This window comes from Nocardia sp. NPDC003269 (assembly GCF_042888005.1).
GTDB lineage: Bacteria > Actinomycetota > Actinomycetes > Mycobacteriales > Mycobacteriaceae > Nocardia.
The window spans coordinates 220,577-278,247 of sequence record NZ_JBIAPA010000004.1; the positions used below are offsets into that span (position 1 = coordinate 220,577).

At 70.5% G+C, this 57,671-nt stretch carries 51 protein-coding genes (2 of these 51 running past the window's edge); 18 read left to right on the top strand and 33 right to left on the bottom strand.

From position 1 onward, the window contains the following. From ACFYWJ_RS29290 to hrcA, 12 genes are all read right to left on the bottom strand, one after another. On the bottom strand, positions 1-1,436 hold the 5' portion of the coding sequence (locus ACFYWJ_RS29290) for a protein kinase (RefSeq protein WP_355278732.1). It extends 151 nt beyond the left edge of the window; the window shows 1,436 of its 1,587 coding nt (coding positions 1-1,436); its start codon is at positions 1,434-1,436; its stop codon lies off the left edge, out of view. Continuing rightward, positions 1,433-2,614 carry a hypothetical protein gene (locus ACFYWJ_RS29295; protein ID WP_355278729.1) on the bottom strand — a complete coding sequence of 394 codons (1,182 nt, stop codon included), beginning with the start codon at positions 2,612-2,614 and terminating at the stop codon, positions 1,433-1,435. The genes ACFYWJ_RS29290 and ACFYWJ_RS29295 overlap by 4 nt, the downstream gene beginning before the upstream one ends. Positions 2,615-2,627: 13 nt before the next feature. Further along, a complete protein-coding gene (locus ACFYWJ_RS29300; RefSeq protein ID WP_355278727.1) occupies positions 2,628-4,295 on the bottom strand; it encodes a serine/threonine-protein kinase in 1,668 nt (555 codons plus the stop codon). 158 nt (positions 4,296-4,453) lie between these two features. Continuing rightward, complete coding sequence (locus ACFYWJ_RS29305; protein ID WP_355278724.1) at positions 4,454-7,285, bottom strand: ABC transporter substrate-binding protein; 2,832 nt, start codon at positions 7,283-7,285, stop codon at positions 4,454-4,456. 90 nt (positions 7,286-7,375) lie between these two features. Next, entirely contained in the window at positions 7,376-8,281 is a 906-nt protein-coding gene (gene era / locus ACFYWJ_RS29310) for a GTPase Era (RefSeq protein WP_355278721.1), read from the bottom strand. Then, entirely contained in the window at positions 8,274-8,609 is a 336-nt protein-coding gene (locus tag ACFYWJ_RS29315) for a cytidine deaminase (protein ID WP_355278718.1), read from the bottom strand. The genes era and ACFYWJ_RS29315 overlap by 8 nt, the downstream gene beginning before the upstream one ends. Further along, a complete protein-coding gene (locus ACFYWJ_RS29320; RefSeq protein ID WP_355278715.1) occupies positions 8,602-9,975 on the bottom strand; it encodes a hemolysin family protein in 1,374 nt (457 codons plus the stop codon). Before ACFYWJ_RS29320 ends, ACFYWJ_RS29315 begins: the two co-directional genes overlap by 8 nt. After that, on the bottom strand, positions 9,972-10,526 hold the full coding sequence (ybeY, locus tag ACFYWJ_RS29325) for an rRNA maturation RNase YbeY (RefSeq protein ID WP_189033070.1): 555 nt from the start codon (positions 10,524-10,526) through the stop codon (positions 9,972-9,974). Before ybeY ends, ACFYWJ_RS29320 begins: the two co-directional genes overlap by 4 nt. A 63-nt stretch (positions 10,527-10,589) precedes the next feature. After that, positions 10,590-11,651 (bottom strand): PhoH family protein, encoded by a 1,062-nt coding sequence (locus ACFYWJ_RS29330; RefSeq protein WP_336083603.1) that lies wholly within the window; start codon positions 11,649-11,651, stop codon positions 10,590-10,592. Between the two features lie 208 nt (positions 11,652-11,859). Further along, positions 11,860-12,600 carry a 16S rRNA (uracil(1498)-N(3))-methyltransferase gene (locus ACFYWJ_RS29335; RefSeq protein WP_355278711.1) on the bottom strand — a complete coding sequence of 247 codons (741 nt, stop codon included), beginning with the start codon at positions 12,598-12,600 and terminating at the stop codon, positions 11,860-11,862. A gap of 4 nt (positions 12,601-12,604) precedes the next feature. Continuing rightward, the gene (dnaJ, locus tag ACFYWJ_RS29340) at positions 12,605-13,759 is read right to left on the bottom strand and encodes a molecular chaperone DnaJ (protein WP_355278709.1); all 1,155 of its coding nucleotides are present in this window, start codon (positions 13,757-13,759) and stop codon (positions 12,605-12,607) included. A 130-nt stretch (positions 13,760-13,889) separates the two neighbouring features. Next, positions 13,890-14,924, bottom strand: coding sequence for a heat-inducible transcriptional repressor HrcA (gene hrcA, locus ACFYWJ_RS29345; protein WP_218717363.1), 1,035 nt, complete (start codon positions 14,922-14,924; stop codon positions 13,890-13,892). A gap of 318 nt (positions 14,925-15,242) precedes the next feature. Between hrcA and ACFYWJ_RS29350 the strand changes: the two genes are divergently transcribed. Together ACFYWJ_RS29350 and ACFYWJ_RS29355 are read left to right on the top strand one after the other, a co-directional pair. Then, a complete protein-coding gene (locus tag ACFYWJ_RS29350; RefSeq protein ID WP_355278706.1) occupies positions 15,243-15,608 on the top strand; it encodes a hypothetical protein in 366 nt (121 codons plus the stop codon). Beyond that, positions 15,605-17,530 carry a hypothetical protein gene (locus ACFYWJ_RS29355; RefSeq protein WP_355278704.1) on the top strand — a complete coding sequence of 642 codons (1,926 nt, stop codon included), beginning with the start codon at positions 15,605-15,607 and terminating at the stop codon, positions 17,528-17,530. Before ACFYWJ_RS29350 ends, ACFYWJ_RS29355 begins: the two co-directional genes overlap by 4 nt. Before the next feature lie 90 nt (positions 17,531-17,620). On the opposite strand, the gene ACFYWJ_RS29360 is transcribed toward ACFYWJ_RS29355, so the two are convergent. From ACFYWJ_RS29360 to ACFYWJ_RS29375, 4 genes are all read right to left on the bottom strand, one after another. Then, complete coding sequence (locus tag ACFYWJ_RS29360) at positions 17,621-17,845, bottom strand: hypothetical protein (protein ID WP_355278702.1); 225 nt, start codon at positions 17,843-17,845, stop codon at positions 17,621-17,623. 201 nt (positions 17,846-18,046) lie between these two features. Continuing rightward, positions 18,047-18,589: a DinB family protein gene (locus ACFYWJ_RS29365; RefSeq protein WP_355278701.1), complete on the bottom strand. Its 543-nt coding sequence runs from the start codon at positions 18,587-18,589 to the stop codon at positions 18,047-18,049. 42 nt (positions 18,590-18,631) lie between these two features. After that, positions 18,632-19,819, bottom strand: a complete 1,188-nt coding sequence (hemW, locus tag ACFYWJ_RS29370; protein ID WP_355279259.1) for a radical SAM family heme chaperone HemW — start codon at positions 19,817-19,819, stop codon at positions 18,632-18,634. A 108-nt stretch (positions 19,820-19,927) separates the two neighbouring features. Beyond that, positions 19,928-20,356, bottom strand: a complete 429-nt coding sequence (locus tag ACFYWJ_RS29375) for an SgcJ/EcaC family oxidoreductase (RefSeq protein ID WP_355278700.1) — start codon at positions 20,354-20,356, stop codon at positions 19,928-19,930. 434 nt (positions 20,357-20,790) lie between these two features. Between ACFYWJ_RS29375 and ACFYWJ_RS29380 the strand changes: the two genes are divergently transcribed. Genes ACFYWJ_RS29380 through ACFYWJ_RS29400 form a run of 5 tightly spaced genes read left to right on the top strand, consistent with a single transcriptional unit; the run spans position 20,791 to position 26,390 of the window. Next, entirely contained in the window at positions 20,791-22,581 is a 1,791-nt protein-coding gene (locus ACFYWJ_RS29380) for a nitrite/sulfite reductase (protein WP_355278697.1), read from the top strand. 20 nt (positions 22,582-22,601) lie between these two features. Further along, positions 22,602-23,357: a phosphoadenylyl-sulfate reductase gene (locus ACFYWJ_RS29385; RefSeq protein ID WP_355278696.1), complete on the top strand. Its 756-nt coding sequence runs from the start codon at positions 22,602-22,604 to the stop codon at positions 23,355-23,357. After that, entirely contained in the window at positions 23,354-24,313 is a 960-nt protein-coding gene (cysD, locus tag ACFYWJ_RS29390) for a sulfate adenylyltransferase subunit CysD (RefSeq protein WP_355278694.1), read from the top strand. The genes ACFYWJ_RS29385 and cysD overlap by 4 nt, the downstream gene beginning before the upstream one ends. Next, a complete protein-coding gene (locus tag ACFYWJ_RS29395; RefSeq protein ID WP_355278692.1) occupies positions 24,313-25,608 on the top strand; it encodes a GTP-binding protein in 1,296 nt (431 codons plus the stop codon). The genes cysD and ACFYWJ_RS29395 overlap by 1 nt, the downstream gene beginning before the upstream one ends. Further along, on the top strand, positions 25,608-26,390 hold the full coding sequence (locus ACFYWJ_RS29400) for a sirohydrochlorin chelatase (protein WP_355278689.1): 783 nt from the start codon (positions 25,608-25,610) through the stop codon (positions 26,388-26,390). Before ACFYWJ_RS29395 ends, ACFYWJ_RS29400 begins: the two co-directional genes overlap by 1 nt. 10 nt (positions 26,391-26,400) lie before the next feature. Here ACFYWJ_RS29400 and ACFYWJ_RS29405 read toward each other — a convergent pair whose 3' ends face one another. After that, positions 26,401-27,912, bottom strand: a complete 1,512-nt coding sequence (locus ACFYWJ_RS29405) for a hypothetical protein (RefSeq protein ID WP_355278688.1) — start codon at positions 27,910-27,912, stop codon at positions 26,401-26,403. A gap of 109 nt (positions 27,913-28,021) precedes the next feature. Here ACFYWJ_RS29405 and ACFYWJ_RS29410 point away from each other — a divergent pair, with 109 nt between their 5' ends. Continuing rightward, positions 28,022-28,672 (top strand): hypothetical protein, encoded by a 651-nt coding sequence (locus ACFYWJ_RS29410; RefSeq protein WP_355278686.1) that lies wholly within the window; start codon positions 28,022-28,024, stop codon positions 28,670-28,672. A gap of 111 nt (positions 28,673-28,783) precedes the next feature. Further along, on the top strand, positions 28,784-29,722 hold the full coding sequence (locus ACFYWJ_RS29415; RefSeq protein WP_355278683.1) for a hypothetical protein: 939 nt from the start codon (positions 28,784-28,786) through the stop codon (positions 29,720-29,722). 64 nt (positions 29,723-29,786) lie between these two features. Here ACFYWJ_RS29415 and ACFYWJ_RS29420 read toward each other — a convergent pair whose 3' ends face one another. Beyond that, positions 29,787-30,395, bottom strand: a complete 609-nt coding sequence (locus ACFYWJ_RS29420) for a TetR/AcrR family transcriptional regulator (RefSeq protein WP_355278680.1) — start codon at positions 30,393-30,395, stop codon at positions 29,787-29,789. A gap of 102 nt (positions 30,396-30,497) precedes the next feature. Here ACFYWJ_RS29420 and ACFYWJ_RS29425 point away from each other — a divergent pair, with 102 nt between their 5' ends. Together ACFYWJ_RS29425 and ACFYWJ_RS29430 are read left to right on the top strand one after the other, a co-directional pair. Further along, on the top strand, positions 30,498-31,916 hold the full coding sequence (locus ACFYWJ_RS29425; RefSeq protein WP_355278677.1) for an MFS transporter: 1,419 nt from the start codon (positions 30,498-30,500) through the stop codon (positions 31,914-31,916). A 10-nt stretch (positions 31,917-31,926) separates the two neighbouring features. Continuing rightward, the gene (locus tag ACFYWJ_RS29430) at positions 31,927-32,616 is read left to right on the top strand and encodes an SGNH/GDSL hydrolase family protein (RefSeq protein WP_355278674.1); all 690 of its coding nucleotides are present in this window, start codon (positions 31,927-31,929) and stop codon (positions 32,614-32,616) included. Between the two features lie 43 nt (positions 32,617-32,659). Here the strand turns inward: ACFYWJ_RS29430 and ACFYWJ_RS29435 are convergent, their stop codons facing one another. Next, positions 32,660-33,598, bottom strand: a complete 939-nt coding sequence (locus tag ACFYWJ_RS29435) for a YafY family protein (protein ID WP_355278671.1) — start codon at positions 33,596-33,598, stop codon at positions 32,660-32,662. Positions 33,599-33,689: 91 nt separating this feature from the next. Here ACFYWJ_RS29435 and ACFYWJ_RS29440 point away from each other — a divergent pair, with 91 nt between their 5' ends. Then, complete coding sequence (locus ACFYWJ_RS29440) at positions 33,690-34,112, top strand: VOC family protein (RefSeq protein WP_355278668.1); 423 nt, start codon at positions 33,690-33,692, stop codon at positions 34,110-34,112. A 4-nt stretch (positions 34,113-34,116) separates the two neighbouring features. On the opposite strand, the gene ACFYWJ_RS29445 is transcribed toward ACFYWJ_RS29440, so the two are convergent. Together ACFYWJ_RS29445 and ACFYWJ_RS29450 are read right to left on the bottom strand one after the other, a co-directional pair. Next, on the bottom strand, positions 34,117-34,917 hold the full coding sequence (locus tag ACFYWJ_RS29445; RefSeq protein WP_355278666.1) for an HAD hydrolase family protein: 801 nt from the start codon (positions 34,915-34,917) through the stop codon (positions 34,117-34,119). Between the two features lie 389 nt (positions 34,918-35,306). Continuing rightward, complete coding sequence (locus tag ACFYWJ_RS29450; protein WP_355278663.1) at positions 35,307-37,583, bottom strand: Hsp70 family protein; 2,277 nt, start codon at positions 37,581-37,583, stop codon at positions 35,307-35,309. Between the two features lie 526 nt (positions 37,584-38,109). On the opposite strand from ACFYWJ_RS29450, the gene ACFYWJ_RS29455 reads away from it, so the two are divergent. Next, entirely contained in the window at positions 38,110-38,871 is a 762-nt protein-coding gene (locus ACFYWJ_RS29455; RefSeq protein WP_355278661.1) for an SDR family oxidoreductase, read from the top strand. A 56-nt stretch (positions 38,872-38,927) separates the two neighbouring features. On the opposite strand, the gene ACFYWJ_RS29460 is transcribed toward ACFYWJ_RS29455, so the two are convergent. The 8 genes from ACFYWJ_RS29460 to ACFYWJ_RS29495 all read right to left on the bottom strand — a co-directional run bounded on the left by ACFYWJ_RS29460 (position 38,928) and on the right by ACFYWJ_RS29495 (position 47,521). Continuing rightward, on the bottom strand, positions 38,928-40,514 hold the full coding sequence (locus tag ACFYWJ_RS29460; RefSeq protein ID WP_355278658.1) for an FAD-dependent oxidoreductase: 1,587 nt from the start codon (positions 40,512-40,514) through the stop codon (positions 38,928-38,930). A 12-nt stretch (positions 40,515-40,526) separates the two neighbouring features. Further along, positions 40,527-41,540 (bottom strand): diiron oxygenase, encoded by a 1,014-nt coding sequence (locus tag ACFYWJ_RS29465; RefSeq protein WP_378827522.1) that lies wholly within the window; start codon positions 41,538-41,540, stop codon positions 40,527-40,529. 318 nt (positions 41,541-41,858) lie between these two features. Further along, the gene (locus ACFYWJ_RS29470; RefSeq protein ID WP_355278655.1) at positions 41,859-43,256 is read right to left on the bottom strand and encodes an FAD-binding oxidoreductase; all 1,398 of its coding nucleotides are present in this window, start codon (positions 43,254-43,256) and stop codon (positions 41,859-41,861) included. Positions 43,257-43,428: 172 nt separating this feature from the next. Then, on the bottom strand, positions 43,429-44,424 hold the full coding sequence (locus ACFYWJ_RS29475) for a TOBE-like domain-containing protein (RefSeq protein WP_355278652.1): 996 nt from the start codon (positions 44,422-44,424) through the stop codon (positions 43,429-43,431). Then, positions 44,421-45,227, bottom strand: coding sequence for a sulfate ABC transporter permease subunit CysW (gene cysW / locus ACFYWJ_RS29480; RefSeq protein WP_355278650.1), 807 nt, complete (start codon positions 45,225-45,227; stop codon positions 44,421-44,423). Before cysW ends, ACFYWJ_RS29475 begins: the two co-directional genes overlap by 4 nt. After that, on the bottom strand, positions 45,224-46,075 hold the full coding sequence (cysT, locus tag ACFYWJ_RS29485; RefSeq protein ID WP_355279253.1) for a sulfate ABC transporter permease subunit CysT: 852 nt from the start codon (positions 46,073-46,075) through the stop codon (positions 45,224-45,226). Before cysT ends, cysW begins: the two co-directional genes overlap by 4 nt. Positions 46,076-46,167: 92 nt before the next feature. Then, on the bottom strand, positions 46,168-47,220 hold the full coding sequence (locus ACFYWJ_RS29490; protein ID WP_355278647.1) for a sulfate ABC transporter substrate-binding protein: 1,053 nt from the start codon (positions 47,218-47,220) through the stop codon (positions 46,168-46,170). Positions 47,221-47,431: 211 nt separating this feature from the next. Further along, positions 47,432-47,521 (bottom strand): Ms4533A family Cys-rich leader peptide, encoded by a 90-nt coding sequence (locus ACFYWJ_RS29495; protein ID WP_019045829.1) that lies wholly within the window; start codon positions 47,519-47,521, stop codon positions 47,432-47,434. A 74-nt stretch (positions 47,522-47,595) separates the two neighbouring features. Between ACFYWJ_RS29495 and ACFYWJ_RS29500 the strand changes: the two genes are divergently transcribed. Further along, positions 47,596-48,645, top strand: coding sequence for a M48 family metallopeptidase (locus ACFYWJ_RS29500; protein ID WP_355278644.1), 1,050 nt, complete (start codon positions 47,596-47,598; stop codon positions 48,643-48,645). Positions 48,646-48,726: 81 nt separating this feature from the next. Here ACFYWJ_RS29500 and ACFYWJ_RS29505 read toward each other — a convergent pair whose 3' ends face one another. Continuing rightward, positions 48,727-48,984 carry a hypothetical protein gene (locus tag ACFYWJ_RS29505; RefSeq protein WP_355278641.1) on the bottom strand — a complete coding sequence of 86 codons (258 nt, stop codon included), beginning with the start codon at positions 48,982-48,984 and terminating at the stop codon, positions 48,727-48,729. A 107-nt stretch (positions 48,985-49,091) separates the two neighbouring features. Between ACFYWJ_RS29505 and ACFYWJ_RS29510 the strand changes: the two genes are divergently transcribed. After that, entirely contained in the window at positions 49,092-51,059 is a 1,968-nt protein-coding gene (locus ACFYWJ_RS29510; protein WP_355278638.1) for a glycoside hydrolase family 15 protein, read from the top strand. A 3-nt stretch (positions 51,060-51,062) separates the two neighbouring features. Here the strand turns inward: ACFYWJ_RS29510 and ACFYWJ_RS29515 are convergent, their stop codons facing one another. Continuing rightward, positions 51,063-52,865: a hypothetical protein gene (locus ACFYWJ_RS29515; protein ID WP_355278635.1), complete on the bottom strand. Its 1,803-nt coding sequence runs from the start codon at positions 52,863-52,865 to the stop codon at positions 51,063-51,065. Positions 52,866-52,925: 60 nt separating this feature from the next. Next, on the bottom strand, positions 52,926-54,854 hold the full coding sequence (locus ACFYWJ_RS29520) for a hypothetical protein (RefSeq protein ID WP_355278633.1): 1,929 nt from the start codon (positions 54,852-54,854) through the stop codon (positions 52,926-52,928). A 278-nt stretch (positions 54,855-55,132) separates the two neighbouring features. Here ACFYWJ_RS29520 and ACFYWJ_RS29525 point away from each other — a divergent pair, with 278 nt between their 5' ends. Genes ACFYWJ_RS29525 through ACFYWJ_RS29535 form a run of 3 tightly spaced genes read left to right on the top strand, consistent with a single transcriptional unit; the run spans position 55,133 to position 57,492 of the window. Continuing rightward, positions 55,133-55,501, top strand: coding sequence for a hypothetical protein (locus ACFYWJ_RS29525; protein ID WP_355278630.1), 369 nt, complete (start codon positions 55,133-55,135; stop codon positions 55,499-55,501). Between the two features lie 36 nt (positions 55,502-55,537). Beyond that, positions 55,538-56,230 (top strand): response regulator transcription factor, encoded by a 693-nt coding sequence (locus tag ACFYWJ_RS29530; protein ID WP_355278628.1) that lies wholly within the window; start codon positions 55,538-55,540, stop codon positions 56,228-56,230. Further along, the gene (locus tag ACFYWJ_RS29535; RefSeq protein WP_355278625.1) at positions 56,227-57,492 is read left to right on the top strand and encodes a HAMP domain-containing sensor histidine kinase; all 1,266 of its coding nucleotides are present in this window, start codon (positions 56,227-56,229) and stop codon (positions 57,490-57,492) included. The genes ACFYWJ_RS29530 and ACFYWJ_RS29535 overlap by 4 nt, the downstream gene beginning before the upstream one ends. A gap of 1 nt (position 57,493) precedes the next feature. Here ACFYWJ_RS29535 and lepA read toward each other — a convergent pair whose 3' ends face one another. Next, positions 57,494-57,671 carry the 3' end of a translation elongation factor 4 gene (gene lepA / locus ACFYWJ_RS29540; RefSeq protein ID WP_355278623.1) on the bottom strand. 1,670 nt of this gene lie beyond the right edge of the window, so 178 of the gene's 1,848 nt are visible here — the last part of the coding sequence; its start codon lies beyond the right edge, outside the window; the stop codon is at positions 57,494-57,496.

A 57,671-nucleotide genomic window follows, 5' to 3' on the forward strand; every position in this document is an offset into this window, starting at 1 on the left:
TGGACGATGAGCTTGCCGCGGCCCGAGGAGCGCTCCCAGTTCTCCTCCCGGACCCCGGTCGCCTCGAGGAACGGGCGCGCGCTGCTCGGCGTGCGGTCGCCGTTGCAGTACACCGTCATCCGCTCGACGGGATCGCGGTCGCCGTTGCAGCTGAGCCTGCCGACGCCGTCGTGCCGGTCGAGCGCGATCGGCCGGTGCTCCTTGTCGACGGCCGCGCACCGGATGCCCTGGAAGCCGCTGGCGAACGGCGTGCGTGGGAGCAGTCCGGGAAAGGCACGGACGATGTATTCGTGGACGCCCCATGCCGATTCGGCGGCGGTGGTCGGCGCCACCGAGGACGCGGGCGCGGCGCTCGGCGACTCGTCGCGATTCAGCGCGACCACACCGATCGCGACCAGCGCGACCGTGAGCACAGCCGTCACCCCGGCGACCAGCGGCCATCGGCGCGACGGCACGACCCGGCGTGGTTCCTGGACCGAGCCGAGGCCGACCGGGACGGTGGTCGCCTGGGCCAGGTCGACGGGCGCGAAGCCCGGGCGACCGGCCGGTTCGCGCGGCGTACCCGGCTGGGCCACGCGCGTCGTCGGCGGCACCGGCGCACCGAACGCGGCGGCCGCCGCGGCGGCCAGCGCGCCGCAACTGGAGTACCGGTCGTCGGGATTCTTCGCCATGGCCCTGGCGATCACCGCGTCGATGGCGCGCGGCAGATGCGGGTTCACCTGCGTCGGCCGGGGCGGCGGCTCGGTCAGGTGGGCGTTGATCACCGCGGCGACGGTGTCGCGGGGAAACGGCTTGCGCCCGGTGAGCAGTTCGAACAGCGTGCAGCCCAGCGAATACAGATCGGCCCGGCGATCCACGGCATCGAGCCGGATCAGTTCCGGCGCCGCGTAGGCGAGGGTGGCCAGAAAGGCGCCGGGTTCGGTGAGCGCGGTGCTGTCGGCGCCGGATTTGGCGATGCCGAAGTCGGCGACGAGGATCCGGTCCGGCTCCCCCGGCCGCGCCTCCAGCATCAGATTGGCCGGCTTCACATCGCGGTGCAGCAGCCCGGCGCGGTGCGCCGCGTCCAGCCCGGCGGCCGCCTCGGTGACGATGTGCAGCGCGTACTCCGGCCGGGGCACGCCGGCGCGCAGCACCGCCGCGGCGTCGGTCCCCGCCACGTACTGCATCGCGATCCACAGCATGCCGTCGACGAGGCCGCGATCGTGCACGGCCACCACGTTCGGGTGATCGATGCGGGCCGCCAGTTCGGCCTCCCGGATGAACCTGGACCGGAATTCCGGTGCGCCGCTGTGCGCTTCGCTCAGCACCTTGATCGCGTCCAGGCGGGGCAGCCGCGGATGCCGCGCGGCGTAGACGGTGCCCATCCCACCGCTGCCGAGCACCCGCTCGATCACGTAGCCCGCGAAGACCGAGCCGGACCGCAGCTGTGCGGTCATCCGGCGCGCACCAGCAGGCTGTACTGGGCGGCGGCCTTCTGCTTGATCTGCTGCTCGCGCGGCGCGAACACGGTGGCGACATAGCGTCCGTGCAGTACCCGGCAGGCGAAGCGCACCGCGGGCTGGCCCGCGTCGTCGTCGAGGCACTGGACGTCGGCCAGACCGGCCGGACCGGCGACGGTCCGCAGGCCGTCGGCGGCCAGTGACCGGGTCCCGCGATCGAAGGCGCGGCGCGCTTCGACGGCATCGGGATACCGCATCAGCCCGTCGAAGCCGATCATCGCGAAGGCATCGGCCGTGGATCGCTGCTGCCGGGTTCCGTTCAGATAGGCCACGTTCGGCCCGTAGACCACGCCGCTGGCGTGCACCAGCGTCTTGCCCCCGGCGAGCTGTTCGCGATCGATGAGCAGCACGGCGGGCCGCGACCAGCGGCCCAGCTTCTCCGGAACCAGGCGGGTCAGCATCTGCTCGCCGTCGAGCGGCAGGCGCGCGAGCTGGTCGACCGGGGTGGCGACGAAACGGTCGAGTTCGGGCAGCTGCGCGTCGAAGGCCTTGCCGATCAACCCGGACAGGGCCGCGGCGTCCGGCGTCGGGTGCGCGACCAGCGCGCTCACCACGAACGAGCCGCGCGCGACGGTGGCGGCCATGCTCGCCACGGCGGGCCGCCAATGCGCCCGCGCCGTGGGATAGTTCGGGATCGCGACGGCGACATTGTCGCGGCTGACCGCCGCGTCGGTCGCATCGAGGTCGACGGCGGCCTTGGCGGCGGCTTCGGGATCCGGCAGGCGCAGCGCCAGCAGCGACAGCCCCTTGGTGCGGACCGAGTCGGTGCCCGCGACCTGGAATCCGGCGATCATGCCGTACTTGTCGAGCACGGCGCGCGCCTGCTCCGACAGCACACCGGACACCTTGGCCGGGGTCGGCAGCGGGACCGTGGGTTTGGCGTCGGCGGGCAGGGACAGGGCGGCGTCGGCCTTGGCCGGGTTGATCATCACCTCGCCGATCCGCACCGACTCCAGCACCCGGCCCGAGTACTCGTCGCCGTCCGGCGCCACCAGCGGAACATGCTGGTAGGTACCGTAATCCAGCGTCGACAGGTCGGCGTCGGCCGGTTCCGGCGTGCCCGCTACCGTGCAGCCGGTCAGCGCGAGGACGGCGAGCAGGGCGGCCGTCCGCACGGCAGCACGGGGATCACAGCGGCGCATCGGCCCACCACTTCTCGCGCAGTTCGGCGCCGTTGGCGCCGCCGTTGACATCGATCCGGCAGAACGAGCGCGCCGGTTCGTCGAAGTAGACGTGCAGGAAGCCGGTCTGGGTCTTGTCCAGGCCGATATTGCTGCCCCAGTGCAGGTTCCCGGTGCCCGTCGGGCGGCGCCATTCCTCATTGCCCTCGACCTGATCGGTGCTGGGCTGCGCCAGCATGCGGGAGCGGTCGGTATTGCAGACGACCGTGATCCCGACGGCGGGATCACGGTTTCCGCTACAGCTCATCTTCGCGATCGGTTCGGCCTTGTCCGTCGGCGCGAAGTTCCACTTCTCGTCGAACATGTAGCAGCCGGTCAGCTCCTGGTAGCCGACGCCGAACTGGAAGGCGGGCAGCAGGTCGGGGAAGGTGTCGGCGACGAAGTTGTAGGCACCCCACGCGGTCGCCGGTGGCAGTGGCGGCAGCGTGGTGGACGCGGCCGTGCGCGACGCCGAATCCTCGGGTCCGGCGGCGACCAGCGCCGCCGTCGTGCCGAGCCCGAGGACGACGACCACCGCTGCCGCCACCCAGAAACCACGGCGGCGGATCAGTCTGCCCCACGGCGTCCGGCGGCGCAGCAGGGCCGCGGTGAACGGGTCGGCCTCGAGCATCGGGGCGGGCGGCCACGTCCCGCCGAAGCCCGGTCCGGCGACGGGCAGTGGCAGCACGGACGGTTCGTGCGGCGGCGCGTCCTGCACCGACGGCTGTGCCCGCGTCTCGGCGCTCGTCGTAGCGGCGGGGAGGGCGGGGGTCGCCGCGGTCGGTGGCAGCGCGCGCCCGTCTACCGCGGCGCGAGCGGCCGCCGCCAGGTCGCCGCAGGAGGCGAACCGGTCGGCGGGGTCTTTCGCCATGGCCCGCGCGATCACGACGTCGAACGCGACGGGCAGCTCCGGCCGCAGCGCCGACGGCCGCGGCGGTGGCTCGTGCAGGTGCGCGTACATCAGCGCCGCGGGTGTCTGCCGGACGAACGGCACTGTGCCGACCAGCAATTGGAACAGCGAGCAGCCGAGCGCGTAGACGTCGGCGCGCAGGTCGACCCGGTCGCCGCCGAGTTGTTCGGGCGCCACATAGGACAGCGTCGCGACGAGTCCGCCGCCGGCCGACAGCGTCGCGGTGTCCTCGGCCCGGCGCGCGATCCCGAAGTCGGTGACCAGCACCCGGTCGGGATGACCCGCCTCTTCGGCCACCAGGATGTTGGCCGGCTTCACGTCGCGATGCAGGAGCCCGGCCCGGTGCACCGCGTCGAGTCCGCGCGCCGCCTCGCCGACGATGTGCACCGCCCGCGCCGGATCGAGCCCCGACGGCGCGGCGCGCACGAGTTCGGCCGCGTCCGACCCGGCGACGTACTGCGTGGCGATCCAGAGCTTGCCGTCGGTCTCCCCGCGATCGCGCACCGCGACGAGGTTCGGATGGGCCAGCGCGGCGGCGAGTTCGGCCTCGCGCAGGAACCTGGCCCGGAACTCGGGATCGGCGGCGTGGTCGTCGGCCAGGATCTTGAGCGCGTCGTGGCGCGGCAAGCGGGGATGGCGGGCCAGGTAGACGGTGCCCATGCCACCGGCGCCCAGTCGCCGCTCGATCAGATACCCGGCGAACTCCGCGCCCTCTGCGATACTCACCCGCCCCGGTCTCCCACGGTCACAGTGCTACCGGGACCCTTCCGGCAGCGTCTCCGAATCGGTCGCCGCTGAAGCCGGTCCCCACCCGGAGGTCATGTTCGAGCGACTATAACAGCACGAATCCGGTAGTGCGGTCCGGGAATTCCGACATCTCCGCACTACCGCCCCGGTTCGGTCCAGCCCTCGAGATCACTCTTCGTCCCGGCCGGGCAGCCGTCCTGACCGGTCCGGCGCGGGAACATGATCAGGCAGCGTTGCGGACCAGGACCGCCGACCGCGGTGGTGACCAGTACCGCGATCGACGAGCCGTCGGCGACGCGACGCGTCGAAAAGCCCAGGGTGCCGGTGACACCGCGATAGTCGCTCTCGCGCAACTGCACCGCGATCGCGGTCCGGTTCGGCGGCAGGTCGGCGAGCACGCCGCGGCTGGCCCGGACCGCCTGCAGGAACAGGCCGCTCACGTCGAACGCGAGCCCGGTGCGGTCACCCGCCCAGGTCGGGCGGTAGTCGGCCAGGTCCGGGTAGCCGCGCAGGTCCTCGATCAGCCCGGCCAGTTCGACGCACAGCTGCTCGTGTTCGAACGGCACCGGCTGATCGCCGAGTTTGCCGACGCCGCTGACGCAGTCGGCGCCGCCGAGCATCACCGGCGCGGCCTTGGACACGTAGCGCACCGTCAGGTTGGCCGGCAGCGCGGCGGTGGCCTTGGGGTCGGTGATCAGCCGGGTGACCGCGTCGTTGCCGAGGATCGCCGGTCCGGCGCCACTGAGGCAGCCGCGGCTGACCGCCTTGGCGAAGGTGGGGAAATCAGCGTTGCGGCCCGCGAAGAACAGCAGGGTGCGCCGGTCGGCACCCTCGGTCTCGCACGGCGCGGGGAACCGGTACAGCTCCTGCTGTTCGCGCCAGCTCAGACTCTGCTGGGCGACACCGCGGCCGGCGAGCTCGGCCTGCAGATCGGCGACCAGGGTCGTCACGTACAGGTCGTCGGCCGCCTCGGGGTGGTAGATCGTCACCTTGTCGTAGCGCGGGGCGCCGTTCGGCTCGCGTGCGCCCTGGACGTAGTCGGCGACCAGCCGGGCCTGCACCGTATTGCTCGGCGCCGCTTGGAAGTACAGGGGCGAGGCCCGGTCCAGGCCGTCGGCCGACAGCGTCGTCGCGACCGCGGGCACGCCGAGTTCGCCGAGCCGGGCGATCGCCGTGCGGGTCTCGTCGGTACTGCGATCGATGCCGACCACGCCGAGCACGCTGGGATCATCGGCCACCAGGCCGCGCAGCGCGTGCTCGACCACCCAGCTCGCCTGGCGCATGTCCGAGCCGCCGTTGGCGATGACGACGCGCAGCAACGGTTCCGACTCGTCGGAGGCCAGCAGCGCGCGGCGCTGCTGCACCGCGAGCCCGGCCAGTTCCTCGACCTGGGCGTGCGGGTAGCGCACATTGGTGTCGGCGTAGCTGAGACCGGCGAAGTACACCAGCGAGACCAGCGGCCGGTCCGGGTTGCTCGCGCGGGCCTTCGTGGCCTGCTCGTTGAGCCGGAACACCTCGCGCTGCATGGCCGTCAGCTCGGGATCGTCGGCGAAGAGCTGCGCGGCGTTGTCGCTGTAGCCGACGCACTCGCCGTCGCGCAGGGCCACCGAGACACCACCGGTCCACGGCCACTGCGAGCACGGCGCGCCACGCAGCGGCGGGAAGTAGACCAGCGCGGCGGCGACGGCCAGCGCGATCGGGATGAGCACGCACAGGCCGACGAACCAGCTGCGCGCCGCCATCGGCGGTGCGGGCGGCAGGGCGAGACCGCGGAAGCGCGGGTCGCTGATCCGCGGCGGTGTGTCCGGGGGCAGCAGCGCGCGCAGCGGCAGGAACCACGCGTCGGCCTGGCGGTGGGTGCGCCGGTTGTCGATCTCCCTGACCCAGCTCTGCAGCGGGTCCGGTGGTTGCGGCGAGGGCTGCTCGGCCAGGCTCTCCAGGGTGCGCAGCGTGCGCAGCTCCCCGATGTCACCGAGCTCGCCGACCTCACGGTTCGGGCCCTCGTCCCGGAAGGCGACAAGCACCAGCGGGTCGAAATGCCCGGTCTCGTTCCTGATCTCGTTGATCCAGGTGAGGATGCGGGCACCGTCACTGCCCTCGGCGAGACCACCGAGCAGCGCGACCGGATAGGCGGTGCGCCGCCAGCTCGACGGCCGCCAGATCCGGCGCCGGTACGCGTCGCGCAGGTCCTCGAGGAACGCGTGGATCAGCAGTTTGGCGACCTGCTCCTCGTTCTCGTCGACCCGGTGCGAGGCGGTCAGCCGGGACGCGAAACCCAGGAAGCTGCCGGACAATTCGGGCGCCAGATAGCGTTGGTGCAGAAACCACCTGGTCACCTTCGACATCCCGGGGATGCGCCCGGACACCCACAGCCACAGCCGCAGCACCGGCCACAGCGCGAGCACGCCGAAGACCACGCGCGAGATCGTGTCCCCCGCGACGCCCTCCGCGGTGTCGGAACGGCTGGTCGGCGATCCGCTGCGCAGCAGCTTCGGCAGCCGACGGCGTAGTTCGTCGGGTGCCTCGGACTCGTCGCTGGTGACCCGCTGGCGCGTCAGCCAATCGGCGGTGCGGTAGCGCGGGAACTTGATCGCGCCCATCGCGGTGTCGTCGGCCGCGAAGCCGGCGACCAGCTGCTGGATGATCGGCAGGCAATGCCCGGCGATCTCCTGATCGTCGTGCGAGCTGACCGCGGTGAGGTCGGGCGTGAGCGCGGTGCGCGGCAGATCCGGCGCGTGCAGATCGACCTTGGCCCGCGGAGTCGCGCGTCGGCCGCCCGATTCACTCAGCCAGCTGTAGAGGTCGGCGACCAGCGCCGCGTGCCCCTGCACGCCGACCAGTTCGACGATCGGCCGGGGCAGCGTGCGGCGCCCCCGCAGCAGCGTGCGCAGCACCCGCGGTTTGGTATCGGGGATCTCCAGCGCCCGCAGCAACTCCAGCAGCTTGCCGACATCATTGGCATCGGGCACTTCGACGGCCTCCCCGGGCGATCAGCGAGCACACCGAACACCGTCGGCGTATTCGCCGAACGATACCCCGTACCGCCGACGCTCAAACGGTCAAAAGCCCAGCTTCCCCAGCTGTTTCGGGTCGCGCTGCCAGTCCTTGGCCACCTTCACGTGCAGGTTCAGGTAGATCCGGGTCCCCAGGATGTGCTCGATCTGCTTGCGGGCGTTGGTGCCGACCTCCTTGAGGCGGGAACCGTTCTTGCCGATGATGATCGCCTTCTGGCTCGGCCGTTCGACGTACAGCAGGGCATGCACCTCGAGCATGTCCTCGTTGGCCTCGTACGGCTGGATCTCCTCGATCACCACGGCCAGCGAGTGCGGGAGCTCGTCGCGCACACCCTCGAGCGCGGCCTCGCGGATCAGCTCGGCCATCAGGGTTTCCTCGGGCTCGTCGGTGATCTCGCCGTCGGGGTAGAACGCCGGGCCCTCGGGCATCTTCGAGGCGATCACGTCGACGAGCACCTCGACCTGCTCACCCTTGACCGCCGACACCGGCACGACCTCGGCCTCGGGCCCGAGCAGCTGCGAGACCGCCATCAACTGGTGGGCGACCTGGTCGCGGCTCACCTTGTCGATCTTGGTGACCACGCCGAGCACGGTGGTCTTGGGCGCCATCATCTTGATCTGCTCGACGATCCAGCGGTCACCGGGGCCGATCTTCTCGTCGGCCGGGATGCACACGGCGATCACGTCGACCTCGGAGTAGGTGTCGCGCACGAGATCGTTGAGCCGCTGGCCGAGCAGCGTGCGCGGGCGGTGCAGGCCGGGGGTGTCGACCAGGATCAGCTGGGCGTGCTCGCGATGCACGATGCCGCGGATGGTGTGCCGGGTGGTCTGCGGGCGCGAGGAGGTGATCGCGATCTTGGTGCCGACCAGGGCGTTGGTCAGCGTCGACTTGCCGGTGTTCGGGCGGCCGACGAAACAGACGAAGCCGGAACGGAATTCCTTGTCAGCCACCGTGCACCTCGCTCAGCACGGCGCCGGCGCGGTCGGTGCGGATCACCGCGGCCGACGGCGAGACCTCGCGAACCGCGGCGATGCCCGCGTCGTCGGCGTCACCACCGACGACGACGGCCGCCTCGAAACCCTCGGCGCCGCTGGAGATCGCGGCGGCCACGGCGGCCTGCAGCGCGGTCAGCCGCAGCGCCGTCAGCGCGACCTCGCCGGCGGCGTAGGTGCGGCCGTCGGTGTCGCGGATGGCGGCGCCGCTCGCGCCACCGGTGCGGCCCAGCGCGCCCCGCGCCAGCACCAGCAGTTTGTTGTCCTCGGCATCCAGTTCACTCATCGGTATCTCCGTTGTCGTCGGGCACGGTGACCTCCGCGGGCTCGCTGCCGTTGGTGGTCTGCTCGGTGCCGTTGGTCTTGCCCTTGCGGGACTTCTCGGTCTTCTTGTCCTTCTCGGCGTCGCGGCGCACCAGCACGGTGTTCACCCGCATCCGCCCGCGCGCGTCCGCGCCGCCCTCGCCGCGCAGCACCAGGCCGTAGACGGTCACCTTCGACCCGGGCAGCGGCACGCGCCCCAGCTCGTGGGCCAGCAGCCCACCCACGGTGTCGACGTCCTCATCCTCGATGTCGAGCCCGTACAGCTCGCCCAGATCCTCCACCGACAGCCGTGCCGACACCCGGTAGCGGCCATCGCCCAGGTCTTCCACGGGCGGCGTCTCGTCGGTGTCGTACTCGTCGGCGATCTCGCCGACGATCTCCTCGAGCACGTCCTCGATGGTCACCAGACCCGCGATGCCGCCGTACTCGTCGACCAGCAGCGCCATGTGGTTGCGGCGGCGCTGCATCTCGTCGAGCAGATCGTCGAGCGGCTTGGAATCGGGGACGAACACCGCGGGCCGCATGACCTCGCGCACGGTCACCTTGCGGCTGCGATCGGCGTACGGGACAAGGTCTTTGAGGTACACCACGCCGAGCACGTCGTCGACGTTCTCGCCGACCACCGGAATCCGCGAGTGCCCCGACCGCACCGCCAGCGACATCGCCTGGGCCGCGGTCTTGTCGGCCTCGATCCACACCATCTCGGTGCGCGGCACCATCACCGCGCGGGCGAGGGTGTCGCCGAGTTCGAACACCGACTGGATCATCCGGCGTTCGTCGTCGGCGACCACGCCGCGCTCGCGAGCCATGTCGACCACTTCCCGCAGCTCGATCTCGGAAGCGAAGGGGCCGTTGCGAAATCCCTTACCCGGGGTGATCGCGTTGCCGAGCAGGATCAGCAGCCGGCTGACCGGCCCCAGCGCCGCGCCGATGATCTGCAGCGGCACCGCGGCGCCGAGCGCGATCGAATAGGCGTGCTGGCGGCCGAGGGTGCGCGGGCCGACACCGATCACGACGTAGGAGACGACCACCATCACCGTGGCGGTCACCAGCAGCGCCGTGCCCGCACTCCACAGCGACAGGGCCGCGGCGGCGAGCAGGACGGTCGCGGTGATCTCGCACAGGATGCGCAGCAGCACCATGAGATTCACGTACCGCGGCCGGTCGTCGACGATCTTGCGCAGCCGCGCCGCGCCGGGCCGTTCCTCGCGGACCATGTCGTCGAGCCGGGCGCGCGACACCGTGTTCAACGCCGAGTCGACCCCGGCGAACACCCCGCCGAGGCCGATCAGCACGATCGCCAGCAGGGTTTGGGTCAGTGCGGTCACGCGGGGCCCAGGGCGTCACCCGGTGCGGTGAAACCTGCCTTGCCGAGCAGTTGGGCATCGCGCTCGGCCAGTTCGGCGCGCCGCTGTTCCTCACGCAGGCTCACGTACCACTCCTCGAGCAGCTGGGCCTGCAGCGCGAACATCTCCTTCTCCTCCTCCGGCTCGGCATGGTCGTAGCCGAGCAGGTGGAGCACGCCGTGCACGGTGAGCAGTGCCAGCTCGTGGTCGAGGGAATGGCCCGCCTTCTGCGCCTGCCCCATCGCGAACTCCGGACAGAGCACGATGTCGCCGAGCATCGACGGGCCGGGCTCGGGGCTGTCGGGGCGACCGCCCGGCTCCAGCTCGTCCATCGGGAACGACATCACGTCGGTCGGGCCGGGCAGGTCCATCCAGCGCACGTGCAGGTCGGCCATGGTGTCGAGATCGACGAGCACCATCGACAGCTCGGCGGCGGGATGCACGTCCATCCGGCCGATGACGAAACGTGCGACGCTGACCAGGTCTTCTTCGGGGACGTCCATGCCCGATTCGTTGGCGATCTCGATGCTCACCTGTTCAGGGTACGGTGCCGACCCGACGCCGCCGGGAGCGGCATCGGGCCAGCGTGGCGTGAGTTACCCCCGGTTCGCGCGGCCGGCGGCGCGGCGCTGTGCCCGGTTGCCCGGGTAGTGCGGGCCGGGAACCGCGCGGGTGTCGGACTCGTACCGGTCGTAGGCGTCGACGATGTCGGAGACCAGCCGGTGCCGCACCACATCGGCGCTGGTGAGCTCCGAGAAGTGGATGTCGTCGATGTCGGTGAGGATCTCCGCGGCCGCCCGCAGACCCGAGCGCTGCCCGTTGGGCAGGTCGACCTGCGAGATGTCACCGGTGACCACCATCTTCGAACCGAAGCCCAGGCGGGTCAGGAACATCTTCATCTGCTCGGCCGTGGTGTTCTGCGCCTCGTCGAGAATGATGAACGAGTCGTTGAGGCTGCGGCCACGCATGTACGCCAGCGGCGCGACCTCGATGACACCCGAGGCGAGCAGCTTGGGGATCGCTTCCGGGTCCATCATGTCGTGCAGCGCGTCGTAGAGCGGCCGCAGATACGGGTCGATCTTGTCGTTGAGCGTGCCGGGCAGGAAGCCGAGCCGCTCGCCGGCCTCGACCGCGGGCCTGGTCAGGATGATGCGGGTGACCTGCTTGGACTGCAGGGCCTGCACCGCCTTGGCCATCGCCAGGTAGGTCTTGCCGGTACCGGCGGGACCGATGCCGAACACGATGGTGTTGGCGTCGATCGCGTCGACGTAGCGCTTCTGGTTCAGCGTCTTGGGCCGGATGGTCTTGCCGCGGCGCGACAGGATGTCCAGGCTCAGCACCTCGGCGGGCGATTCGGACACGCCCTCGGTGAGCATCGAGACGGTGTGCCGGACCGCTTCGGGGGTGATCACCCGATTGCGGCCGGTCAGCGCCACGAGCTGCTCGATGACGCGCTCGGCCAGCGCCACATCGCCGGCCTTACCGGTGATGGTGACGGTGTTGCCGCGGACGTGGATGTCGGCCGGGAGCAGCTTCTCGAGCTGACGAAGATTCTGGTCGGCCGAGCCGAGGAACGGGAAAACAGACTCCGGGGCGAGTTCGATGCTGGAACGCACTGTTCGCGCCGCGGGACCCGCGTTGTTACCGCCTGCGCCGATGCCTGATACGGGGTTGGTGGGGTCGCCGATCTCGCCTGAGTTCTTCAAAAGTGGCTATGGCCTGCTTCCGGTCTCGACTGTGTGTTCGATGAGCACAGTTTAACGCGCGGCACCGACACCGCCCAGCGATATAACGGCGGGATCGGCCGAACCGCGATCGACCGGTGATCGCAGGTCACGAGCGGGCGGCGGCCGCCGGGCGGGTGATCTACCAGCGCGGAGTGAGCGCGCCGAGGGCACCGAGTGCCACCGCGGCGGCCGTGGAGGTACGCAGCACGGTCGGGCCGAGCACCACGTTGGTGGCCCCCGCCTCGGCCAGCGCGGCCAGTTCGGCGTCGTCGAGGCCGCCCTCGGGCCCGACGATCAACACGACGTCGCTCGCCCGGGCCAGCGGCAGCTCGGTGAACTTGCCGGCGCCGGACTCGTGCAGGGCGGCGACGATCGCGCCGTCCGCGCCGGCCTTTCGCACCAGCTCGATCAGATCGCGGGTGCGGTGCAGGTCGGTGACCTCGGGAATGTAGGCCCGCCGGGACTGCCGGGCCGCGGTCTTGGCGGCGGCCCGCCACTTCTCCACGCCCTTGGCGGCCTTCGCCTCCCAGTTCGAGACGCACCGCGCGGCCTGCCACGGCACGATGACGTCGGCGCCCGCCTCGGTCATCAGCTCGACGGCCAGCTCCGACCGATCCGACTTGGGCAGCGCCTGCACCACGGTGACCCGCGGCGTCACCGGCGCGGCGATCCGCCGGTGCCGCACCGCGAGCTCGAGCCGGTCCTTCTGGGCCGCAACGACTTCCGATTCGGCGAGCACACCGCGTCCGTCGGACAGGGTGATCGGCTCGCCGACCTTGATCCGGCGCACGGTGGCCGCGTGCCTGCCCTCCGGACCGTCGAGGACCGCGACGGCACCCGGTTCGGGCACCTCGTCGAGGTAGAAGACCGTCGCGGCCACGGCCTCAGCGTCCGCTGAAGGAGGCGCGCAGCCGGGCGAACAGGCCGCTGTTGTGCTCGGACTGCGCCGACATCACCTCGGCGCGGTCCTTGTCGCGCATGCCCTTGAACTTGCGCAGCAGGTCGGTCTGCTTCCCGTCCAGCTTGGTCGGCACGATGATGTCCAGGTGCGCCAGCAGGTCGCCGCGGGCGCCCGAACGCAGCCGGGGCATGCCGTGGGCGCGCAGCTGGATGACCTCGCCGGGCTGGGTGCCCGCCGCGATGGTCAGCTCGGTCGGGCCGTCGAGGATGGTGTCGACGACGACCGTGGTGCCCAGGATGGCGTCGACCATCGGGACCCGGACGGTGCAGTGCAGGTCGTCGCCGTCGCGGACGAAGGTGTCGTGCGGCTGCTCGACGACCTCGACGTAGAGGTCACCGGCGTGGCCGCCACCGGGGCCGACCTCGCCCTGCGCGGCCAGCCGCACCCGCATGCCGTTGGCGACACCGGCCGGGATCGGCGCGGCGATCTCGCGACGCGCGCGGACCCGGCCGTCGCCACCACACTTGTGGCAGGGATCGGGGATGGTCTCGCCCGCGCCACGGCAGGTCGGGCAGGGACGCGAGGTGAGCACCTGACCCAGGAAGGACCGCTGCACCGACTGCACCTCACCGGCGCCGTCACAGGTCTCGCAGCGCACCGGCTTGGAGTTGCCGTTGGTGCCGGCGCCCTGACAGATGTCGCAGAGGATCGCGGTGTCGACGGTCAGATGCTTGGTGACGCCGACCGCGCACTCGGCCAGGCTCAGCCGGGTACGGATCAGCGAGTCGGCGCCGGGCTGGACGCGGCCGCGCGGCTTGCGCGCGCCACCACCCTGCCCGCTCATGCCGCCGAAGAACGCTTCGAAGACGTCGCCGAGACCGCCGAAGCCCGCGCCGTTGAAACCGGCTCCGCCGCCGCCACTTTCGAGCGGGTCGCCGCCGAGGTCGACGATGCGGCGCTTCTCCGGATCGGTCAGCACCTCGTAGGCGGTGGAGACTTCCTTGAACTTGGCCTGCGCGGCCTCGTCCGGGTTCACGTCGGGGTGCAGTTCGCGGGCCAGCTTGCGGTAGGCGCGCTTGAGCTCCTGGTCGGTGGCGTTCTTGCCGACGCCGAGCAGTCCGTAGTAATCCCGTGCCACTGTGAGTTCTCTAGTCCTTGGTCGCTGTGGTCCAGCCGAGCGCCGGGCGCATCCTTAGTCGAATCCACTCAACTTTACCGGCCGAAGTATCGACCTTAACAGTTGCGGGTCGGGCCGATTCCGGCCCGCGTCATCTTTCGGCAAGTACCTCGCCGATGTAGCGGGCGACGGTCGCCACCGAGGCCATCGTTCCCGGATAGTCCATCCTGGTCGGGCCGAGTACACCCATGCCGCCGAGCACCGCGCCCGCCGCGCCGTAGCCGGTGGACACCACCGAGGTGCCGCGCATCTGCTCGACCTGGGTCTCCTCGCCGATCTGCACCATCACCTGGCCCGGTTGCTGCGCCGCGGCCAGCAGTTTCAGCACGATGACCTGTTCCTCGAGCGCTTCCAGCACGGTCCGCAGCGAACCCGGGAAACCGAAGTCGGCGACATTGCGGGTGAGGTTGGCCGTGCCACCGAGGACCAGCCGTTCCTCCGGGTGCTCCACGAGGGTTTCCACCAACACCGTGGAGACCCGAACGAGCACGTCCTTGATCTTGGCGGGCGCCCGCTCCGGCAGGCCGGCCACCGACGCGCTGGCCACCGACAGCAGCTTGCCGTCCATGGCACCACCGAGCAGCCCGCGCACCGCGGCGAGATCGTCGTCGGAGATGACGGCACCGAGATCGACGATGCGCTGATCGACCCGGCCGGTGTCGGTGATCACCACCAGCAGCAGGCGGGCCGGATTGAGCGCGACGACCTCGATATGGCGCACGATCGACGCCGAGACCGTGGGGTACTGCACGACAGCGACCTGGCGGGTGAGCTGGGCCAGCAACCGCACCCCGCGACGCAGGACGTCGTCGAGATCGACGCCGGATTCGAGGAACTCCATGATCGCGCGCCGCTCGGCGCCCGAGAGCGGCTTCACCTCGGCGATCCGGTCGACGAACTCGCGATACCCCTTGTCGGTGGGGATGCGGCCCGAGCTGGTGTGCGGCTGGGTGATGTACCCCTCGGCCTCCAGCACGGCCATGTCGTTGCGGATCGTGGCACTGGAAACACCCAGGTGGTGCCGTTCCACGAGCGACTTCGAGCCGATCGGTTCCTTGGTGGCGACGTAGTCCGCGACGATCGCTCGCAGGACCTCGAATCGCCGATCCTCGGTGCTCGACGCCATCGACCCCACCTCCTCGCTCGTGCCGGGTACGTCATCGGCCCGTGTACCGCTGTGTTCGACGCACAGACTCGCACGCGGACGCTCGGAGCGTCTCGTTCTCCAGTCTAATTGTCCGGTCCGAGATCGCCCGCTCACATGGTCGCGACGGAGTGGAGTTGTCCACAGGCCGTGGTTTGTCCACAGGTGGCGCGCGGGCTCTGGTACCGCTGCGCACAGCGGCGTACGTTCGGCACTGATTCAGCTGTTTACCAGCGTTTTTCGGGTGTCGACGGCGGGGGGCATGTGGTGCGGCGAGACGGCAGTGACACGGCCACGGGGGTGGCGCTGAATCCGGCGGAGTTCGCCGGATTCGATCGGGGGTGCGCGGAGTTCCTGCGGGTGATCGGCTCGCTCATCGCGCTGGCCGGCGAGATCGGCGACCAGGCGCGGTGGGGTCTGGGCGAAGACGACCCGCGGCTGATCTCCGCGGCCACGGTGGTCGCCCGGCTGCGCGCCAAGGCGGACTCCGGCGCGAACAGTGTCGCCGCGGTGCTGGCGGCCCACGCCGACGCCGTCGCCGAACTCCGGTGCGCGTACCGAGCCGCGCGGGATGAACTGGTGCGCACGGACGACGAGGGGGCCGGACGGCTCCGCGCGGTGGAACCCGTGGCAGGACAACCGATTTCCGGGAAGTCTCTGCCATGACCGGGTACGAGCCGCGAGCGATTCCCGATGGTGGTGAGAATGCGTGGCACTGGGGTCACGCGGAGATCACTCGCGCGTTCACGGCACTAGAGGTGACCGATGCGATCGCGCAGGCGGACCGGTTCGAGTGGATCGCGGTGCGGTGGGCGGAGGGGCTGGACGCCTTCGCTCGGACCATGCGGGAAACACTCGCGACGGCATGGTCGGGTGTCGGGGCCGACGCGGCCGGTGCCGCTGTCAGCGCGTATGTGGCGCGAGCGCGGGAACTGGCGCCCGCACTGGTGGAGCTACCCAGCCTGGTCCGGGCCGCCGCCGAGGCGATTGTCGCCACGAAGTACGCGATTCCCGAACTGGTCCTCGCCGAGCCGGGATCAGCGTTGTCGCCGTCGAGCGGGGCGGCAGCACATCGTGTGGCCGCCGCCGCAGAGGAATCCGCGCGCCTCGCGATGCGGGAGCGGTATGTGCTGCCGTTCAGCGCGATCGACGACCGGATTCCTGCGCTGCCCATGCCGATTCGGCCGGTCGGGTCGGGAGCGGATTCCGGCCGACAGCGTGTGCACACCTGGAGTGCGGACGGCACGCACACACTGTCGGCAGGTAGACACCACCAGCCGTCGACGGACCATGATCACGCACTACGGATGGGCGGCGACGAACAGCCGTCGACCGACAACGACCGTGCTTTGCCCACGAGCTACAACCCATTCCCATCGACCAACTGCGATCACCCACAGCGGATGGTCTCCAACCCGCCGCCGTCGGCGGACAGCGACCACGCAGTACCTACGGGCGGCGATCACCGGCCGTCGGCAGGACGCATGAACGCGCAATTGACGGACGATGCGGCAAGTGGCGTGGTGAATACCTCGGCGGCACTTCGAGACGAACCTTTGCAGGTCTCGTCACCGGATTTTGGGCAACTCGAGGACAGCACAGCGGCGAGCGGTGGATCGATCGGAACCGGCCTGGCTGTGGCGGACTCGAGTGCACGTGGATCGGCCGGCGAGGGGATGTCGGACGGGGAGTCGGCGGCGAGTTCAACGGTGGCGTCGTCGTCGACTACGGGCGTCAGCACCCCATCGCTCTCGGCTGCGCCCGGCAGCCATGAATTCCCTGCGCCCGGTAGCACCGGATTCCACACACCCGGCGGCCCGGGAACCGCTGCACCGAGTGGCGCCGGACTCCACACACCCAGCGGCCCAGGGTCCGCTGCGCCAGTCAGCACCGGACTCCGCACACCCGGCGGCCCGGAAACCGCTGCGCCAAGCAGCCCAGGGTCCGCTGCGCCCGGTAGCACCGGATTCCACACACCCGGCGGCCCGGAAACCGCTGCGCCAAGTAGCCATGGGTCGGCTGGGCCGAGTGGCCACGGGTTCCATGCGCCAGGCGGCGCGGGGTTCCATGCGCCCGGTGCGCAGCGGTTCCGTCCGATCGGTGGTTCGGAGGTCGCGGCACATTCCGTGCCCGCGGTGCCGGGTATCGGGGCGGCGGTGGCCGGGCTCGGCCGGGCGGCCGCGGATCTCGGCGACAGCGGGCCGGGCTCGGGTGGGCCGACGGCAGCGGTGGGAGATCGGGGGTCGGCGGGTGGGATGCCCTACCGGTCGGGGCGCGAGGGCGACTTCGGTCGGCCGGAGGCGGGGCGCAGTGTGCCCGGGGCGGTGGGGCCGGTCATCGGGGCGAATCCGCCGGGTGTTCCGGCGCTGGCCCGGGTGATCGATCGGCTGTTCCAGTACGTCACGCCGTTCGGTCAGGCACAGGAGCCGGGTGGTGGGACGGAACGCGCGGTGCCGGCGTATCTGATCACACGGGCGAATACCGACGTGCTGCTCGGCGAAGGGCGACCGACAGTCGTGGGAGGCGTGATCGGCGGTGCGGCGGAATCAGGGCCGGATGCGCAGCACGGATACTCGGCTCGGGACTGATCATGTCAGCGAGCCGAGAGCTACGAGCGGGTGCGGCCGATCGGATCGGCCGCCGGTGCGGACCGCCCGCGAAGGGCGGTCCGGCCCGATTCAGCGTTGGGCGGCGGTGGAGGCCGCGCCCACCTGCTTGCCCGCGAGGGCATCCAGGCCGAGCATCGCCAGCAGCGATACGCAGTCTTCCGCGTCGTGGGAATGTGACGCGACCGTGCGAGCGGCGACCGCGCACTGCCGCGCGTTCTCCGCCTTCTCCGCAGAGCGCGCCTCGGCGAATTCGCTCTGCTCTTGGACGAGGGTGATGTGCCGTTCGGTGGACATATAGCTCCCTAGGATCGAGCCGAAGCCTACGCCCCCAATCGTTATCTTCGGCCCCGAACCCACCGAACCCCGCCCTCGACGACCCCGGTGCGCGGCACCTCCGGTGAGGTGTGCATCACGCCTTCTCATGGCGCTGACCGGGCGATCATCGATGTCGCCCGCGCCACTGTCCGACCCCGGAATTCCGGTCACGAATCGGTGTCAAGCGACCTGGGTCGTCGCCGCCCGCAGCAGTCGCAGCTGACCGATCTCGGCCACGTTCTTCATCAGTTCGGCATCGACCCAGGAGACCAGATGAGCGATCGTCAGCCCGGCGTCGGCGGGCCAGGGATAGGCCGACGCCGCGTCCAGTTCGGCGTCGTCGAGCGCGTCGACGATCGCGATCCAGTCCGTCCGCAACTGACGCAGCCAGGCGATCGTCGGCGCTCCCGGCCCCGGCCAGGCGATGTCGGCCCGCTCCCGTGGCATCCGGCGGCACACGTGGTCGATGGCCACGCTCCACCACCAGCCGATATGCCAGCTCAGCCAGGCCACCGTCGGGACCGGGATCGGATCGGGCTCGGTGTCGGCCCAGTCCGCCACCCAGCCGCCGGTGTCGTCGGGCCGCATCGTCCAGCACAGTTCGGCGGGCTCCCAGAGGAAGTCCGCCGCCGTCAACCGATCCAGGTGGTACTCGAACAGCGACCAGGTCAGGTCGAACTGCCAGCGCACCAGCTCATTCCGCGAAGGAGACACGCGGCGCATCGTGTCACGGCCGCCGCGCGACCGATACCGAATATTCGCGGGTCAGTCGAGCAGGTCGCGGACCACGCCGTCGGCGAGGAGGCGGCCGCGGTCGGTGAGCACGAGGTGATCACCGGTGATCTCGGCGAGCCCGTCGGCCAGGATGCGGTCCAGCGCGGGACGCGCGGTGGGTGCGAGGGTGGCCAGTGGCAGACCGGTCCGGAGGCGGACGGTGAGCATGAGGTGCTCGGTGTAGCGCTCGTCGTCGGTGAGGGCTTCCCAGCCCGCGGCGGGCAGGCCGCCGAGGGCGACGCGGTCGGCGTAGCGCGACGGATGCTTGACGTTCCACCAGCGGACACCGCCGACATGGCTGTGCGCGCCGGGGCCGGCACCGAGCCAGTCGCCACCGTCCCAGTAGCCGAGGTTGTGGCGGCACCGGGCGGCGTCGTCGGCCGCCCAGTTGGAGACCTCGTACCAGGACAGGCCGGCGTCGGCGAGGCGAGCGTCGATCCGTTCGTAGCGGGCGGCGAGGACGTCTTCGTCGGGTGCGGGCAGTTCACCGCGACGGACCTTGCGCGCCAAGGCCGTTCCGTCCTCGACGATCAGCGAATAGGCGGAGACGTGATCGACACCGGCGGCCAGCACGGCGTCGAGGCTCGCGTCCAGATCGGCGTCGGTCTCGCCGGGCGTGCCGTAGATGAGGTCCAGATTGACGTGGTCGAACCCGGCGGCCCTGGCTTCCTTCGCCGCCGCCACCGCGCGGCCGGGCGTGTGGGTGCGGTCCAGGATCTTCAGCACGTGCTGGGCCGCGGACTGCATGCCCAGCGACACCCGGGTGTAGCCGGCGGCCCGGATGCGCTCGAAGAACTCCGGCGCGGTGGACTCCGGATTGGACTCGGTGGTCACCTCGGCGTCGACGGCCAGGGTGAAGTTCGCGCGCACCGCGTCCAGGACCGCGGCCAGTCCGTCACCGCCGAGCAGCGACGGGGTTCCCCCGCCGACGAAGACGGTCGACACCGGCGGCGTCGCGCTCGGCAGCGCCGCGAACTCGGTCGCGGCGGTCGCGAGCTCACCGCGCAGCGCCTCGAGCCACGACTGCGGCGACGCCGAGGTCCCCAGCTCCCCCGCCGTGTAGGTGTTGAAGTCGCAGTACCCGCACCGGGTGGCACAGAACGGCACGTGCACGTAGACCCCGAACGCGCCGCCCCCGAAATCGCGCAGCACCGGCCGATCGGCATCGGCCGGTGTCACGCCGGGAGCCCCGGAAGCAGCGCTGATAGTCACCCCTCCAGTCTGCCGGGCTCCCGTCGGCTCCGGCACGCAGGGGCCGACCGGGGTCCCGGATCGACCGGTCGACGATCAGTCGGCCACCACGGGGGTGTTCTGATTGGCGGTGAGCACCCAGGCGCCGTCCTCCTTGGTCATGACGTACATCGGCGTGCCCTGCCCCGACAACTCGCCGTCCAGGGTGAAGTAGCGTTGCCGGATCTTGACGGCGGCGACGTCGGGCCGCAGGAACAGCACGTGCTCGATCTCGTAGGTCGCCTTGCCGTGGGTGGTGGCGCCGGGCAGCACCTGCGCGGTGAACTCGGCGATGGCGGGCCTGCCGAACAGCCGCTTGCCGTGGCCGGTGGTCCAGATCGCGTCCGCCCGGAAGACGGCGGTGAACTCGTCGATCAGTTCGTTGTCCTGGGCGTGGGCGATGGACTCGACGACGGCGGTGATGGCCGCGAGTTCGGTCTCGAGATCGGCGGGCGTCTGCCCCGCCACAGTGGCGTCGTTGCTCATGCGACCACTGTGCAACCTCAACGACACTCCAGGTCAACGCGCTGTGCCGCACCGCACATCCGGGGTCCATGACGAATCACAAGTCGCTTCCGGCCGGGGAACTATGACCCCCGTCACAGAACGGGACGACCGTCCAGGGAATTTCCCCCAAAAGTGCGGGAAATATCTCCTTGCGGTCGGAACGACCCGGCTGACATGGCACAATAGGCCCATGCACGCAACTGGAGTACGACTCGTGGCCCGGCGCCACGTCGACTTCCAGCGTGTCTGCAGCGCCTGTTGTCGGCCCGGTTTCCACCGGTAGCGCAGCGGCGTCCACGCCCGGGTCTCCCCCGGTGCCATCGACTTTCATCGGCCCGCTGACCACCTGACGCGAGCCAGCCCCTCGCGCCTTCAGCACGGATGTACCACCCACCCCGCAGGAGCGACCCCACATGACGTCGAGCACCGACGCCGCTTCGACCGAACAGTCGACGCCGGCCCGCCCCGAGCGCCCGGCAGCCGAACGCCGCGTCCGGCCCGATCGGCCGCGCAGCGAAGCCCCCGTCGCGCCGCGCGAGCGCACCGGCAAGCCGGTCCGCCGCCGCTCCGAAGGCCAGTGGGCCCTCGGCTACCGCGAGCCGCTGAACCCGAACGAGCAGTCCAAGAAGGACGACAACCCGCTCAACGTGCGCGCGCGCATCGAGAACATCTACGCCAAGGGCGGCTTCGACTCGATCGACAAAGCCGACCTGCGCGGCCGCTTCCGCTGGTGGGGTCTCTACACCCAGCGCGAAGAGGGCTACGACGGCACCTGGACCGACGACGACAACATCGACATCCTCGAAGCCAAGTACTTCATGATGCGGGTGCGCTGTGACGCGGGCGCGCTCAACGTCGCCCAGCTGCGCACCATCGGCGGCATCTCCACCGAGTTCGGCCGCGACACCGCCGACCTCTCGGACCGCGAGAACGTCCAGTACCACTGGATCGAGGTCGAGAACGTCCCGGAGATCTGGCGGCGGCTCGAGTCGGTCGGTCTGCACACGACCGAGGCCTGCGGTGACTGCCCCCGCGTCGTCCTCGGTTCGCCGCTGGCCGGTGAGTCGCTCGACGAGATCATCGACCCGACCTGGGCGATCGACGAGATCGTGAAGCGCTACATCGGGAAGAAGGAGTACTCCAACCTTCCCCGCAAGTTCAAGACCGCGATCTCGGGTCAGCAGGACGTGGTGCACGAGATCAACGACGTCGCCTTCGTCGGCGTGAACCATCCCGAGCACGGCCCCGGCCTCGACCTCTGGGTCGGCGGCGGTCTGTCGACCAACCCGATGCTGGCCAAGCGGGTCGGCGCGTGGGTGCCGCTCGACGAGGTGCCCGACGTGTGGGAGGCCGTGGTCTCGCTGTTCCGCGACTACGGCTACCGCCGCCTGCGCACCAAGGCCCGTCTGAAGTTCCTGATCAAGGACTGGGGCATCGAGAAGTTCCGCCAGGTGCTCGAGGACGAGTACCTCGAGCGCAAGCTGATCGACGGCCCCGCGCCGGAGCAGCCGGCCAAGCCGATCGACCACGTCGGCGTGCAGAAGCTGCGCAACGGCCTCAACGCCGTCGGCTTCTCCCCCATCGCCGGTCGCGTCTCGGGCACCATCTTGAGCAAGGTCGCCGACGCCGCCGAGAAGTACGGCTCGGACCGCATCCGGTTCACCCCGTACCAGAAGCTGATCATCCTCGACATCGCCGACGATCAGGTCGACGCGCTGATCGACGAGCTCGAGCCGCTGGGTCTGCAGGCCCGTCCGTCGATCTGGCGGCGCAACCTGCTCGCCTGCTCGGGCATCGAGTTCTGCAAGCTGTCCTTCGTCGAGACCCGCAAGCGGTCGCAGGTGCTCGCGCCGGAGCTCGAGCAGCGCCTGGCCGACATCAACGCCGAGCTCGACGTGCCGATCACCATCAACATCAACGGCTGCCCGAACTCCTGCGGCCGGTCCCAGATCGCCGACATCGGCTTCAAGGGGCAGCTCGTCGACGACGGCGACGGGAATCAGGTCGAGGGTTTCCAGGTTCACCTGGGTGGCAGCCTCGGCCTGGATTCCGGATTCGGCCGCAAGCTGCGTCAGCACAAGGTGACCAGCGTGGAGCTCGGTGACTACATCGAGCGTGTCGTCCGCAACTTCGTCAAGAGCCGGGAAGCCGGTGAGCGATTCGCGGTGTGGGCCGTTCGCGCCGACGAGGCCGACCTCCGCTAGTGGATGAGGGGATCTCAACTGTGACAACGAATCTCGCCGCGAAGCTGTCCGAGGACGAGCTGCGGGCCATCGCCGAGCAAGGCGCGGCCGAGCTCGGCACCGAGGCCTCGGCCGCCGACCTGATCGCCTGGACCGACCGCACGTTCGGGCCGACCCGTTCGAGCGACCCGCAAGCGGTCGCCGGCGGTGGCTACATCGTCGCCTCGAACATGCAGGACGGCGTGCTGGTGCACCTGGCCGCGCAGACCCGGCCCGGCGTCGACGTGCTGTTCCTCGACACCGGCTACCACTTCGCCGAGACCATCGGCACCCGCGACGCGGTCGAGGCCGTCTACGGGGTGAACGTGGTCAACGTGCGCCCCGAACACAGTGTCGCCGAACAGGATCAGCTGCTCGGCAAGGATCTGTTCGCCCGCGACGCCGCGGAATGCTGCCGGTTGCGCAAGGTCGTTCCGCTGAAGAAGTCCCTGGCCGGCTACAACGCCTGGGTCACCGGCATCCGCCGCGTCGAGGCGCCCACCCGCGCCAACGCGCCGCTGATCTCGTTCGACGAAGCCTTCGGACTGGTGAAGATCAACCCGATCGCGCCGTGGTCCGACGACGAGATGCAGGCCTATATCGAGGCCAACGGCATCCTCGTCAATCCCCTGGTGGAGGAGGGTTATCCGTCCATCGGCTGCGCGCCGTGCACGCGTAAGCCCGAGCCGGGGTCCGATCCGCGCAGCGGCCGCTGGGCCGGCCTCGCCAAGACCGAATGCGGATTGCACCAGTCATGACCATCACCACCACCGGGAGTGAGCCTGTGAGTACCAACACCACCGAACGCGACCTCGGCCTGACCGAGTTCGACACCCTCGCGGCGCTGGAATCCGAGGCGATCCACATCTTCCGTGAGGTCGCGGGCGAATTCGAGCGGCCGGTGATCCTGTTCTCCGGCGGCAAGGACTCGACCGTGCTGCTGCACCTGGCGCTCAAGGCCTTCTGGCCCGCGCCGCTGCCGTTCGCGCTGCTGCACGTCGACACCGGGCACAACCTGGACGAGGTGCTCGAGTTCCGCGACAAGGTGGTGGAGAAGTACGGCCTGCGCCTGCACGTCGCGTCGGTCGAGGAGTACCTGGCCGACGGCCGGCTCACCGAGCGCCCCGACGGCATCCGCAACCCGCTGCAGACCGTCCCGCTGCTCGACGCCATCACCGAGCACCGCTTCGACGCGGTCTTCGGCGGCGGCCGTCGCGACGAGGAGCGCTCGCGCGCCAAGGAGCGGATCTTCTCGCTGCGCAACGCCTTCGGCCAGTGGGACCCGAAGCGCCAGCGCCCCGAGCTGTGGAACCTCTACAACGGCAAGCACGCGCCGGGTGAGCACGTGCGGGTGTTCCCGCTGAGCAACTGGACCGAGCTCGACATCTGGCGCTACATCGCCCGCGAGGACATCGACCTGGCCAGCATCTACTACGCCCACGAGCGCCCGGTGTACCAGCGCGACGGCATGTGGATGACCCCCGGCGTCTGGGGTGGCCCGGCCGAGAACGAGGTGCTGGAGACCCGCTCGGTGCGCTACCGCACCGTCGGCGACGGTTCCACCACCGGCGCCATCATCTCCGACGCGGCCGACAACGAGGCCATCCTGGCCGAGGTCGCCGCGTCCCGACTGACCGAACGTGGTGCGACCCGTGGCGACGACCGCGTGTCCGAGGCCGCCATGGAAGACCGCAAGCGAGAGGGTTATTTCTGATGTCCGACCTATTGAGGCTGGCCACCGCCGGTTCTGTCGACGACGGTAAGTCCACCCTGGTCGGACGGCTGCTCTACGACACGAAGTCCGTGCTGGCCGATCAGATCGACGCCGTCACCCGCGCCTCGGTCGACAAGGGTCTGTCCACCCCGGACCTGTCGCTGCTGGTCGACGGGCTGCGTGCCGAGCGCGAGCAGGGCATCACCATCGACGTGGCGTACCGCTACTTCGCCACGCCCAAGCGGTCTTTCGTGCTCGCCGACACCCCCGGTCACGTGCAGTACACCCGCAACACGGTGTCCGGCGCGTCCACCGCACAGCTGGTGATCCTGCTGGTCGACGCGCGCAAGGGCGTCATCGAGCAGACCCGCCGCCACGCCGCGGTGCTGGCGCTGCTCGGCGTGCCGAAGCTGGTGCTGGCCGTGAACAAGATCGACCTGGTCGACAATCCGGCCGAAGTGTTCGCCGCGATCTCCGCGGAGTTCAACTCGCTGACCGCGAAGCTGGGCTGGGCCGACGAGGACGTCCTCGAGATCCCGGTCTCGGCCCTGCACGGCGACAACATCGCCAGCCGGTCGGACAACACCCCGTACTACGACGGCCCCTCGCTGATCGAGCACCTGGAATCGGTGCCGGTGGACGCGGATTCGACCGGCGCGCACGCCCTCGGCCTGCGTTTCCCGGTGCAGTACGTGATCCGGCCGCGCACCGCCGAGTACCCCGATTACCGCGGCTACGCGGGCCAGATCGCGGCCGGTTCGGTCTCCCCCGGTGACGAGATCGTGGTGCTGCCCTCGGGCAAGCGCACCACGGTCGAGCGCATCGACACCCCCGACGGCGAACTCGCCGTCGCGCAGGTGGGCCGCAGTGTGACGCTGATCCTGGCCGACGAGGTCGACATCTCGCGCGGCGACATCATCGCCTCGGTGGCCGACGCGCCGGAGGCGATCGACACCTTCGACGCGACCGTGTGCTGGCTGGGCGACAAGTCGCTGCGTCCCGGCGCCCGGCTGCTGCTCAAGCACGGCGCCAAGACCACGCAGGCGATCGTCGGCGCGCTCGTGGAGCGGTTCGACGAGCAGACCCTGACCGCCGAGCCGAGCCCGGAGACGCTGGAGCTCAACGACATCGGCCGGGTGTCGCTGCGCCTGGCCGAGCCGATCCCGGCCGACGACTACCGCACCAACCGGCACACCGGGTCGTTCCTGCTGATCGACCCCGCCGGTGGCAACACCCTGGCCGCCGGCCTGGTCGGCGATGTGCTGACCTCGGTCGAGGTCGGTACCGCGGTCTGATGACGTCGGTGCTCGCCCCGCTGCGTGGTGCCGCCGTGGCGCCGCGCGGCGGGCGCGAGCCCGCGCTGATCCTGGTCGCCCACGGCAGCCGTGACCCGCGTTCGGCGGCGAACGCGGCGGCCGTGCGCGATCTGGTCGCCGCGCAGCGACCGGACCTGACCGTCCGGCTCGCCTTTCTCGATCTCAACGCGCCGTCGGTCGACCAGGTCGTCGACGCGGTCGCCGCGGAGGGATGCACCCGCGCGATCGTGGTGCCGATGCTGCTCGGCAGCGCGTTCCACGCCCGCGTCGATCTGCCCGGACTGCTCGACGCGGCACGGCGCAGGCATCCGCTGCTCCAGCTGGATCAGGCCGACGTCCTCGGCCCCGATCCACGCCTGATCACCGCTCTGTGCGATCGGATCGCCGAGGCCGTCCCCACCGGTGCGGGCCGGATCGGGATCGCTGTCGCCGCGGTCGGTTCCTCGCGCGCCGGCGCCAACGAGCGCACCGCCGAGGTCGCCGTCGAGGTGGCTCGGCGCACCGGACTGCGCGCCGAGATCTGCTTCGCGACGAGCGAACCCACTGTTCGGGAGGCGGCCGAGCGACTGCGCGCCCGCGGCGCCGAACGCCTCGTCGTCGCGCCGTGGTTCCTCGCGCCCGGCCTGCTCACCGACCGGTTGCGCACCGCCGCACCGGAATTCGTCCATGTCCCGGCGCTGGGTACGCACCCGCTGCTCGCCGCCGTCGTGTGGGATCGCTACGACGTGGCCGTCGGCGCGGAGTGGGAACTGACCGCCTGAGCGATCCGCCTCAGGGGTGCGCTACCCCGGAGTCCGGTACCGACGCGATATCGGGAACGACCGAGTCCGGTGCGGCCGCACCGGTTTCCACCGGTACTCCCTGCGGAGCCGATATCGCGGGGGCTTCGATCGGCATCCCTTGACCAGGATCGGCGGGAATACCGTGCGTTTCGATTGGGATCTGCGACGGGATCTCGACCGTCAGCGTCCACGGCACCTGGTCGGACGGCACGCCGTGCCCCGGCGTGGCCGAGTCCGGTGTCGTCGGCGGGTAGGTCACGGGGACGCTAGCCGAGCTCTCAGCGAATCCGATGGACTCCGCTCTCGTGGATCCCGCCGACGAATCCACGACCGCGCGGTCGGGCGCCCGCTCGTCGAGATCAGCCACCGAGGGGTCCGATGGCGACAGGTCCGCGTGCTCGGCGCCACGCGGGGTCCAGCGGCTCGCCGGAACGACCGGCAGTGCGTGTTCCGGCCCGGAAACCGGTGCCGCGCCGACGTGCTCGCCGGGCACCGCGGGCAGCGCCCGGCCGGGTGCCGCCACCAGCGCACCGCCACGGCCGTCGTCGGCGCGCAGCAGCCCCAGCGCGGCCGAGAACAGCAGGGGCACCGCGATCGCGGCGGCGACGAGCGCACCGCGCGAGATCGGCCTGCGGACCGGAACCAGCACGGTGCCCGCAGCCGAGCGCCGGGCGCCGAGCAGCGCCGCACCCCGGGCGATGGACTCGCCCGGCACCGGTTCGCGCAGAACCGGACAGCGCAGGGCGTCGGCCAGCGCGTGCGCCACGTCGACCGGGGATGCCGCGCCGCCGACGAGGAGCACCGCGTCGAGGCGCCCGGCGGACAGTCCTGCGGTACGCAGGCATTCGTGCACGAGGGGCAGTGAGTCCCGGACGAGGCGATCGCGGACCGCGAGCGCGTGCCCTGGATCCGGAGCGGCGGCGCCGGGATCCTCCGCCTCCGCCAGATCGTGCGCGGTGACCGCCAGCGCCGCGGCAGTCGAGCGGCCACCGAACGCATAGGACCGGGCGGGCCGACCCGCGATCCGATGCCCCCGCCCGTCACGCACGACCACCGCGAGATCGAGCGAGGTCGCACCCAGGTCGTACACCAGCAGCGTCGCCGGATCCGGTGCGGCAGCGGCGGTCTCGTCCGGCCGATCGAGCACCGCGGCGGCCGCGATCGGCTCGGCCACCAGCGCGACCTCACCCAGTCGCGCCCGTCCGAGTTCGCGCCGGAGCGCGGCGAGGTGCCGCTCGTCGTAGACGGCGGGGACGGTCAGCACGGTGTGCTCGGCGACCGCGCCGTGCGCGGCCATCGCGTCCCCGAGCACCCGGACGACCAGTTCCTCGGCCGGGGGTTCGAGCGACAACCCACCGGCGATGGTCAGGTCGGCGAAACCGAGAATCCGATCCGCGCGGGAGCCGGTCCGGTCCCGCCGGACCACCGGATCGTCACCGCCGCCGAGCACCGCGCAGACCGTATTGCGCGCACCGATGGACACTCCCCAGCCGACCGCCATCGCTCACCCATCTCTCTCGGCCGACAGCGGCCGGGAACGTCTTTACCCGACCCGAAGAAATAGTTTAGCCTCTCCTAATCTTTTGCTGGAACACCGGGTGGAGGCCTCGATGGTGGAGAACTTGCTGGTCATTCGACCTGAAGCGGCTGTTGCGCCGGCGGTCTGGGGCACGCTCCATACCCCGGCCCCGACGCCTCGCGGCGGCCGCTGGCCCGCCCCGGAACCCGAGCGGCCGATCGGCCTGCTCGATTCCTGGTGGCTCATCGCCGCCGCGGCACTCGGATCGACGGTACTGCTCGGCGGCGTCCTGTGGGTGGCCACCCATGTGCACCCGGACCCCGCGCTGCACACCGCCGGACTGTTCGTCCACCTGGCCGGGCTGACCCTCGGATTCGGCGGGGTACTCATCGCCGACTACCTGACCGCGCTGTGGCTGACCGGGCGCAGCACTCTGGCCGAGGCGATGTCAGGCGTCTCCCGGATGCACGGACCGATCTGGCTCGGTCTCACGACGCTCGTCGTCAGCGGTACCGTGCTCGAGCCGAATCTCGGTTCGCCGCTGACCCAGACCAAGATGGTGCTGACCGCGATTCTCACCGTCAACGGCTTACAGGCGACGGTACTGAGCAAGCGACTGGCCGAACGGACGACCGCACCGCTCCCGCCGCGATTGCTGCTCTGGGGCGCCGCCTCCGGCGCGATCTCCCAGATCTGCTGGTGGGGCGCCATCGCCATCGGCTTCTGGAACGCCCAGCACTGACCCGAGACCCCAACTCACGTGACCCAGTTCACAGGTCACTCCTCTTCACCGCATACCCCCCTGGGGTATATGTTCGTAACAACGCACAGCGAACAGAAAGAGGCGATCACGATGACCACCAACGCCCACGCCGGACACCACACCCACGCCGGACACGCTGACACCGCGCACGCGGCGCATCAGAACAACCACGCGGACAACGGAATCGATATCACCGCGCACGCGGCACACCAGGGTCACGGCAAGCACGCGGCCGCCGACCACGGCGCCGCCCACGCCGGTCACGCCGCGGGCGCGCCGGGCGGCCTGCTGGTCACCCAGGACGGGTACACCCTCGACCTCGACACCACCATCGCCGCGCCCGGCGCCATCGATTTCCGGTTCCGGATCCTCGGCCCGGACGGGGCGGCGGTCACCGAGTTCGACCCCATCCACGACCGCGAGCTGCATCTGATCGTCGCGCGCCGGGAGCTGACCGGGTTCTGGCACGTCCATCCGGTGCGCGAGGCCGACGGCACCTGGGTGATCCGTCTCGACCTGCCCGAGGCGGGCGCCTACCGCGTCTTCACCGATATCGCGCCGCGCGCGCTGGGCCGCACGATCACCCTCGGCGCCGACCTCGCGATCGCGGGCCACTATGCGCCGCAACCGGTTCCGGAGGTCGGGCGCACCGCGACGGTCGACGGGTACGAGGTCACCGTCGACGGCGAACTGCGCGCCGAGGGCGATCTGCTCACGCTGACCGTCCGCAAAGACGGTGCGCCGGTGACGGATCTGCAGCCCTACCTGGCCGCCTTCGGCCACCTGGTGATCCTGCGCGCGGGCGATCTCGCCTACGTGCACGTGCATCCGAACGGCGAACCCGGCGACGGCGTCACCCCGGCCGGGCCCGAGATCACCTTCCACACCGCCGTTCCCGGCCCGGGCACCTACCGCCTGTTCCTCGATTTCCGGCACGGCGATGTGGTCCGCACCGCCGCGTTCACGCTCACCGCGGGCATCGCGGCGCCGCGGCACGCCGAGCACGCCGGACACGCACACCACCACTGAGTCGCCGATCGATGGCGTCGTTCCCCGCATCGGGGAACGACGCCATCGGCGTTTCCGGGGTCGGTCAGGACGCGAGCAGACGCGTGGCGATGGCGCGCGCGGCGTCGACCCGCGCCGAATCCCCGATCTGGCGCGCGATATTGGCGGCGCTCACCACCGCGTCGAGCTCGAACACCAGCTGTTCGGGGTCGGCGCCGGCGAAATCACCGAGCTCCTGCGCCTTGCGGATCTCGACGGCCAGCAGCGCCAGCCATTCGTCGTGGTCGGCCACCACGGCATCGCGGACCGGCCCCTCCTTGCTGCTGTACTCGGTCAGTGTGGCGACGCGAAAACAGCCACCGGGGAAGGGCGGATCCTCGATGTGCGCGAACCAGCGGTCGATCAGCGTCCTGATCCGGCCCGCGCCGCGGGGCTCCCCCAGGCTCGGCGCGATCACCCGTTCGATGAACACGTCACGGGCGGTCGCCACGGCGGCCAGCTGCAGCGCCTCCTTGGTGCCGAACAGCGTGGCGATGCCGCTCTTGCTGATCCCCAGATCGGTGGCGAGCATGCCGATGCTGATGCCGTCCAGCCCTTCGATGGAGGCGAGTTCGGCGGCGCGCCGCGCGATCGTGGCCCTGGCGCGGGCGCCCTTGGCCAGTCGTTGGTCGCCGGACTCGGTCAGCTGGGTCATGAACTCCATTGTTCCACCGCCTCTTGCATGAGTGAACGATCGGTCGTACTTTTATCTACGAACGATCGTACGTTCTTATTTCTCTCCGTGAAGGAACTTCCCATGACCGACGTTTCCGCTCGGCCCGAAGATTCGCCGACCAGCACGCCACCCGACACCGGCGCCGCGGGCCGCACCCTGGCCGTGTCGGCGGGTGCCGCGTTCATCGCCTTCCTCGATCTGTCCGTGGTCAACATCGCGTTCCCCACCATTTCCACCTCCTACCCCGGCACCGCGACCAGCACGCTGACCTGGATCGTCAGCGGCTACGCGATCGCCTTCGCCGCCCTGCTGACGCCGGCGGGCCGGCTGGCCGACGTGCTCGGGCGGCGCCGGATGTTCGCCCTGGCACTGGCCGGATTCGCCGTCACCTCGCTGCTGTGCGGACTCGCGCCGAGCGCGGGCTGGCTCATCGCCGGACGCGTGTTGCAGGGCATGACGGCGGCGTTCATGGTGCCCGCCGCGCTGGCGCTGGTGCTGGCCGCCACACCCAGGGAGAAGATCGGCTCCGCCATCGCCGTGTGGACGGCCGCGGGCGGCTTCGCCGCGGTGGTCGGCCCGGCCATCGGCGGCGCGCTCGTCGAGAGCCTGGGCTGGCGCGCGGTCTTCCTCGTCAACGTGCCGATCGCGCTCGCGCTGATCGTGCCCGGCCTGCGACTGCCGAGCACCGACGACACCCGCCGCGACGCCGCCCTGCCCGATCCGCTGGGCATCCTCGCCGTCGCGATCGGCCTCGGCGCCGTCGTCGCCGCCATCACCGAGGGACAGACCTGGGGCTGGACCGCGCCCGGCACGCTCGCCGCGCTGATCGGCGGCTCGGTGCTGGTGGCGTTCGCGCTGGTGCGCTCGGCGCGGCACCCCGATCCGGCCGTGGCCGTGGCACTGTGGCGGAACCGGCAATTCGCGCTCGCCAACGCCGGCTCGCTGCTGTTCGGCGCGACCATGTTCGCCTGGCTGCTCGCCGGACCGATGTTCCTGGACGCGCTCTGGGGCTACTCGGTGCTCGAATCGGCCGCGGCGCTGACCGTCGGCGCGGCGGCGTCGATGGTGACCTCGGTGATCGTCGGCCGGATCACCTCGCCGCAGGGCCAGCGCTGGGCCGGGGTGATCGGCGCGCTGATGTACGCCGCCTCGCTGGCCTGGATGAGCACCGACGCGTTCGGCCCCGACCCCGCGCTGTGGTCGGCGTGGGTGCCCGCCGGGCTGCTCGGCGGCGGCGGGATCGGCATCGTGGTCACCGTGCTCGGCACCGCGGCCGCGAGTTCGGTTCCCCCGCAGCAGTTCGCGGCCGGGATCGGCATGAACGTGACCGCCCGGCAGGTGGGTGGCGCGCTCGGGGTGGCGGTGCTCGCCGCCGTCTTCACCGCGATTCCCGGCGACGCGGTGCGCGCCTTCCACACGGTGTTCGCCGTCGGCGCGGTGATCGGTCTCGCGGTCGCGCTGCTGCTCGTCGTCCCGTCCCATGCCCGTGCCGACCGCTAGGAGCTCCGAGATGTCGTCCACCACACCGTTGTCCGAGCAGTACACCGAGGCCGACGATCCACTACTGCTGCACCCCGACGAGGCGAGCGCGCTGCTGCGCGACGCGCCGTGGCAGCGCTTCGCGGTGCTGGGCGACTCGATCGCCGCGGGCACCGGCGACCCGAGCCCCGGCTACGCGCCGGGCGGATGGGCCGACCGGGTCGCCGGCGTCCTGTCGTCGGTGAATCCCGCGCTGGTGTACCGCAATACCGGCCGGATCGGCGCGACCAGCACCCAGGTCAGGCAGTATCAGCTGCCCGAGATCCTGGACTTCGCGCCGGACCTCGTGCACATCAGCTGCGGCGGCAACGATCTGTTCGAAGCGGGCGGCGACCCGAACCGGCTGCGGGACAACCTCTCGGCGATGTTCGCCGAACTGGCCGCGACGGGAGCGCGGTTGTCGGTGTTCACGGTGGCCGATGTGTGGGAGATCGAGCGGATGGCGCCGATGCGGCCCATGCGGCCGCGCATGGCCGAGATGAACGAGGTGATCCGCGCGGTGGCGGCCGACCACGACGCGGTGCTCACCGAGTTCTGGGATCACCCGGTGCGGACGCGGCCGGGTCTGATGAGTGCCGACCTCATCCACTTCACGACCAGCGGGCACGCGGTCGTGGCGACCGAGGTGATCCGCGCACTGGCCGCGCGCCTCGACAGCTAGTGCGCTGTGGTGCCGGCGGTAGCCCGTCGGCACCACAGCGCGGTCAGCTGTTGCCGCGGACCAATTCGGTGCCGAGGGCCACGAGTTCGGCACGGACATCCGGCGGTCCGAGCACCTCGACATCGGCGCCCCAGCCCGCCAATTGCCGGGCGACCATCTTCGCGGTGTCGGCGGTGATCCTGGCCTCGACCCGGCCGTCCTCGGCGGGTCCGAGCAGGGTGCAGTTGCGGCCCTGCTGATCGGCCAGGATCGGTGCGAGCGCCGCCGACACCAGCACCGTCGCGGCGACGGCGGCCCGCCGTTCCTCCATCCGGGTGACGATCCGCGCCCACTCGGCGCCGAGATCGAAATCCGCAGGGCGATCGGCTTTTTCGGCCAGGACCGTGACCGCGCCGATCCGGTCCAGCCGGAATGTCCGGCGACCACGCTCGGTCCCCGCGACGAGGTACCAGACCGTCTCCTTCTCCACCAGTCCCCACGGATGCACGACGCGGACCGTGCGTTCCCCGGCCCGCGAGTACTCCATGCGGACCTGGCGGCGATCGACCACCGCCTGCTGCAACAGGGACAGCGCCGCGGGCGGTTCCGGGTCCGGTCGGCCCCAGCGGGCGGGGTCGACGACGACCGCGTCGGCCGCCGCGGCCGCGTCCGCCCGGAAGGTCTGCGGCAGGGCCCGCACCAGCTTGCGCAGGGCGGACTTCACCTCCGGCGCGGCCTGCGCGGCCGGCCCGGCGAGCAGGAACAGCGCCCTGGTCTCGCCCGCGGTCAGCCCGGACAGATCGGTGCGCGCGCCACCGATCAGCGACCAGCCGCCACCACGGCCCGCCTGCGGATACACCGGGATGCCCGCCGCCGACAATGCCTCCAGGTCACGGCGGGCGGTCGCCACCGAGACCTCCAGTTCGGTGGCGACCTCGGCGGCCGTCACCCGCCCGCGCGCCTGCATCAACAGCAGGGTGGCCACCAATCTGTCCGCTCGCATGGTTCCTGATTCTGCCGAACAAAGTGCTCATTCGGTGAGCACTTTGACTGGCAGAGTCGTTCTCACCACAACGACGACATCGGGAGCAGACATGCTGCAGGGAATGGCGACCACCACCTACTACGCCGACGACCTCACCGCCGCCAAGGACTGGTACACCGAGTTCCTCGGCCTGGCACCGTATTACGAGGTGCCGGGCGGCTACTACGAGTTCCGGGTCGGGCCGAGGCAGGCCGAGCTCGGCATCATCAACCGCACCTACGCTCCCGCGGGCGCCCGCAACGCGCCCGGTGGTGGCGGTGTCGTGTTCTGGCATGTCGACGATCTCGCCGCGACCTTCGCCCGGCTGCTCGCCCTCGGTGCCACCGAGTACGAGCCGATCACCGAGCGCGGTGAAGGCGCGGGATTCGCGACCGCGGCGGTGCTCGACCCGTTCGGCAATGTCCTCGGGATCATGAGCAACCCGCACTTCGTCGCGATGACCGCCGAGCGGGACGCGGCGGCGTCGGCCTAACCGGTCAGGCGGCGAACCAGCGCTCGAGGACGGTGGCGACACCGTCCTCGGTGACGTCGCCGGTCACTTCGTCGGCCAGGGCGAGGATCGAGTCCGGCGAGCCCGCCATCGCGACGGAATGGGCGGCCCAGCGCAGCATCTCGCGATCGTTGAAGCCGTCCCCGATCGCCAGGGTGGCCTCCGGCTCGATGCCGAGCGCGAGCCGGAGCCGTTCCAGCGCCCAGCCTTTGGAGACGCCGCGGCGCGAGACCGTGACCCACGGGCCGAATTCACCGTGTACCCAGGAGGCGTCGGGCACCTCCAGCGAGACGAGCAGCTGCAGCATCTCCTCCACGGTGCCACCTGGCCACCAGCCGTTGAGCCGCGGCGTCGGCGAGCTGCCCAGCATCTGATGGTCGACGAGCAGGAACTCGCCGATGGAGAACTCGCCGGGCCCGTGCCCCGTCGCCCAGGTGCCCTCCCCCACCCGCTCGGCCGCGAAGATCATGTCCGGGAACAGCGCTCGCAGGGCGTGGATGGCGGGCGCCGGGTCGAACGACTGCACCGCGACCGGCTCACCCCGCGCCACATCGATGTGCACCGCGCCGTTGGAGCACAACGCGTGTCCCTCTGTGAGGCCCAATTCCTTCAGCACCGGCCGTGTTGTCAGCAGGGTGCGCCCGGTGGTCACCACCACGTGCGCGCCCGCCGCCACCGCGGCCCCCACCGCCGCCACGACCCGCGCGCTCACTTCGAACCCCGTTGCCAACAGGGTCCCGTCCACATCGAGCGCGATCAGTTTCGGCGCTCCCCCGAGTAATGCCATCTGCCCATTGTGCCCGTCCCCACCGACACCCACCCGAAAATCCGGCACCCCTACCAGCCACGATCACCCACACCCGCAACCGATCCCACCCGCCCGATCGGACACGGATCCGCGCGTAGCCGTTCCAGCCCTGTCGATGGCGGGTCCACTCACCCGCATAGCTTCCGCCTGCCGCACCTGGACCGAGATCGGCTGAGGTGCGGGGTGGCGACTGCTCGTCGAGTTGCCGGATCGAATGGGGAGCGGGAACAGTCGATCACGCCGCAATCGCCGCTACGACCCAGCCGTCCCGTCGAAGCTGTTCGGTACGAACGGACTTCAAGCAGCCTGGGCGCGAGGCAGCCACCCCGCTCCGTCAGATCGACGCAGGGTGGACAGGCCAGCGCCGATCAGCGTCGCGAACCACCGCCACCGCCACCGCCACCACCACCGCCGCCTGTGGCTCCGCCGCCGCTCATGCCACCGCTTTTGGACCCGCCGGATGAGGCGCCGCCGGACGCACCGCCACCGGAAGCGCCACCGCTCGAGGCACCGCCCGATGAGGCTCCGCTGGAGGTGGATCCGCCGGAGGATGCGCCGGACCCGCCGCTGGACGCACCGCCACCCGACGCGCCACCACCGGAAGCGCTACCACCTGAATCACTTCCGCCCGAAGCGCCACCGCTGGATGCACCACCGCCCGAAGCGCCACCACCGGACGCACCGCCACCCGAAGCGCCACCGCCGGAGGCGCCACCGCCGCCGGAGGCACCGCCGCCCGAAGCGCCACCGCCAGAAGCACCACCGCCAGAAGCACCACCGCCGGACGCACCACCGCCGGAGGCCCCACCGCCCGAATCGTTTCCACCGGAGGCACCGCCGCCGGAGGCACCACCGCCCGACGCGCCACCACCGGACGCACCGCCGTCGGCCCCGCTCGACGTCCCGCCACCGGCGCCGCCGCCGGAAGTGTCTGTACCACCGGTCGTTCCGCCGCTGGGGGCGCTACCGCCGGTCGTGCCGCCGGAGGTCGAGCCGCCGTCCGTGGTTCCGCCACCGGTGCCGGTGGGGGTTTCGGTTCCGCCGGTCGTGCCGCTCGAAGGTGCTGTGCCCGTGCCGGTTCCGCCGGTCGGTGCCGAGGTTCCGGTGTCGGTGGACGGTGTGGTCGTCCCGCCGCCGGGGGCGGAGGGGCTGGTGCCGGGTGCGGTCTCGCCGGGCGCGGTCGGTGTGCCCGGGGCGGGGGCCGAGGGGATGCCCGAGCCTGGGGACGTGATGGGTCCGCCGGAGGGGAGGCCGGGCGCACCCGGGCCGGTCGGCAGGTCGGAGGGTTGGGTGGGCGTGCCCAGGTGGAAGGGCAGTGGGTTGATGAAGCGGGCCGGGTCGCCGTAGGTCGAGAGGGCGAGAGCCGGTGGGCGACAATCGTCGCGCGCGCCCTGGTTCGCGGTGCCGCCGCGCTCGGCACCGTCGGCGGGCTTGCCACGGCCCGCCGTGGCGGGGGCGACGATCATCTCGTAGGCGCTCTGCGCGATGGCGGCGCCCGCGACGCGGACCCGGCCGGTCAGCGGGTCGACGGCACCGAGCAGTCCGGTGCTCTGCGCGGCGACGAGGTCGGCGCTCATGTCGTAGAGCAGCGCGTCGGCGGGGGCGCCCAGGGCCGGGAACCGGTCGAGTACCGGGGTAAGGCCCGGATCGAACGGGCTGCCGAACACCGTCATCGCCGACATGGCGAGCGCGGAAACGACAGCGGCGCTGGAGAACACGGCGACGTGCGGCGCCGAGGGCCCGCCCTGCTGCACCGGCGCGAAGGTCCGGGCCGCCAGCGCGGCGGCGCCCGCGGCGACCACCTGACCGGGATCGGCGACGGTGACCAGCGGGACACCGAGTTCGGCCAGCGTGCGCGCGACCTCCGGCGGCCGCGAGGCGCCACCGACGATCAGGATGCGCGAGAGGTCGGCCAACCGCAGGCCCGCCGCGGCCACACTCTTGCTGACCAAGGGGAAGGTGTCGCGGATGTGCTCGGCCCGCAGCGCGTCGGTGTTCACCATCGAGGTGAGGGTCGGCGTCGCGCGGCCCACCTTGCCTGTCCCCGCGTAGCGGGCGACCATCTCCCCCAGCGGCTTGCCGCCGAAATCGGTGGAGCGCACCGGAGTTCCGACCATCGGATGGTGCGGCCAGTCCGGGCCGACGCGCAGCACGGTCAGGTCGAGACTGTTGGCGCCCAGGTCGTAGACGAGCACGAAGCCCGGCGCGAGCGGCCCCTGGTCGGCTTCCAGCCATTCGGCCGCGGCGACCGGTTCCGGCGCGAGCAGCACCTGACCGGCGCCCGCCAGGTGCAGCGCCTGACCGAGCAGCGCGACCTGTTTGTCGGAATACACTGCCGGATAGGTCAGTACGGCACCGGCGGCCGGCTCCGCCAGCTCGATCAGGCCGGTGACGACCGCGGCGATCAGGTTGGTCGCCGAGTAGAAGCGGCCGCCGATCACCATCGGCTCCGGATCGCGGCTCAGATCCGCGAAATCCGTGATCGCCGAAGCGAATTCATTGATGGCTCCGATGCGGGACCGGCCCGCTTCATCGAAGGTGAGTGCGGTACGCCGTGTGCGCACCGTCGGCTTGGTCGGATCGTCGGCCACCATCGCCGAAATCGCATTGACCGTACCGATGCTTAAGCCCAGACCTCTGGTCATGTATTTGCTATCCCGTCAACGCACCGTGACCACGTCCAGCACGCGAGCGCACCATGTGGCCGCGGTCGTCTTCCAAACAGCTCGCACAGATTAACCGGCCCAAAGCCGAATTGCTGCCTGATTGATACGAAACACGTGACCTTTGGCCCTTGTTTGTGGATTCTCGCTGGTTGGCAGGTATACGGACGACCGTCCAGTCCCCTGAACGTTGCCAAAGCTACTGACAGACTCCGAGATACAGCTACCTGCGAGTAATCGAGTTGCGCGGCCGTTGAATACATTCCTGAGGTCTGTTTCCAGGCCTCTTTAACCCACTTACCGACCGGTAATCAATTCTTTTGCTGCCTTCCGCAGTACCGAATTCGCCGAATTCAGGTGCCGCATACCGAAGTACCCGCCAAACACTATGACGCGTCAACGCAGCGGCCGATACCCGCCAGCACCGACCTCCGAACCACGGTTGACTCGAGGTGCGCAGAGACAGCGAGCTGCGCTCTGAAAATGTCAGGGAGAGAAGGGAATACAGATGTCCACTCGTTTCGCCGACCAGGTCGTCCTCATCACCGGCGCCGGTTCCGGCATCGGCAGGGCGGTCGCACTGCGGGTCGCGGCCGAGGGCGCGGCGGTCGTACTCGGCTCGCGGGGCAAGGATCAGGGCGAGGAGGTCGCCGCACGGATCAGGGCGACGGGCGGGCGCGCGCGGTTCGTCGCCACCGACGTTACCGTCGACGCCGATGTCGAGCGGCTCACCCAGGCGGCGCTCACCGAGTACGGCAGGCTCGACGCGGCATTCAACAACGCGGGCGCGGTCACCGCGTTCGGCGGCGTCGCCGAGATCGGCGACGCGGCCTGGCGCGCCGAACTCGACCTGAACCTCACCGGGGTGTTCCACGGGCTGCGGCACCAGGTGCCCGCGATCACCGCGTCCGGCGGCGGCGCGATCCTGAACAACGCCTCCAATCTCGGCGTGGTCGGGATGGCCTCGGTGGCGCCGTACGTGGCGGCCAAGCACGGCGTCGTCGGGCTGACCAGGTCGGTGGCGCTGGAGAGCGCGGCGGCCGGCGTGCGGGTCAACGCGCTGGTCTCCGGTGCGGTCGACACTCCCGCCTTCCGCTCCTCGATGGGCGCGACGCCCGAGGGCGAGGCGGCGATCGCGGCGCTGCACCCGATCGGGCGGATCGCCAGGCCCGAGGAGATCGCGGCGCTGTGCGCCTTCCTGCTCAGCGGGGAGGCGTCCTTCGTCACCGGGGCCGCGGTCGCGGTGGACGGCGGTTTCACCGCGCAGTGAAACGCGGAAGGCCGCCCCGGACTCCGGGGCGGGCCTTCGTGTCTGCGCCGGTCGCGTCAGCCGCGGGCCAGCAGGCGCTTGATCGGGCCCCCGTGGGGAACCGCCGCGCCACCGGCGCGCGCCTGGGGTCGGCGGGCGCGCACCAGCCGGTCGAACTCCCGCGCGTCGCGCGCGGGCGCGCGCAGCTTGCCCGCGTTGAAGTCGGCGGCCAGCTGCTGCACCGTCTCCTGCGCGCAGGACTTGTTGGTGCCGATGAAGCCGGTCGGACCGCGCTTGATCCAGCCGGTCACATACGTCCCGGTGACAACCTCGCCACCGGGCGCGCTCAGCACCCGGCCCTGGTCGTTCGGGATGACGCCACGGGCATCGTCGAACGGCAGGTCCTTGGTCGGCACCCCTCGGTAGCCGACCGAGGTGAGCACGACACCCGCTTCCAGCAGATCCGTGTCCCCGGTCGCCACCGCACTGGTGCGGCCCTCGGCGTCGGTGACCAGCTCGTTGCGCTCGACCCGCACTCCGGTCACCGTGTCGGTGCCGAGGATCTCCACCGGCGAGGACAGGTAGCGGAACACGATGCGCTTGCGCTCACCGAACGGACGCTGCGCGACGCTGTGCAGCAGCCGCAGCTTCTGCTCGACCTTGTACGGCAGCTCGGGGGTGACCTCGGGCAGCTCGCCATCGATCGCGATGTCGATGTCGGCGGCCAGCAGGCCGACGAACTCGGGGACCGTGAAGGCCGACTCCGCCGGGCCACGCCGGCCCAGGATCACGACCTCTTCGATCTTGCTCTCGCGCAACGCCTTCAGCGCGTAGGGCGCGATGTCGGTGTCGGCCAGGGTGGCCGGGTCGACGGTCAGGATGCGGGCCACGTCGAGGGCGACGTTGCCGTTGCCGACGATCACGACGCGCTTCTGGTTCAGGTCGAACCGGTCCTCGGCGTGGTCGGGGTGACCGTTGTACCAGGCGACGAAGTCGGTGGCCGACACGTTGCCCGGCAGGCCCTCACCCGGAATGCCCAGCTTGCGGTCCGAGGACGCGCCCACCGCGTAGATCACGCCGTGGAAGTGCTCGAGCAGCTCGGCATGGCTGACATGGGTGCCGATCTCGACGTCGAGGTAGGTACCGAAGTCCTCCTGCTTCGACATCACGTCGAACAGCTCGGCGACCTGCCTGGTGCGCTTGTGATCGGGCGCGACGCCGAGCCGGGCCAGACCGTAGGCCTGCGGCAGCCGGTCGAACATCGTGACCGCGACGCCGGGCTGGGTCAGCAGCTCGTCGGCGGCGTACATCGCCGACGGGCCCGACCCCACGATGGCGACGCGCAGCGGCGAACGCTGGGTGTCGATCGTGGGCGGCATCACCGGGCGAGCCAACGTCGGCCGGTCCCGCTGCACGCGGTAGAAGTCGGCGTTGATCTCGATGAAGGGCTTCTGCTCTTCGGTCAGCTTCTTCGAGGAGGTGATGGCGTCGACGGGGCACGCGGTGGCGCAGGCGCCACAGTCCACGCATGCCGCCGGATCGACGTAGAGCATCTCCGCGGAGAGGAAGTCCGGCTCATCCGGGGTCGGATGAATGCAGTTCACCGGGCATGCGTAGACGCAGGAGGCGTCACTACAGCATGACTGGGTAACGACGTATGGCATATTGCTATCGTCTCAGGCCGCGTGCTTGGCGGAGCGCTTGGGCTCCGAGCGGTAACGGCTGGACGGGCCGTCGATTCCGAACAGCTTCCACACCTTCTTGGCGATCGGGTTCATCAGACCGACCTCGTCGGCGAGCGCACGCACGTCGATGAAGTAGTCGGCGAAGACCTGCTTGGACTCCTTGGCGCCGTAGAACAGCTCCTTGCGGACGTCGGCGGGCATGTCGAACTGCTTGAAGAAGGTCTTCGGCGGGGTCGCGATGGCCCGGCCGAGGATGAACATGATCGTGGGCATCGCGATCGACAGCACGAACTTGTTGAACGGCCGCTGCGCGGGCACGTTCTTCTTCAGGAACTCGTGGGCGAAGGAGATGTGGCGAGCTTCCTCGGCCACGTGGATCGCCATCACGCCGCGCATGATCGGGTGGATGTCGTCACCCGAGCGCAGGATGTCCTTCTGGATGTGGTCGATCGGCTCTTCGCCGGCCAGCACGGCCATGAAGAACAGGTTCGGCATCAGCGCGCCGACCGGAGCGGCCAGGTGGCGCAGCTGACGCACGAGCGGGTTCATGCCCGGCACGTCGGCGACGCGGTTCACCATCTCCTGGAACATCAGAGTGTGGTTGTGCTCTTCGATCATCTCGTGCGAGCAGTACCGGAACTCCGGGTCGTTGTTCTTCAGGTTGAAGATGTGCTGCATCATGCCGATGATCAGGATGGCCTCGAACTGCAGGCCGACCTTGGCGACATTGGCCTGGCGGACCTTGCCGATCTCGATCTTCTGATCCAGCGGCAGCGCCTGGTACCAGGGGTGACGGCCGATCGGGTCGGCCGAGGTGACCAGAACCCAGCGCTCGGGCTTGTGGTTCGGGTCGAACTCCGGGTTGTCCCAGTCGATGTCCTCGAACGGGTCGAAGTGCCGGTCGACCGACGCCTCCGACAGCATCAGCAACTTCTCGGCGTACGCCTGAGCCTCCGCGACTACGGGATCGACGTCAGGGGTGGTGGGCGCAGACATCGTCGTCACTGCCTCTCCTCAAGGGACGTTTACTGTTTCCAATAGTTACACCTACGAGGAGTCACGTCAACTCCCCGCACCTCTCGATTTCGCGTGTTCGGCGCGTCGGAATGCCGCCACGAAAAGCTACTCACCAGTAAAAATGGTTCTACCTGTGACACTGCGTCATGCACAGTTCGCCGGCGGCCGCGGCGCGACCGGGAAAATTCGTGCACCCGGATTCGGCGATTCGCCGGACGGACCGCCGGTACCGGTTACCCTGCGCGCGCACGACACGCGACGACCACGCCGTGCGCGCCAGCGAACCGCTCGACAACGTCGCCCGGCTCAGGGCACCACGGGGGTGATGTTGGCGTTGTGCCGGAACACGTTGGCCGGATCCCACGCGGTCTTGACCGAGCGCAGTCGGTGGTATTTGGCGCCGTAGCTGGTCGCGACCTGCTCCTGGCCCGGGTCGGTCAGGAAGTTCACGTAGCCGCCGTCACCGCGGGCGAACGGGCGCAACTCGCCCCAGAACTCCAGCACCCATTCCCGCTCGGCGGCGAAGACGGCCGGGTCGGGGCAGCCCCCGGAGATGTTCACCAGCACGCCGGGGTCGCGGGTACCGCCGAACGCGGTGTTGCCGTCGGGCACGTCGCAGAACCGGCCGCACATGGGCATCACCGGCACCGCCGACAGCGGTGAGCTCTTGCGCTGATACTGCTCGACCATCACCTCGGCCACCGCGGCATCGATCCGGTCCAGGTAGAGCGACTTCTCGTAGGCGCAGGTGCCCCATGGTGCGGAATCGTCGAACAGTTGCTGCAGTGCCGGGTAGGGCATCTCGGCGACCAGTTCCCACGCCGGCGTCGGCGTCAACGCGCGCAGCGGGGCGACCGCGTCGGCCAGATCGCCCGCGGAGCCGTCACCCGCGACGCAGACCACGAACCCGCCCTCCCCCTGCCAGCGTTCGGGGACGAACGGCGCGGGCGGGCAGCTGATCGCGTTGATCGCGCCGAAGTGCCGGGCGGGCAGATCCATCAGCACGGCCTGCCCCTCGACCAGCGCGGCCACCGCCTCCGACGGCGGCCACCACAGCAGCGCGACCTGCACCATCGGCCCGAACTCGTGCAGCGTGAACTCGAAACTCGTGACGATCCCGAAATTGCCGCCGCCCCCGCGCAGCGCCCAGAACAGGTCCGGATTCTCCTGCAGCGAGGCCGCGACGACGTGCCCGTCGGCGGTCACCACCTCCGCGGCGACCAGGTTGTCGCACGACATCCCGAACAGCGGGGTCAGCCAGCCGAAGCCGCCGCCGAGGGTGAGCCCGCCGATGCCGGTGTCGCTGATGAAACCACCCGTCACCGCCAGTCCCTGCCGACTGGCCATACCGTCCACCTCGGCCCAGGTCGCCCCGCCGCCACAGCGGGCGCGCATCCGCACCGGGTCGACCAGCACGCTGTCGAGCTTGCTCAGATCGAGCATCACCGCACCGTCGGCGACGGCATGCCCGGCATAGTTGTGGCCGCCGCCCCGCACCGTGAGATCGGCGCCGCCCGCCCGGATCGCGGCGACCGCCTCGGCCACCTCGGCGGCGTCGGCGGGCCGCACCACCGCGAGCGGACGGCGATCGATGGAACCGTTCCACACCGCCCGCGCCTCGTCGTAGCCCGCGTCGGTGGGCCCGATGACCTGCGCTCGAATCGAGCGCCGTAACAGATCTACGCTGAACACCCCGGTCGACATGACGTCCACCTCCGGTCCGGGCGCCTCCGCCCAGCAGTGCCGACCCCCAGGTCCCCGACCACGGTCGACGCGACCCGCGCACACCCCTGGCGCGGGCCCCGCCCGGTTCGGTGCGACCGCACCGGATCCCATCGTCTCACCGGGTGGCCGCGGGCAACAGGGGTCGCCGGTCTCAGCTCTGCGGCAGATCCGGGATCCGGGTGGCGCGGGCGTAGACCGTCTCGCCCTCGCTCAGATGCAGCGCGACCGCGTCACCGCGGGTGATCTGCGCGGCGAACTGATCACCGGTGGCCGCGTTGCGCAGCTCGAGCCGCACCTCGAAACCGAGCCGCACGATCCGCTCGACCGTCGCCCTGGTGACGCCGGCGGACTCCGCGGTGCCCTCGTGCTCGGCCAGCGCCATGCTCGGATCGCGCCCGATCCGGATGTCGTGCGGCCGGACCAGGTGACCGTTGAGCCGGGCCACCGCGCCGAGGAACGACATCACGAACTCGTTGGCCGGCCGGTCGTAGACGTCCTCCGGGGACCCGACCTGCTCGATCCGGCCCTTGTTCATCACCGCGATCCGGTCGGCGACGTCGAGCGCCTCCTCCTGGTCGTGGGTGACGAGCACGGTGGTCACGTGGACCTCCTCGTGCAGCCGGCGCAGCCACTGCCGCAGATCGGTGCGGACCTTGGCGTCGAGCGCGCCGAACGGCTCGTCGAGCAGCAGCACCTGCGGGTCGACCGCCAGCGCGCGGGCCAGCGCCATGCGCTGGCGCTGGCCGCCGGAGAGCTGGGCCGGGTAGCGGTGCTGGAAGCCGTCCAGCCCGACGATGCCGAGCAGCTCGTCGACGCGCTTGTCGATCTCCTTCTTCGGCCGCTTGCGGATGGTGAGGCCGAAGGCGACGTTGTCGCGCACCGTCATGTGCTTGAACGCGGCGTAGTGCTGGAACACGAAGCCGATGTCGCGCTTCTGCGGCGCCACGTGGGTGACGTCGTTGCCCGCGATCCGGACGATGCCCGAGTCCAGCGATTCCAGACCGGCGATCGAGCGCAGCAGCGTCGACTTGCCCGACCCGGACGGGCCGAGCAGCGCGGTCAGCTCGCCGGAGGTGATGTCGATGCTGACATCGTCGAGAGCGGCGAAGGAACCGTAGTTCTTGCGCGCGTTGGTCACGGTGATCATTCGGTGCCCCGCTTGCGTTCGAGGAGAGTCATCAGGAGGAGAACAACCAGCGCCATCGCCATCAGCAGCGTGGCCGCGCTGTAGGCGCCGAAGGTGTTGTGGTCGTTGATATAGCGGCCGTGCACCAGCAGGGTCAGCGTCTGCGACTTGCCGGGCAGCGCGGTGGAGACCATGATCACCGCGCCGAATTCGCCGAGCGCGCGGGCGACGGTGAGGACGACGCCGTAGGTCAGGCCCCAGCGGATCGCGGGCAGGGTGATCCGCCAGAAGGTCTGCCAGCGCGAGGCGCCGAGGGTGGCCGCGGCCTGCTCCTGATCGTCGCCGATCTCGTGCAGCACCGGCTCCACCTCGCGCACCACGAACGGCAGCGTGACGAAGATGGTCGCGATCACCATGCCGGGCAGGCTGAAGATCACCTTGAAACCGAGCGACTCGAGGCCGCCGAACCAGCCGCCCGCACCCCACAGCAGGATCAGCGACACACCGACGACCACCGGCGACACCGCGAACGGCAGGTCGACGATGCCCTGCACCAGGCTGCGCCCGGGGAACTTGCTCCGCACCAGCGCCAGCGCCGTGATCACACCGAACACGACGTTGAGCGGTACGACGATGGCCACGATGATCATCGACAGCTGGAACGCCGAGATCGCCGCCGGCGTGGTGATCGAGTCCAGGAACGCGCCGATCCCACGCTCGAAGGTGCGCCACAGGATGATCACCAGCGGCAGCACCAGCAGCACGAACAGGTAGCCGAGGGCGACCGTGCGCAGCGAGAGCCGGGTGAACAGCGACAGCTTCATCGGGCCGCCTCTTCCTTGCGTGCGGTGCGCTCGGCGAGCAGCCGCAGGACGAGCAGGCTGGCGAAGGAGATGGCCAGCAGCGCCACCGACACCGCGGCGGCGTTGACCGGCCGGTCAACCTCGATCTGCTGCTGGATGTACTGCGAGGTCATCTGCGTCTCACGCGGGATGTTGCCGCCGATCAGCACGACCGAGCCGTACTCGCCGATCGCCCTGGCGAAGGCGAGGCCGCCGCCGGAGATGATCGCGGGCGCCAGCGTCGGCAGCACGATGCGGCGGAAGGTGATCCAGTTGCTCGCGCCCAGCGAGAGCGCGGCCTGTTCCACTTCCTTGTCGACCTCGATCAGCACCGGCTGCACCGAGCGCACCACGAACGGCAGGGTGACGAACGCCAGCGCCACCACCAGACCGGGCTGGGTGGCGTTGAGGTGGATGTCGATCGGGCTGTTCGGGCCGTAGAGCGAGAGCAGCACGATCGAGGCGACGATCGTCGGCAGCGCGAACGGCAGATCGATGAGCGCGTTGACGATCCCCTTGCCGGGGAACTCGTCGCGCACCAGCACCCAGGCGATCAGGGTGCCCATCACGACGTTGAGCACGGCGACGACCACCGAGACCAAGACGGTGATGCGCAGCGAGTCCAGGGCCGCGGGCGCGGTGACCGCGTCCCAGAAGCCGGACCACCCGTCCTCGAACGAGCTGACGGTGAGCGCCGCCAGCGGCAGCAGCACGATGACGCTGAGCCAGAGCACGGCGATGCCGATGCCGACCGGGCCCACCGAACCGGTCACACGCAGCCACGACCAGCGGGGCTTGCGCGGCGCCGGCGCTGATTTCTCCAGTTTCACGGCAACGCCGGGATCGGAGGTTTCCCCGGTCCCGGCGTGCCCACTGCTGTCAGTCACAGTTGTCCAGTATCGCGTGTGTGCTGGATCACGGCCTACTTGGTGGCCTTGTCGTAGATGACCGCGACCTTGCCGGTGCCCTGCGCGAACAGTTCCTTGTCGACGGCCTTCCAGCCACCCAGGTCATCGATGGTCCACAGCTTGGCCGGGGTCGGGAAGTCCTTGGCGAACTCGGCCGCGACCTTCGGGTCGACCGGACGGAAGCCGGCCTGCGCCCACGCCTTCTGGCCCTCCGGGGTGAACAGGAAGTCGCGGAACGCGGTGGCCTTGGGCAGGTTCTTGGAGTTCTTCAGCACCGCGACCGGGTTCTCGATCTTGAAGGTGGTCGGCGGGTTGATGTGCTCGATCGGGTCGCCGTTGCGCTCGGAGAAGATGGCCTCGTTCTCGTAGCTCAGCAGCACGTCACCGGTGCCCTGCAGGAAGGTCTCGGTGGCCTCGCGGCCCGACTTCGGCTGCACCTTGACGTGCTCGGGCGAGATCAGCTGGGCCAGGTAGTCCAGGCCGGCCTGCTGGTTCTTGCCGCCGTCGCTCTTGGCGGCGTACGGGGCGAGCAGGTTCCACTTGGCCGAGCCCGAGCTGAACGGGTTCGGGGTGACGACCTCGACACCGGGCTTGATCAGGTCGTCCCAGTCCTTGATGCCCTTGGGGTTGCCCTTGCGGACGACCAGGGTCACAACCGAGCCGAAGGGGATGCCCTTGCTCGCGTCGGCGTTCCAGTTCGACTCCACCAGGCCCGCGTCCACGAGGCGGGTGATGTCGGGCTCGACCGAGAAGTTGACGACGTCGGCCTCGGCGCCGTCCTTGACCTTGCGCGACTGGTCGCCGGAGGCGCCGTAGGAGGCCTGGATCTGGACGCCCTTGCCCGCCTCGGTCTTGTTGAACTCGGGCACGACCTTGTCGAAGCCCGGCTTCGGGACGGCGTAGGCGTACAGGTTGAGACTGCCCCCGCTGCCGTCGGCCACGGTGGCGCCGCCGTCGGTCGAGTCGCTGGCGCCGCCGCCGCAGGCGGTCAGCGCGACCGCGGCGACAGCAGTGAGAGCGATGGCGGCGGCGCGGCGGCGCGAGCCGATCCAGGTGTTGCGAGACATCGGGGTGAACCTTTCGGGAAAGGACCTGCGGCGCAACGGCTTTCGCTGCGGCAGGGAACGCTTTGTCGATCGGTAGACCTGTCGTGTGCGGACGACACGACAGTTGGCGCGACTCGGGCCCGCTGGCCCCCGGAGTTACGGACTACGACTGCGAAAGGAAAGCGCGCGCCAGTCTACTGGGCAGAAACGCGCAGACGAGTCCGGTGGCCGATCATCGACAGAGGATGTCCGCGACCGCGAGGTTGCCGACAGCGATCAACGCCAACTCATGGCGGATCTGCGGGGCGACACTCGACGACACAGGCAGACTGTAGCAGATTGCGACATGATGATTCGAATCGACGAGAGTTCTACTTCGAGGGGGGATTTGATCCTATGACTATGGCTCCAGACCGCGTGCGTGTGCGTTTCCCGGAGATCAGTACCCGCACGTGGGAGCATCCGGCCGACCGGACCGCCCTGGTCGCGCTCCGTGCCCTGAGCGGGTTCGACACCGTGCTGAAGGCGCTGTCGAGCCTGCTGCGCGAGCGCCAGCACCGGCTGCTGTACCTGGCGACGGCCGTCCGGGTCGACGACCGTCAGTTCCGCACCCTGCACCAGTTGCGGGCGGATTGCGTCGGTGTGCTCGACGCCGAGTCGACGCCGGAGATGTACGTCCTGCAGGACCCGACGGTGAACGCCTTCACCATCGGGATGGACCGGCCGTTCATCGTGCTGACCACCGGCCTGCTCGACCTGATGGACACCGAGGAGCTGCGCTTCGTCATCGGGCACGAGCTCGGGCACGCGCTGTCCGGGCACGCGGTGTACCGCACGATGCTCATGCACCTGCTGCGGCTGTCCGCCTCGATCGGCTGGATGCCGGGCGGCGGATGGGCCCTGCGGGCGATCGTGGCCGCGCTGATGGAGTGGAGCCGCAAGTCGGAGCTGTCCGGCGACCGCGCCGGGCTGCTGTGCTGCCAGGACGTGGAGGCGTCGGTGCGGGTGCACATGAAGACCGCGGGCGGCACCTGGCTGACGGAGATGAACCACGGCGCGTTCCTCGACCAGGCCGACGACTACCTGCGCTCGGGCGACCTGCGCGACGGCGTGCTCAAGCTGCTGAACCTGGAGTTGCGCTCGCACCCGTTCTCGGTGCTGCGCGCGGCCGAGCTGCGCCGCTGGATCCAGTCCGGCGACTACGACCGGGTGCTCGGCGGCACCTACCCGCGGCGCGCGCACGACCGCAACGCCAAGATCAGCGACGAGGTGAAGGAGGCGGCCCGCAGCTACCGGGAGTCCTTCGACCAGTCCGACGACCTGCTGGTGCGCACGGTGCGCGACCTGGGCCGCGATGTCGGGGCAGCGGTGAGCACCGTCGGTCAGGAGGTCGGCCGGACCGTGTCCGATCTGGGCAAGCGCTTCGACGACTGGCGCCGGAACTGACGCGTCAGCGGGTGAAGAACCACGCGATGACGACGAGCACGAGCAGGGCAACCAGCGCGAGCTGAACGCGAGAACGAGGCATCAGCGGGCACCGCTGCCGACGGTCGGGCGCGCCGGCGCGGCAGCGGTGACCGGCACCGCCGTCGCGGCGACCGGCGGCTCGGTGCGGTCGCCACGGCCGAGCAGGCGGAAGATCGCGCGCAGGGCGCGGTCGAGCACGAAGGCGATGGCGAAGCTGATCGGCACCATGCCGACCAGCACGACCAGGAACTGGGGGATGAAGGGCAGCCCGGCTACCCAGAGTTCGAAACCGTCCCACCAACCCGCGATGTTTTGCACGCCGACCAGCCTAGACGGTCACCGTGAACGGGCGAATTCCGTCGCTGTGAGCGGCACGTCAGCACCGAGCGGTGGACGAGCGCGGTGCCGCGCCCTGATGATGGGGTATGGAGTCTCCCAGTGCTGACAGCCTGCCGATTCTGAGCCCGGTCTCCTCCAGCGGCAGCCGCGGTGCCTTCCCGCCGATCGACGACTACGCGTTCCTGTCCGATTGCGAGACCAGCTGCCTGATCGCCAACAGCGGGTCGGTCGAGTGGTTGTGCGTGCCGCGTCCCGACTCCCCCAGTGTCTTCGGCGCCATGCTCGACCGCAGCGCCGGGCACTTCCGGATCGGCCCGTACGGCAAGAACGTGCCTGCGGAACGGCGCTACCTGCCGGGCGGGATGATCCTGGAGACCACCTGGCAGACCGAGACCGGCTGGCTGATCGTGCGCGACGCGCTGGTGCTCGGGCCGTGGCACAACAACATCCAGCGGTCCAAGACCCATCGCCGCACCCCGATGGACTGGGATGCCGAACACATCCTGCTGCGCACGGTCAAGTGCGTGAGCGGCACGGTCGAACTGGAGATGAGCTGCCAGCCCTCGTTCGACTACCACCAGGGCGGCGCGAAGTGGGAGTACACCGGCAAGGTCTACGAACAGGCGACGGCCCGGCCCTTCCTCGATCCCGATGCCGGGCCCGCACTGGTGCTCACCACCGATCTGCGCCTCGGGCTCGAGGGCAGGGAGGCCCGCGCCCGCACCCGGATGTCCGAGGGCGACGAGGTGTTCGTCGCGCTCACCTGGTCGGAGCTGCCCGCGCCCGCCACCTTCGCCGAGGCCGCGCAGAAGATGTGGGCGACCGCCGAATGCTGGCGGCGCTGGATCACCCTGGGTGATTTCCCCGACCATCCGTGGCGCGGCTATCTGCAGCGCAGCGCCCTCACCCTGAAGGGCCTCACCTACGCGCCGACCGGCGCCCTGCTCGCCGCCGCCACCACCTCACTCCCGGAAACCCCTGGTGGACAACGCAACTGGGACTACCGCTACACCTGGGTGCGCGACGCCAGCTTCGCCCTGTGGGGCCTGTACACCCTGGGCCTGGACCGGGAGGCCAACGACTTCTTCGCCTTCCTCAACGACGTCACCACCGGCGACAACGGCGACGCGCTCCCGCTGCAGGTGCTCTACGGCATCGGCGGCGAGCGCCGCATCACCGAGTACGAGCTGCCCGATCTGTCCGGCTACGACGGCGCCAGACCGGTCCGCATCGGCAACGCCGCCTACGACCAGGACCAGCACGACATCTGGGGCACCATGCTCGACGCGGTGTACCTGCACGTGAAATCGCGCGGACAGGTGCCGGAATCGCTGTGGCCGCTGCTGGAACGCACCGTGCACGCGGCCATCGCCAACTGGCGCAAACCCGATCGCGGGATCTGGGAGGTGCGCGGCGAACCGCAGCACTTCACCTCCTCGAAGGTGATGTGCTGGGTGGCGCTCGACCGCGGCGCCCGGCTGGCCCAGCTGCACGGCCAGCACGCCCGCGCGGCGGAGTGGTTCGACATCGCCGAGCAGATCAAGGCGGACGTGCTCGAGCACGGCGTGAACCACGAGGGCGTGTTCACCCAGACCTACGGCGGCGACACCCTCGACGCCTCGCTGCTGCTGGTGGTGCTGACCCGCTTCCTGCCGCCCGACGACCATCGCGTGCGCGCGACCGTGCTGTCGATCGCGACCCGGCTCACCGTCAACGGCCTGGTGCTGCGCTACCGCACCGACACCACCGACGACGGTCTCGACGGTGAGGAGGGCACCTTCACCATCTGCTCGTTCTGGCTGGTCTCGGCGCTGGTGGAGATCGGTGAGCTGGAACGGGCCACCCACCTGTGCGAGCGGCTGCTCGGGCTGGCCTCTCCGCTGCGCCTCTACGCCGAGGAGATCGACTCACGCACCGGGCGGCACCTGGGCAACTTCCCGCAGGCGTTCACCCACCTGGCGCTGATCAACGCGGTCACCCACGTCATCCGGGCCGAGGATTCGCGCAACGCGGGCCAGTTCCAGCCGGCGCACACGCCGTCGCACCGGCCCTAGCCGTCAGTACGCGAGCCGGTCGGCGCGTTCGCGCAGGCCGGCCACGGTGCGCAGGCCCGCGTCGATCTCGGTGATCCGCAGCTCGCGATGGTCGCCGTAGCGCAGCCCGGTCTCCTCGGCCGCGCGCAGCGCCTCGTCGGCGGTGCGGCCCACCTCGGCGGCGATCTCGGTGTAGTGGTCGCGCAGCACCCGCTGCAGCGTGCGCAGGCGGTTGCGGGATTCCTTGCCCACCTGGAAGATCACGTCGTCGGCGAGCCGGGCGACGGCGACCTTGGCCTCGGCCTGCCTGCGCTGCTTGCGATTGCGGCGGTCGTCCCACAGCGCGTTCACGCCGAGCAGCACGCCCGCGCCCGCGGAATACCAGTTGACCAGCGACATCCCGAGCAGGCTGGTGGCCAGACCGACCATCAGGATGCCACCGTAGGAGCCGCGCAGGGCCGACAGCGCCTGCTGTCCGACACTGGATTTCGCGCTCTCCAGCGTCTCCAGCGACTGCACCGGCTCGAGCACGTCGCCCGGATTGGTCAGGCGCAGTTCGGGCAGCGGCGGGGTGCGGTTGTCCGGCGGGAACTTCGCGGCGACCTGCTCGGCGAGCTCGACGGCGCGGTAGTGCGCCATCACGAAGTTCTCCTCGACGGCCTCGCAGATCCGCGCGTCCAGCTCGGTCGCGAACTCGGTCCACTTGCGGGCCGGATCGGTGCGCGAGATCTCCGCCTCGGCCTCGCGCACGAGGGTGCGTAGTCGATGCCGCAGATCGTGTTCGATATCGGCGCTCAGCTCGGAGCTGCCGTCGACGAGGGTGACCTGCCAGGTCGCGGTGCGCTGACGCAGCTGATCGGCCGCGGTCCGGGCGGCCGCCAGCCGCTGGGTGATCTCGGCCCGGCTGCGCGGGTCGCGCAGCGCGTCGGCCTCGGCGCGCAGGGTCAGGACGAGTTGATCGGTGACCAGCGCGATATCGCGCACGGCCGCCGCGACCGCGACCGAATCGGCCTGGGCGACAACGTAATCGCGCAGGTGATCGATGAGTTGCGGCACACCCGACTCGATGTCGCGCTGCTGGTCGCCGTTCTCCTGCGCCTGCCGGTGCATCACCGCCGAGACGGGCGCGACCGCGAAGTTCAGGCCGGCCCCGTCGAGCAGCGCGCGGTTGCGGCGCTGGGTCAGCGACCAGTGCGGGTTGCGGTCGATCTTGGTGAGCACGCAGACCACCGACGGGCACACCTGCTCGACCCGGCGCAGGTAGTCCAGCTGCGCCTCGGTCAGCTCGGCAGCGGCGTCGGCGGCGTAGAGGACCACGTCGGCGGCGGCGATCATCGACCAGGCCGCGCTGTCGTGGGCGGCGGGGCCGGGCGCGTCCATCACCACCAGGCCGTCGGCCAGCAGCGGGCTCGGCTCGGCGAATTCGGCGCGCAGCACGCCGAGGGCGGTCAGCGCGGGTCCGGGGTTGAGCGGGTCGACCGACACGCGCTCGACGCGACCGCGCTGTGCCGACTTCACCAGTGTCGCGGCGGGGTTGGGCCCGTACTCGACGATCACCGGAACGCTCGGCTTGCCGTCGGTGGCACTGACCGGCGTGCCGACCATGCTGTTGACCAGCGTGCTCATGCCCGCCTGTGGTTCACCGACCACGACCAGGCGCACCCGGGGATCGCTGAGTCTGGCGCGCACCATGCCGAGTCTGGCGTCGAGGTCGTCACGACCGCCCGTGCGGACCAGTTCCCGCAGTTCGTCGACCAGGGAAACGACCGGAGCCATCACATCCGGATGCTTCACCGTCGCGGCCTGCAGTCCGGCAGCGGCTGACAACCTGTTCCTCACTCTCGTTGCATGAGTCCGTCCGAGACGCTGGGAGCAGACGTCGTCGTGTCAGACGACGAAGTCATACCCATGATGCTCGACGGGAAACGCGGCGGCCAGGTGATCTGCGCCGCCCACCCCGGAGTCGAACAGTCCGGCCGACACGCCATGGTAGCCGTCGTCGGTGTAGCTGATGTCGGCGGCGATCGGCTTGGTGTCGATGACCGGCGGTTTCACCGGAACCTGGGTCGGCTGCACGGTGACCACCGGCGGCGGGGTGACCACGGTCGGCGGATCGATGTCGACGGTCGGCTGCTTGGTCGGCATCGTCGGCTGGTGGGTCGGCGCGGTCGGCTGCTGGGTGGGCACGGTCGCGGTCGGGTGCGACCCGGTCGGGTCGGGCACGTCGACGGTCGGGGTGCTGGGCGCGGTCGAGGGCACCGTGGCGCCGCCCGTGGTGCCCGGCTTGGTGATGACGACGTCATCGTCCGGAACCGTCGGCTTGGTGGGGCCGGTCGCGCCGGTCGGCGGCACGGTGACCGGCGCCTTGGTGGGCTCCGGCAGCTGCGCGGTCGGCTTGGGCAGGTCCGGCAGCTTCACCGTGGTGGGGGTGTCGATGTCGACGGTCGGCTGCTTGGACGGCACGGTCACCGGGACGGTGGTCGGGGTGTGGCCGCCGGTGACGTCCGGCACGACCACCGGCTTGGTCGGCGTGGTCGGCGCGAACAGCGCGGGCACCGCGGCGGCGGGCGCGGTCAGCGGCGAGGTGGCGGCGCCCGCCCCACCGAAGACGTTGGCGATCGGCGTCGACGCGGCATCGGGCTGGATGGTCGTCTGCAACGGCGTGCTGACCACCGGATTGGTGGCCACCGGCGCGGGCGCGGCGGGCGCGACCGGCGCCGGGGCCGGCGCGATCGGCGCGGGCGCCACGGGAGCCGGAGCGGGGGTCTGCGCGAGTGGCGCGGCAGGCGCGGGGGCGGGCGCCGGAGCGGCGGCCGTGGGCCCGGTGGTGCCGGGCAGGCCGACACCGGAGGACGACGATCCCGGCAGGCTCGGCCCGGTCGGCGAGGTCAGGCTGCCGCCGGTGCCACCGGCGGTCGTGTCGCCGGGCACCTTGATGCCGTCACCGAGCCACTTGCCGTAGTCGTCGAGCTGATCGCCGACCTGGCCGACCTGGGCGGTGACCTTCATCTGCGAGGTGAACCACACGCCGTCCAGGCCCGCGTGCGCGTCGATCTGCCATTCGGTGTTCACCATCGCGGCGAAGCCGTCGAACATGTCACCGATGCCGTCGAACAGCCCGTCGCCGGGCTGGCCCGCACCGGGCGTGCTCGCACCGGGCAGACCGCCAGGCGAACCGGGCAGGCCGATGCCGTCGTAGCCGGGAATGCCGAGTCCGTGGCCGGGCAGGCCGTCGAACCCGGGGAGGCCGATCCCCTGACCGGGCAGGCCGAAGGCGGGCGTCTCCGGGAGGCCGAACGGGTTGTCGGTGTCGGCGCCGCCGAGACCGAGGCCGGGCCCGGCGGGCGTCTGCGCGTAGCCCGGGATGCCGTAGCCGGTGGAGTGGCTGCTGTCGGAGCCGGGGATCCGCAGCTCCCGCTCGTCGTCGGAGCCGGGAATCTGTGGGCGCCACTCGGATTCGGTGGCGCGCGCGACCATGGTGACGTCGGCCGGAGCGGGCGCGTGCGGGGCGAACGGCGCGTGCGGCGCTTGATGCGGCGCGGGCACGTCCGACAGATCGGGGAAGGTCACGACCGGGCTCGGCGCGTCCGGGCTCGGGTCGGAGTGGTACTGCGAGGACCACCCCGCGACCCGGCTGTCGGCGTTGCTGGTGCCCGGCGTCGTGTCGGGGCCGGTGCCGTTCGCGGCGACCAGGGCACCACCGGTGACGTACGCGCCGGCGCGCGCTACCCGCGCGACACCGTTGGCGACCCGGTAGGCCGTGTCGGTCCCCTCCGCGCGCGCAGCATCGTCATCGAAAGGCAGATCACGCGTCATCAATGCTCCAACACTCGCATCACTGTCGGCCCCCCACCACGAACGAGGCGAAGTGAAGATCATCCAACACTACTACCGGAGGCCGAACTGTCGTTTCGTCCAGAACGGTTGGTACCACCTTATGGCGAGCAACAGATTTCGGCGACCCGGTGGAATCAGGGGGTTCACGATCCCAAGAGAACTCTAACGATTGCTCAACGGACCCTGAAGATCGGCTGCTTAGCGTCGGTTTCGCCGGTCGAGCCGATCGGCGAAACCCGTTCGGAGGAGTCCCGCCCATGACCGTATTCACCGCCCGCCGCCGGGCCCGTGCCGCCGCCCTGGTCGGCAGCTTCGCGCTGCTGACCGGCACGATCGCCGGTGTCGCCGGCGCCGCGACCGCCGATCCCGCCGTGACCAGGGAGATCGGGCCCGAACGAACGCTGATCATCTGTGCGCCGGACGCACCGGGCACGCCAGCCCTGCCCCTGCCGCCGGAAGGCGCGCGCGTACACATCGAGCGCTTCGACGGCGAGCCGGCGCGCCCGCTGCCGGTCCTGCCCGCGCTGCCGGGCGAACCGGCCGTCGACGCACCGAACTGCCAGGACGTCGACCCGGGCGACGCACCGGGCGGGGTCATCGTGGTCCGCCCACCGCACGTGCGCTGACCAGGGAAAACAGTGGATCGCACTAGGGTGAGCGGGATGACCGGACAGCAGATCTTGGTCGTCGACGACGAGCTCAGGGTGCTGGCGTCGCTGCGGCGCGGCCTCGAGCTCTCGGGCTTCGACGTCGTCACGGCCGGTGACGGCGCCGCGGCGCTCGCCCTGGTGCGTTCCGCCACCCCCGACGCCATGGTGCTCGATGTGAACATGCCCGAGCTCGACGGCGTCGGCGTGGTGACCGCCCTGCGCGCGATGGGCAACGACATCCCCATCTGCGTGCTCAGCGCCCGCAGCGCCGTGAGCGACCGGATCGCGGCCCTCGAACGCGGCGCCGACGACTACCTCACCAAGCCGTTCGACCTCGGCGAGCTGATCGCCCGGCTGCGCGCCCTGCTGCGCCGCAGCGCGGCAACCGCTGCGCCGCAGGGTAAGACGGTGCGGGTGGGGCAGGTGGAGATCGATCCGGCCGGGCACCGGGTGCACGCGGGCGGACGACAGGTCGACCTCACCAAACGCGAGTTCGAGCTGCTGGCCATGCTCGCCGAGAACACCGGCATCGTGCTCGGGCGCGAGCAGATCCTGTCCGCCGTCTGGGGGTACGACTTCGCCACCGACACCAATGTGGTCGACGTGTTCGTCTCGTATCTGCGGCGCAAGCTCGAGGCCGACGGCGTCGATCGGGTCGTGCACACGGTGCGCGGCGTCGGATTCGTCCTGCGGGAGCGCCCGTGAGGACCGGGTCGTGGTCCCTGCGGACCCGGGTGGCCCTGGTGTCGGCCGTGGTCGCCGCGCTGGTGGCGATCACCCTCGGGCTCACCTACGCGGCACTGCTGAAGGTGGCGGGCACCCGGCAGCTCGATCAGACGGTGTCGACGATGAATGTCCAAGTGGTGCAGCGCATCGACGGCGTACCCGCCCTGCCGATCCCGCTCCCGGCCGAGACGATGCCGTTCCCCGACGCTCCCGAACCACCGACGGTGGTGGCGCCGGGCAGCCCGTCCGACACCGCGCTGGCCAAGGTCAAGGGCGCACCCGGCCTGCTGGTCCGGCTCGATCCCGACCGGGAGCTGGTCGACGCCGCGATCACCCGCAGCCAGCTGATCGGCCTCGGCATCGGGGTCGGCGGGGTGCTGGTGGCGGCCGGATTGGGTTGGGTGCTGGCCGGTTTCGCCGCGCGCCCGCTGCGCAGGCTGGCCACCGCGACCCACGAGATCGACACCCTCGACGAGCTGCCGCCGCTGTCCGGCCGCGGCGCCAGGGAGGCCGAGGAACTCTCCGACGCCATCACCCGGATGCTGGCGCGCCTGGAGACCGCGCACGGCGAGACCAGGCAGGCACTGGCAGGCGCCCGCGATTTCGCCGCGGTCTGCGCGCACGAACTGCGCACCCCGCTCACCGCGATGCGCACCGATCTCCAGGTCCTGGCCGGGGACGACCTGCCTGCCGAGCAGCGCGGCGCCGTCCTGGCCGATGTGCTGGCCGCCGAACGCCAGATCGAGCGCACCCTCACCGATCTGGAGCGCCTCGCCGTCGGCGAGCTCACCGACGCCGGCGCCTTCGAACCGTTCGACCTGTGCGAGACCCTCGATCGCGCGGTCCAGAACGCCCGGCGCGCGCAGCCAGGGGTCGACATCACACTGACCGCGTGCGACCCCGTCCCGATGACCGGCCTGCCCGGCGGGATCCTGCTGATCGTCACCAACGCCGTCACCAACGCGGTCCTGCACGGACACGCCACCGAGATCGCGGTCGCGGCCCGTGCGAGCGCGGACGGGATCGAGATCACCGTCGACGACAACGGCACCGGGATTCCGGAACACCTGTCCCCCACCGCCTTCGACCGCTTCGCCAAACGACCGGGCTCCCCCGGCTCCGGCCTGGGCCTGGCCCTGGTCCGTCAGCAGGCCGAATTGCACGGCGGCACCGCCGAACTCGCCGAAAGCCCGCTCGGCGGGACGCGCCTGCTGGTACGCGTCACCGCCGAGCCGGGATGAGCTACTTGCCCTTGGGCTTGTCCGACGCCGCGTCCGAGGATAGCGCGGCCACGAAGGCCTCCTGCGGCACGTCGACCCGGCCGATGGTCTTCATGCGCTTCTTGCCCTCCTTCTGCTTCTCGAGCAGCTTGCGCTTACGGCTGATGTCGCCGCCGTAGCACTTGGCGAGCACGTCCTTG

Bases quoted from the DNA above. Each gene is read 5' to 3' on its own strand.
- ACFYWJ_RS29315 (WP_355278718.1), bottom strand. From the start codon at position 8,609: ATGAGTGAACTGGATGCCGAGGACAACAAACTGCTGGTGCTGGCGCGG.
- hrcA (WP_218717363.1), bottom strand. From the start codon at position 14,924: ATGGCGTCGAGCACCGAGGATCGGCGATTCGAGGTCCTGCGAGCGATC.
- ACFYWJ_RS29355 (WP_355278704.1), top strand. From the start codon at position 15,605: ATGACCGGGTACGAGCCGCGAGCGATTCCCGATGGTGGTGAGAATGCG.
- ACFYWJ_RS29360 (WP_355278702.1), bottom strand. From the start codon at position 17,845: ATGTCCACCGAACGGCACATCACCCTCGTCCAAGAGCAGAGCGAATTC.
- ACFYWJ_RS29365 (WP_355278701.1), bottom strand. From the start codon at position 18,589: ATGCGCCGCGTGTCTCCTTCGCGGAATGAGCTGGTGCGCTGGCAGTTC.
- ACFYWJ_RS29375 (WP_355278700.1), bottom strand. From the start codon at position 20,356: ATGAGCAACGACGCCACTGTGGCGGGGCAGACGCCCGCCGATCTCGAG.
- ACFYWJ_RS29380 (WP_355278697.1), top strand. From the start codon at position 20,791: ATGACGTCGAGCACCGACGCCGCTTCGACCGAACAGTCGACGCCGGCC.
- cysD (WP_355278694.1), top strand. From the start codon at position 23,354: ATGACCATCACCACCACCGGGAGTGAGCCTGTGAGTACCAACACCACC.
- ACFYWJ_RS29395 (WP_355278692.1), top strand. From the start codon at position 24,313: ATGTCCGACCTATTGAGGCTGGCCACCGCCGGTTCTGTCGACGACGGT.
- ACFYWJ_RS29400 (WP_355278689.1), top strand. From the start codon at position 25,608: ATGACGTCGGTGCTCGCCCCGCTGCGTGGTGCCGCCGTGGCGCCGCGC.
- ACFYWJ_RS29405 (WP_355278688.1), bottom strand. From the start codon at position 27,912: ATGGCGGTCGGCTGGGGAGTGTCCATCGGTGCGCGCAATACGGTCTGC.
- ACFYWJ_RS29410 (WP_355278686.1), top strand. From the start codon at position 28,022: ATGGTGGAGAACTTGCTGGTCATTCGACCTGAAGCGGCTGTTGCGCCG.
- ACFYWJ_RS29415 (WP_355278683.1), top strand. From the start codon at position 28,784: ATGACCACCAACGCCCACGCCGGACACCACACCCACGCCGGACACGCT.
- ACFYWJ_RS29420 (WP_355278680.1), bottom strand. From the start codon at position 30,395: ATGACCCAGCTGACCGAGTCCGGCGACCAACGACTGGCCAAGGGCGCC.
- ACFYWJ_RS29425 (WP_355278677.1), top strand. From the start codon at position 30,498: ATGACCGACGTTTCCGCTCGGCCCGAAGATTCGCCGACCAGCACGCCA.
- ACFYWJ_RS29430 (WP_355278674.1), top strand. From the start codon at position 31,927: ATGTCGTCCACCACACCGTTGTCCGAGCAGTACACCGAGGCCGACGAT.
- ACFYWJ_RS29435 (WP_355278671.1), bottom strand. From the start codon at position 33,598: ATGCGAGCGGACAGATTGGTGGCCACCCTGCTGTTGATGCAGGCGCGC.
- ACFYWJ_RS29440 (WP_355278668.1), top strand. From the start codon at position 33,690: ATGCTGCAGGGAATGGCGACCACCACCTACTACGCCGACGACCTCACC.
- ACFYWJ_RS29445 (WP_355278666.1), bottom strand. From the start codon at position 34,917: ATGGCATTACTCGGGGGAGCGCCGAAACTGATCGCGCTCGATGTGGAC.
- ACFYWJ_RS29450 (WP_355278663.1), bottom strand. From the start codon at position 37,583: ATGACCAGAGGTCTGGGCTTAAGCATCGGTACGGTCAATGCGATTTCG.
- ACFYWJ_RS29455 (WP_355278661.1), top strand. From the start codon at position 38,110: ATGTCCACTCGTTTCGCCGACCAGGTCGTCCTCATCACCGGCGCCGGT.
- ACFYWJ_RS29460 (WP_355278658.1), bottom strand. From the start codon at position 40,514: ATGCCATACGTCGTTACCCAGTCATGCTGTAGTGACGCCTCCTGCGTC.
- ACFYWJ_RS29470 (WP_355278655.1), bottom strand. From the start codon at position 43,256: ATGTCGACCGGGGTGTTCAGCGTAGATCTGTTACGGCGCTCGATTCGA.
- ACFYWJ_RS29475 (WP_355278652.1), bottom strand. From the start codon at position 44,424: ATGATCACCGTGACCAACGCGCGCAAGAACTACGGTTCCTTCGCCGCT.
- cysW (WP_355278650.1), bottom strand. From the start codon at position 45,227: ATGAAGCTGTCGCTGTTCACCCGGCTCTCGCTGCGCACGGTCGCCCTC.
- ACFYWJ_RS29490 (WP_355278647.1), bottom strand. From the start codon at position 47,220: ATGTCTCGCAACACCTGGATCGGCTCGCGCCGCCGCGCCGCCGCCATC.
- ACFYWJ_RS29500 (WP_355278644.1), top strand. From the start codon at position 47,596: ATGACTATGGCTCCAGACCGCGTGCGTGTGCGTTTCCCGGAGATCAGT.
- ACFYWJ_RS29510 (WP_355278638.1), top strand. From the start codon at position 49,092: ATGGAGTCTCCCAGTGCTGACAGCCTGCCGATTCTGAGCCCGGTCTCC.
- ACFYWJ_RS29520 (WP_355278633.1), bottom strand. From the start codon at position 54,854: ATGACGCGTGATCTGCCTTTCGATGACGATGCTGCGCGCGCGGAGGGG.
- ACFYWJ_RS29525 (WP_355278630.1), top strand. From the start codon at position 55,133: ATGACCGTATTCACCGCCCGCCGCCGGGCCCGTGCCGCCGCCCTGGTC.
- ACFYWJ_RS29530 (WP_355278628.1), top strand. From the start codon at position 55,538: ATGACCGGACAGCAGATCTTGGTCGTCGACGACGAGCTCAGGGTGCTG.